General features: G+C 71.1%; 54 protein-coding genes (1 of these 54 running past the window's edge). 31 read left to right on the plus strand and 23 right to left on the minus strand.

Translation table 11 applies throughout. From position 1 onward, the window contains the following. From ABD841_RS28545 to pdhA, 3 genes are all read right to left on the minus strand, one after another. Positions 1–553 (minus strand): biotin/lipoyl-containing protein (locus ABD841_RS28545; RefSeq protein ID WP_344978267.1); only part of this gene is annotated, 553 nt, incomplete at its 3' end. Between the two features lie 14 nt (positions 554–567). Then, positions 568–1,545 (minus strand): alpha-ketoacid dehydrogenase subunit beta, encoded by a 978-nt coding sequence (locus ABD841_RS28550; protein ID WP_344978269.1) that lies wholly within the window; start codon positions 1,543–1,545, stop codon positions 568–570. Beyond that, the gene (gene pdhA / locus ABD841_RS28555) at positions 1,542–2,633 is read right to left on the minus strand and encodes a pyruvate dehydrogenase (acetyl-transferring) E1 component subunit alpha (RefSeq protein ID WP_344978271.1); all 1,092 of its coding nucleotides are present in this window, start codon (positions 2,631–2,633) and stop codon (positions 1,542–1,544) included. The genes ABD841_RS28550 and pdhA overlap by 4 nt, the downstream gene beginning before the upstream one ends. A gap of 452 nt (positions 2,634–3,085) precedes the next feature. Between pdhA and purS the strand changes: the two genes are divergently transcribed. The 4 genes from purS to purL all read left to right on the plus strand — a co-directional run bounded on the left by purS (position 3,086) and on the right by purL (position 7,171). Next, complete coding sequence (gene purS, locus ABD841_RS28560) at positions 3,086–3,331, plus strand: phosphoribosylformylglycinamidine synthase subunit PurS (protein ID WP_344978273.1); 246 nt, start codon at positions 3,086–3,088, stop codon at positions 3,329–3,331. Between the two features lie 144 nt (positions 3,332–3,475). After that, entirely contained in the window at positions 3,476–3,943 is a 468-nt protein-coding gene (locus ABD841_RS28565) for an ATP-binding protein (protein ID WP_344978275.1), read from the plus strand. 292 nt (positions 3,944–4,235) lie between these two features. Beyond that, entirely contained in the window at positions 4,236–4,919 is a 684-nt protein-coding gene (gene purQ, locus ABD841_RS28570) for a phosphoribosylformylglycinamidine synthase subunit PurQ (protein ID WP_344978277.1), read from the plus strand. Then, positions 4,916–7,171 (plus strand): phosphoribosylformylglycinamidine synthase subunit PurL, encoded by a 2,256-nt coding sequence (purL, locus tag ABD841_RS28575; protein WP_344978279.1) that lies wholly within the window; start codon positions 4,916–4,918, stop codon positions 7,169–7,171. Before purQ ends, purL begins: the two co-directional genes overlap by 4 nt. An 86-nt stretch (positions 7,172–7,257) precedes the next feature. On the opposite strand, the gene ABD841_RS28580 is transcribed toward purL, so the two are convergent. Next, a complete protein-coding gene (locus ABD841_RS28580) occupies positions 7,258–7,944 on the minus strand; it encodes a hypothetical protein (protein ID WP_344978281.1) in 687 nt (228 codons plus the stop codon). Positions 7,945–8,203: 259 nt separating this feature from the next. On the opposite strand from ABD841_RS28580, the gene ABD841_RS28585 reads away from it, so the two are divergent. The 3 genes from ABD841_RS28585 (at position 8,204) to ABD841_RS28595 (ending at position 12,688) form a co-directional block, all read left to right on the plus strand. Beyond that, positions 8,204–10,255 carry an adenylate/guanylate cyclase domain-containing protein gene (locus ABD841_RS28585; RefSeq protein WP_344978283.1) on the plus strand — a complete coding sequence of 684 codons (2,052 nt, stop codon included), beginning with the start codon at positions 8,204–8,206 and terminating at the stop codon, positions 10,253–10,255. 57 nt (positions 10,256–10,312) lie between these two features. After that, a complete protein-coding gene (locus ABD841_RS28590; RefSeq protein ID WP_344978285.1) occupies positions 10,313–10,981 on the plus strand; it encodes a Crp/Fnr family transcriptional regulator in 669 nt (222 codons plus the stop codon). A 234-nt stretch (positions 10,982–11,215) separates the two neighbouring features. After that, a complete protein-coding gene (locus tag ABD841_RS28595; RefSeq protein ID WP_344978287.1) occupies positions 11,216–12,688 on the plus strand; it encodes an MFS transporter in 1,473 nt (490 codons plus the stop codon). A 199-nt stretch (positions 12,689–12,887) separates the two neighbouring features. On the opposite strand, the gene ABD841_RS28600 is transcribed toward ABD841_RS28595, so the two are convergent. Next, positions 12,888–14,966, minus strand: a complete 2,079-nt coding sequence (locus tag ABD841_RS28600) for a PhoX family protein (protein WP_425582055.1) — start codon at positions 14,964–14,966, stop codon at positions 12,888–12,890. Positions 14,967–15,113: 147 nt separating this feature from the next. Here ABD841_RS28600 and ABD841_RS28605 point away from each other — a divergent pair, with 147 nt between their 5' ends. Continuing rightward, positions 15,114–15,560 carry a sterol carrier family protein gene (locus tag ABD841_RS28605; protein ID WP_344978291.1) on the plus strand — a complete coding sequence of 149 codons (447 nt, stop codon included), beginning with the start codon at positions 15,114–15,116 and terminating at the stop codon, positions 15,558–15,560. A 32-nt stretch (positions 15,561–15,592) separates the two neighbouring features. Here ABD841_RS28605 and ABD841_RS28610 read toward each other — a convergent pair whose 3' ends face one another. Continuing rightward, entirely contained in the window at positions 15,593–17,341 is a 1,749-nt protein-coding gene (locus tag ABD841_RS28610; protein WP_344978293.1) for a DUF4190 domain-containing protein, read from the minus strand. A 160-nt stretch (positions 17,342–17,501) separates the two neighbouring features. Here ABD841_RS28610 and purF point away from each other — a divergent pair, with 160 nt between their 5' ends. Beyond that, positions 17,502–18,947 carry an amidophosphoribosyltransferase gene (gene purF / locus ABD841_RS28615; RefSeq protein WP_344978295.1) on the plus strand — a complete coding sequence of 482 codons (1,446 nt, stop codon included), beginning with the start codon at positions 17,502–17,504 and terminating at the stop codon, positions 18,945–18,947. A gap of 43 nt (positions 18,948–18,990) precedes the next feature. After that, a complete protein-coding gene (gene purM, locus ABD841_RS28620) occupies positions 18,991–20,019 on the plus strand; it encodes a phosphoribosylformylglycinamidine cyclo-ligase (RefSeq protein ID WP_344978297.1) in 1,029 nt (342 codons plus the stop codon). Between the two features lie 311 nt (positions 20,020–20,330). Here the strand turns inward: purM and ABD841_RS28625 are convergent, their stop codons facing one another. Both ABD841_RS28625 and ABD841_RS28630 read right to left on the minus strand, forming a co-directional pair. After that, positions 20,331–20,564 carry a DUF3073 domain-containing protein gene (locus tag ABD841_RS28625; RefSeq protein ID WP_344978298.1) on the minus strand — a complete coding sequence of 78 codons (234 nt, stop codon included), beginning with the start codon at positions 20,562–20,564 and terminating at the stop codon, positions 20,331–20,333. Between the two features lie 150 nt (positions 20,565–20,714). Beyond that, positions 20,715–21,818, minus strand: a complete 1,104-nt coding sequence (locus ABD841_RS28630) for a Glu/Leu/Phe/Val family dehydrogenase (protein WP_344978300.1) — start codon at positions 21,816–21,818, stop codon at positions 20,715–20,717. 190 nt (positions 21,819–22,008) lie between these two features. On the opposite strand from ABD841_RS28630, the gene ABD841_RS28635 reads away from it, so the two are divergent. Further along, entirely contained in the window at positions 22,009–22,866 is an 858-nt protein-coding gene (locus ABD841_RS28635) for a DUF8083 family protein (protein WP_344978302.1), read from the plus strand. A gap of 319 nt (positions 22,867–23,185) precedes the next feature. Next, positions 23,186–23,389 (plus strand): developmental transcriptional regulator BldC, encoded by a 204-nt coding sequence (bldC, locus tag ABD841_RS28640; RefSeq protein WP_013133571.1) that lies wholly within the window; start codon positions 23,186–23,188, stop codon positions 23,387–23,389. A 166-nt stretch (positions 23,390–23,555) separates the two neighbouring features. Here the strand turns inward: bldC and ABD841_RS28645 are convergent, their stop codons facing one another. Then, complete coding sequence (locus tag ABD841_RS28645) at positions 23,556–24,245, minus strand: TetR/AcrR family transcriptional regulator (RefSeq protein ID WP_344978304.1); 690 nt, start codon at positions 24,243–24,245, stop codon at positions 23,556–23,558. A 136-nt stretch (positions 24,246–24,381) separates the two neighbouring features. Between ABD841_RS28645 and ABD841_RS28650 the strand changes: the two genes are divergently transcribed. From ABD841_RS28650 to ABD841_RS28665, 4 genes are all read left to right on the plus strand, one after another. After that, on the plus strand, positions 24,382–25,467 hold the full coding sequence (locus tag ABD841_RS28650; protein WP_425582056.1) for a LacI family DNA-binding transcriptional regulator: 1,086 nt from the start codon (positions 24,382–24,384) through the stop codon (positions 25,465–25,467). A 124-nt stretch (positions 25,468–25,591) separates the two neighbouring features. Continuing rightward, complete coding sequence (locus ABD841_RS28655) at positions 25,592–25,840, plus strand: hypothetical protein (protein WP_344978307.1); 249 nt, start codon at positions 25,592–25,594, stop codon at positions 25,838–25,840. A 90-nt stretch (positions 25,841–25,930) separates the two neighbouring features. Next, a complete protein-coding gene (locus tag ABD841_RS28660) occupies positions 25,931–26,824 on the plus strand; it encodes an N-acetylmuramoyl-L-alanine amidase (protein ID WP_344978309.1) in 894 nt (297 codons plus the stop codon). A gap of 33 nt (positions 26,825–26,857) precedes the next feature. Next, positions 26,858–28,495 carry a beta-N-acetylhexosaminidase gene (locus tag ABD841_RS28665; RefSeq protein WP_344978311.1) on the plus strand — a complete coding sequence of 546 codons (1,638 nt, stop codon included), beginning with the start codon at positions 26,858–26,860 and terminating at the stop codon, positions 28,493–28,495. Positions 28,496–28,673: 178 nt separating this feature from the next. Here the strand turns inward: ABD841_RS28665 and ABD841_RS28670 are convergent, their stop codons facing one another. The 4 genes from ABD841_RS28670 to ABD841_RS28685 form a co-directional block, all read right to left on the minus strand. Further along, positions 28,674–28,877 carry a heavy-metal-associated domain-containing protein gene (locus tag ABD841_RS28670; RefSeq protein ID WP_344978313.1) on the minus strand — a complete coding sequence of 68 codons (204 nt, stop codon included), beginning with the start codon at positions 28,875–28,877 and terminating at the stop codon, positions 28,674–28,676. Positions 28,878–28,948: 71 nt separating this feature from the next. Next, on the minus strand, positions 28,949–30,046 hold the full coding sequence (locus ABD841_RS28675; RefSeq protein WP_344978314.1) for a quinone-dependent dihydroorotate dehydrogenase: 1,098 nt from the start codon (positions 30,044–30,046) through the stop codon (positions 28,949–28,951). Positions 30,047–30,216: 170 nt separating this feature from the next. Beyond that, positions 30,217–30,930, minus strand: a complete 714-nt coding sequence (locus ABD841_RS28680) for a GAF and ANTAR domain-containing protein (RefSeq protein ID WP_344978316.1) — start codon at positions 30,928–30,930, stop codon at positions 30,217–30,219. A 458-nt stretch (positions 30,931–31,388) separates the two neighbouring features. Next, positions 31,389–31,724: a hypothetical protein gene (locus tag ABD841_RS28685; RefSeq protein ID WP_344978318.1), complete on the minus strand. Its 336-nt coding sequence runs from the start codon at positions 31,722–31,724 to the stop codon at positions 31,389–31,391. 316 nt (positions 31,725–32,040) lie between these two features. Here ABD841_RS28685 and ABD841_RS28690 point away from each other — a divergent pair, with 316 nt between their 5' ends. The 6 genes from ABD841_RS28690 (at position 32,041) to ABD841_RS28715 (ending at position 35,449) form a co-directional block, all read left to right on the plus strand. Continuing rightward, entirely contained in the window at positions 32,041–32,232 is a 192-nt protein-coding gene (locus tag ABD841_RS28690) for a ClpX C4-type zinc finger protein (RefSeq protein WP_425582057.1), read from the plus strand. Then, positions 32,229–32,411 (plus strand): hypothetical protein, encoded by a 183-nt coding sequence (locus ABD841_RS28695; protein ID WP_344978319.1) that lies wholly within the window; start codon positions 32,229–32,231, stop codon positions 32,409–32,411. The genes ABD841_RS28690 and ABD841_RS28695 overlap by 4 nt, the downstream gene beginning before the upstream one ends. 278 nt (positions 32,412–32,689) lie before the next feature. After that, on the plus strand, positions 32,690–33,079 hold the full coding sequence (locus ABD841_RS28700; protein WP_344978321.1) for a hypothetical protein: 390 nt from the start codon (positions 32,690–32,692) through the stop codon (positions 33,077–33,079). Positions 33,080–33,478: 399 nt separating this feature from the next. Then, positions 33,479–34,147, plus strand: coding sequence for a phosphatase PAP2 family protein (locus ABD841_RS28705; RefSeq protein ID WP_344978323.1), 669 nt, complete (start codon positions 33,479–33,481; stop codon positions 34,145–34,147). Positions 34,148–34,175: 28 nt separating this feature from the next. After that, on the plus strand, positions 34,176–34,871 hold the full coding sequence (locus tag ABD841_RS28710; RefSeq protein WP_344978325.1) for a phosphatase PAP2 family protein: 696 nt from the start codon (positions 34,176–34,178) through the stop codon (positions 34,869–34,871). Positions 34,872–35,167: 296 nt separating this feature from the next. Beyond that, positions 35,168–35,449, plus strand: coding sequence for a hypothetical protein (locus ABD841_RS28715; RefSeq protein WP_344978327.1), 282 nt, complete (start codon positions 35,168–35,170; stop codon positions 35,447–35,449). Positions 35,450–35,830: 381 nt separating this feature from the next. On the opposite strand, the gene ABD841_RS28720 is transcribed toward ABD841_RS28715, so the two are convergent. Together ABD841_RS28720 and ABD841_RS28725 are read right to left on the minus strand one after the other, a co-directional pair. Then, positions 35,831–37,747, minus strand: a complete 1,917-nt coding sequence (locus ABD841_RS28720; protein WP_344978329.1) for a glycoside hydrolase family 15 protein — start codon at positions 37,745–37,747, stop codon at positions 35,831–35,833. Positions 37,748–38,042: 295 nt separating this feature from the next. Then, positions 38,043–38,399: a DUF2267 domain-containing protein gene (locus tag ABD841_RS28725; protein ID WP_344978330.1), complete on the minus strand. Its 357-nt coding sequence runs from the start codon at positions 38,397–38,399 to the stop codon at positions 38,043–38,045. A gap of 316 nt (positions 38,400–38,715) precedes the next feature. Here ABD841_RS28725 and ABD841_RS28730 point away from each other — a divergent pair, with 316 nt between their 5' ends. Beyond that, positions 38,716–39,639, plus strand: coding sequence for a hypothetical protein (locus ABD841_RS28730; RefSeq protein WP_344978332.1), 924 nt, complete (start codon positions 38,716–38,718; stop codon positions 39,637–39,639). 78 nt (positions 39,640–39,717) lie between these two features. Here ABD841_RS28730 and ABD841_RS28735 read toward each other — a convergent pair whose 3' ends face one another. After that, the gene (locus tag ABD841_RS28735; protein WP_344978334.1) at positions 39,718–40,383 is read right to left on the minus strand and encodes a TetR/AcrR family transcriptional regulator C-terminal domain-containing protein; all 666 of its coding nucleotides are present in this window, start codon (positions 40,381–40,383) and stop codon (positions 39,718–39,720) included. Between the two features lie 148 nt (positions 40,384–40,531). Between ABD841_RS28735 and ABD841_RS28740 the strand changes: the two genes are divergently transcribed. Beyond that, positions 40,532–41,641 carry a ferritin-like domain-containing protein gene (locus tag ABD841_RS28740; protein WP_344978336.1) on the plus strand — a complete coding sequence of 370 codons (1,110 nt, stop codon included), beginning with the start codon at positions 40,532–40,534 and terminating at the stop codon, positions 41,639–41,641. A gap of 153 nt (positions 41,642–41,794) precedes the next feature. Here ABD841_RS28740 and abc-f read toward each other — a convergent pair whose 3' ends face one another. After that, the gene (abc-f, locus tag ABD841_RS28745; RefSeq protein ID WP_425582058.1) at positions 41,795–43,471 is read right to left on the minus strand and encodes a ribosomal protection-like ABC-F family protein; all 1,677 of its coding nucleotides are present in this window, start codon (positions 43,469–43,471) and stop codon (positions 41,795–41,797) included. A 157-nt stretch (positions 43,472–43,628) separates the two neighbouring features. Here abc-f and ABD841_RS28750 point away from each other — a divergent pair, with 157 nt between their 5' ends. Next, positions 43,629–44,255 (plus strand): TetR/AcrR family transcriptional regulator, encoded by a 627-nt coding sequence (locus ABD841_RS28750; RefSeq protein ID WP_344978340.1) that lies wholly within the window; start codon positions 43,629–43,631, stop codon positions 44,253–44,255. A gap of 96 nt (positions 44,256–44,351) precedes the next feature. Here ABD841_RS28750 and ABD841_RS28755 read toward each other — a convergent pair whose 3' ends face one another. From ABD841_RS28755 to ABD841_RS28765, 3 genes are all read right to left on the minus strand, one after another. Next, the gene (locus ABD841_RS28755; RefSeq protein ID WP_344978342.1) at positions 44,352–45,509 is read right to left on the minus strand and encodes an NAD(P)/FAD-dependent oxidoreductase; all 1,158 of its coding nucleotides are present in this window, start codon (positions 45,507–45,509) and stop codon (positions 44,352–44,354) included. Between the two features lie 157 nt (positions 45,510–45,666). Then, positions 45,667–46,611 (minus strand): aldo/keto reductase, encoded by a 945-nt coding sequence (locus ABD841_RS28760; RefSeq protein WP_344978344.1) that lies wholly within the window; start codon positions 46,609–46,611, stop codon positions 45,667–45,669. Positions 46,612–46,930: 319 nt separating this feature from the next. Next, entirely contained in the window at positions 46,931–47,272 is a 342-nt protein-coding gene (locus ABD841_RS28765) for a rhodanese-like domain-containing protein (RefSeq protein WP_344978346.1), read from the minus strand. 93 nt (positions 47,273–47,365) lie between these two features. Between ABD841_RS28765 and ABD841_RS28770 the strand changes: the two genes are divergently transcribed. From ABD841_RS28770 to ABD841_RS28785, 4 genes are all read left to right on the plus strand, one after another. Continuing rightward, positions 47,366–47,962: a TetR/AcrR family transcriptional regulator gene (locus ABD841_RS28770; RefSeq protein ID WP_425582059.1), complete on the plus strand. Its 597-nt coding sequence runs from the start codon at positions 47,366–47,368 to the stop codon at positions 47,960–47,962. A 208-nt stretch (positions 47,963–48,170) separates the two neighbouring features. Next, entirely contained in the window at positions 48,171–49,205 is a 1,035-nt protein-coding gene (locus ABD841_RS28775; protein ID WP_344978350.1) for an NAD(P)-dependent alcohol dehydrogenase, read from the plus strand. A gap of 1 nt (position 49,206) precedes the next feature. Continuing rightward, positions 49,207–50,247 (plus strand): amidohydrolase family protein, encoded by a 1,041-nt coding sequence (locus tag ABD841_RS28780; RefSeq protein WP_344978352.1) that lies wholly within the window; start codon positions 49,207–49,209, stop codon positions 50,245–50,247. Beyond that, positions 50,244–50,927, plus strand: a complete 684-nt coding sequence (locus ABD841_RS28785) for an iron-sulfur cluster assembly protein (RefSeq protein ID WP_344978353.1) — start codon at positions 50,244–50,246, stop codon at positions 50,925–50,927. The genes ABD841_RS28780 and ABD841_RS28785 overlap by 4 nt, the downstream gene beginning before the upstream one ends. Before the next feature lie 180 nt (positions 50,928–51,107). On the opposite strand, the gene ABD841_RS28790 is transcribed toward ABD841_RS28785, so the two are convergent. Beyond that, entirely contained in the window at positions 51,108–52,838 is a 1,731-nt protein-coding gene (locus tag ABD841_RS28790; RefSeq protein ID WP_344978355.1) for a serine/threonine-protein kinase, read from the minus strand. A 708-nt stretch (positions 52,839–53,546) separates the two neighbouring features. Here ABD841_RS28790 and ABD841_RS28795 point away from each other — a divergent pair. Beyond that, positions 53,547–53,954, plus strand: a complete 408-nt coding sequence (locus tag ABD841_RS28795; RefSeq protein WP_344978357.1) for a hypothetical protein — start codon at positions 53,547–53,549, stop codon at positions 53,952–53,954. Between the two features lie 483 nt (positions 53,955–54,437). On the opposite strand, the gene ABD841_RS28800 is transcribed toward ABD841_RS28795, so the two are convergent. Then, positions 54,438–54,962, minus strand: coding sequence for a TetR/AcrR family transcriptional regulator (locus ABD841_RS28800; RefSeq protein ID WP_344978359.1), 525 nt, complete (start codon positions 54,960–54,962; stop codon positions 54,438–54,440). A gap of 114 nt (positions 54,963–55,076) precedes the next feature. On the opposite strand from ABD841_RS28800, the gene ABD841_RS28805 reads away from it, so the two are divergent. After that, positions 55,077–56,315: an FAD-dependent monooxygenase gene (locus ABD841_RS28805; protein WP_344978361.1), complete on the plus strand. Its 1,239-nt coding sequence runs from the start codon at positions 55,077–55,079 to the stop codon at positions 56,313–56,315. A gap of 322 nt (positions 56,316–56,637) precedes the next feature. Here the strand turns inward: ABD841_RS28805 and ABD841_RS28810 are convergent, their stop codons facing one another. Next, on the minus strand, positions 56,638–56,693 hold the end of the coding sequence (locus tag ABD841_RS28810) for a hypothetical protein (protein ID WP_344978363.1). Its footprint extends 136 nt past the window's final position; the window shows 56 of its 192 coding nt (coding positions 137–192); the start codon falls outside the window, past its right edge — the gene reads right to left on this strand; its stop codon occupies positions 56,638–56,640.

The raw sequence follows: 56,693 nt of genomic DNA on the forward strand, positions 1-56,693 counted from the left end.
GGGCCACGGCGCCGGGCGCACCCGGCGCGGACGCCCCGGCTCCCGGCGTCGGAGCCCCGACCGGTCCCGAGGGCCCGGCCGGCGTTCCCGCAGACGCGCCCGCGAGGGGCGCCGCGGTGGGGGACGGCTTGCGGGGGCGGCGCCGGGCCGGGCCGGTCCTGACGCCGTAGCCCACCAGGACCGGCTGGCGCTCCTCCCTGGGGGCCGCCACCGGAACCATGTCGTCGGCCGGCGCTCCGGCGGCCTCCGCGCTCTCCACGGGGACCGGGGGCGGCGCCGAGGCGGCGCCGGAGGGGCCGGAGCCGGGACCGGCGCCCGTGCCGTCGTCCACGGAGATGATCGGCGTGCCGACGTCGACGGTCTCGCCCTCGCCGGCCATCAGCGCGGTGACCACGCCCTCGAACGGGCAGGGCAGCTCGACCACGGCCTTGGCGGTCTCGATCTCCACGATGATCTGGTTGACCGTGACCGGGTCACCCGGCTTGACGTGCCAGCGGACGATCTCGGCCTCGGTCAGGCCCTCACCCACGTCGGGGAGCTTGAACTCCTTCATCCTGGCTCCCTCCTTCAGAACGCGAACGCGCGGTCGACGGCGTACAGGACCCGGTCCAGGTCGGGCAGGTAATGATCCTCCAGCCGCGAAGGGGGGTAGGGGGTGGACGGCCCGCCGACACGCAGGACCGGGGACTCCAGGTGGTAGAAGCACTCCTCGGTGACGCGGGCGGCGATCTCGGCTCCGAAACCGCTGTAGACGGGCGCCTCGTGCACCACGATGCAACGTCCGGTCCTGCGCACCGACTCGACGATCCGGGGGACGTCGAGCGGGTTGAGCGAGCGCAGGTCGATCACCTCCAGGGAGCGGCCGTCCTCCTCGGCCGCCTTGGCCGCCTCCAGGCAGGTCTTCACCATCGGGCCGTACGCGAGCAGGGTGACGTCGGCCCCCGGCCGCACCACTCGGGCCTGGTCGAAGGGCGGCCAGTCGCCGGAGTCGACGTCCACCTCCGCCTTCTCCCAGTAGCGCCGCTTGGGCTCGAAGAAGACGACCGGGTCGTCGCAGCGGATCGCCTGCTGGATCATCGCGTAGGCGTCGGCCGGGTTGGAGCAGGCCACGACGCGCAGGCCCGCGGTGTGCGTGAAGTACGCCTCGGGCGACTCGCTGTGGTGCTCGACCGCGCCGATACCGCCGCCGCACGGGATGCGCACGACGACCGGCAGCCTCAGCTTGCCCAGCGAGCGCAGCGGCATCTTGGCGAGCTGGGTGATGATCTGGTCGGCCGCCGGGAAGACGAACCCGTCGAACTGGATCTCGCACACCGGACGGTACCCCCGCAGCGCGAGGCCGATGGCCGTGCCGACGATGCCCGACTCGGCCAGCGGGGTGTCGATGACCCGCTGCTCGCCGAAGTCCTTCTGCAGCCCGTCGGTGACCCGGAAGACCCCGCCGAGCTTGCCCACGTCCTCACCCATGACGAGGACCTTGGGGTCGTCCTCCATGGCCTTGCGCATGCCCTCGTTGAGCGCTCTGGCCAGCGTGAGAGTGGTCATCCCTCGAACCCCTCCAGGTAGGCGGCGAACTCGGCGCGCTCGGCGTCCATCAGCGGGTGGCGCTCGGCGTAGACGTGGTCGAAGATGGCCAGCGGTTCGGGGTCGGGCAGGGCGAGACAGCGCTTGCGGAGGTCACGTCCCAGCTCGTCCGCCTCGGCGTCGACCGCCTCGAAGAACTCCTGGTCGGCGATCTGGTTCTTGAACATGTAGGACCGGACCCGCTCGATCGGGTCCTTGAGCTTCCACGCCTCCAGCTCGGCGGCCACCCGGTAGCGGGTGGGGTCGTCGGAGGTGGTGTGGGCGCCCATCCGGTAGGTGAAGGCCTCGATCAGCATCGGGCCCTGCCCGGACCTGGCGTCGGCCAGCGCCTTGCGGGTGACGGCGAGGCAGGCGAAGACGTCGTTGCCGTCGACCCGGACGCCCGGGAAACCGAACCCGCTCGCCCTGCGGAACAACGGGATGCGGGACTGCTTCTCCAGCGGCTCGGAGATGGCCCACTGGTTGTTCTGGCAGAAGAACACCACCGGGGCGTTGAACACCGAGGCCCAGATGAACGACTCGTTCACGTCGCCCTGCGAGGTGGCGCCGTCGCCGAAGTAGACGATGGTGGCCGCCTCGGCGCCGTCGCGCTGGACGCCCATGGCGTAGCCGACCGCGTGCAGGGTCTGGCTGCCGATCACGATGGTGTAGAGGTGGAAGTTGTGCTCGGCGGGATCCCAGCCGCCGTGGTTGACCCCGCGGAACAGGCCGAGCAGGTTCAACGGGTCCACGCCCCGGCACCAGGCGACGCCGTGCTCGCGGTAGGTCGGGAAGGCCATGTCTGTCTCCGCCAGGGCGCGGCCGGAGCCGATCTGCGCGGCCTCCTGGCCGAGCAGCGAGGCCCACAGGCCCAGCTCACCCTGGCGCTGCAGGGCGACGGCCTCCATGTCGACGCGGCGGACCAGGACGAGGTCCCGGTAGAGTGCGCGGACCTCATCCGGGGTGAGGTCGATGTCGTAGTCGGGGTGCTCGACCCGCTCTCCTTCGGGGGTCAGCAACTGGACGAGTTCCGGGGGTGCTTCCGCACCACGGGAGGCGTCGGCTGTCACGTGCCGCTCCTGTGTGCTCGGGGCCGTCTGGATGGGTTCGCCACCGTCGTCCGGCCGGTTAGCAACGCGTTCGATCCTTCTGGTGGTGGCTCGTCCGCGTTTGTGGCCATCGTGGCAGAGGTCACACGTATGTGCGCAAGACCTGCCGAGGCGTTCATGTGATCCACATTCCCCGCGCCTCTCCTTTCACCCACGCGCGGCGCGGATCTCCCGCAGGATCGCGGAACGGCGGCCCCGAAGACACAGCCAGGCGGCACGACCCACGGACACACGGACACACGGACACACGGACACACGGCCAGGCGGCACGGCCCACGGACCCGCGGACACACGGCCGGACGGCACGGCCCACGGATCCGGGGACGGAGTGCGCGGCCCCGGAGACGGAGTGCTGCGCGGGCCGGTTACTCTTGAGGCGCCGAACCGTCCCCGCTCCAACCAGGAGGAACACCGTGGCGCGCGTCATCGTCGACGTCATGCTGAAGCCCGAGATTCTCGACGCGCAGGGGCAAGCCATCGCCCGCGCGCTCCCGCGGCTCGGCTTCTCCGGCGTCTCCGCGGTACGGCAGGGCAAGCGGTTCGAGGTGGAGCTGGAGGGCCCGGCCGACGAGGCGGCGATCGCGGACGTCCGGAAGATGGCCGAGACCCTGCTCGCCAACACGGTGATCGAGGACTTCACCGTCACGGTGGAGTCGTAGGGCGACATCCCCCGCGGATCTACACCTCCCAGATCGGTCTAAATCCCACTTTGGTGGTGGAGCAATCCAATGGGTTGACCACCAGTAAATAACATTACGGTTATTTTGCGGTTAGCCCGGATTCTGTAGGGAAGCCTTCACCAGGTGACGTCTGACCCCGGGAGGAACGCGGTGGGCATGGAGTTCTCGCTGGCTCTGCCCAGACAGGCCGTCGGAATTCCGATGGTCCGCAGGGCGCTGGGTGACTCCCTGCGCTCGTTCGGCGTCACCGAAGACTGTGTCTCCGACATCCTCCTGGCGGTCACGGAGGCGTGCGCCAACGCCGTCCGGCACGGCGGCCCGGCCAACCGCTACCGGGTCGAGACCGCCATCGGCGACGGCCGCTGCGACGTCCGCATCATCGACCGCGGCCAGGGCCTCCTCCGGGTGCCGGAGCAGTACCCGCCGACCGACATCGAGAACGGCCGGGGCATCCTCATCATGCAGGCCGTGGTCGACGAGATCTCCTTCAAGATCACCCCCGGCCGGGGCACCGTCGTGCACCTGCGCAAGCACCTCGACTGGGACGAGGACGCCGCGTCCACACGCGAACGGGTGCTCGCCGCCGTCTAGTGAGCCGGATCCGAGGTCCCGCCCCGCCACATGAGGCGTATCCGGCACCGAGCACCCGGTCGACACCTCGGTGATCCCGCGGTCGACCGCGCAGCGCCACCGAGCCGGCCCACCAGCCCGTACGACCGCGCCCCGCCCTTCGCGGGACGGCCTCTCGCCCACCTCGCCGGGCCTGTGGCAGGGGCTTGGTCGCCTCTCTCCGGGGAGCAGATAGCCTGGACACACCGCCGCAGACCGATGTCCGATGTGTGAGACGTCGGCGCGGCGCTCGTTTGTGGAGGGGAACGCTGTCATGAGTGCTGCCCGCGTGGGCGTGGTCACTTTTCCCGGAACTCTTGACGATCAGGACGCGGCCCGCGCCGTGCGCCACGCCGGCGGCGAGGCCGTCCCGCTGTGGCACGCGGACCCCGACCTGAAGGGGGTGGACGCGGTCTTCCTGCCGGGCGGGTTCTCCTACGGGGACTACCTGCGCTGCGGGGCCATCTCCCGGTTCGCACCGCTGATGGAAGAGCTGATCCCGGCGGCCAGGGCCGGCCTGCCGGTGCTGGGCACCTGCAACGGCTTCCAGATCCTCTGCGAGGCCCACCTGCTGCCGGGCGCGCTGATGCGCAACGCCGGGCTGCACTACATCTGCCGCGACCAGGGCATCCGGGTGGAGAGCACCACCACCCCCTGGACCTCCGCCTTCACCGAGGGCCAGGAGATCGTGCTGCCGATCAAGCACGGTGAGGGCCGCTACGTCGCCGACCAGGCCACCCTGGAGGCGCTGGAGGCGGGCGGCCAGGTCGTCTTCCGCTATGTCGGGGGCAACCCGAACGGCTCCCTGAACGACATCGCGGGCATCCGTAACGAGGCCGGCAACATCGTCGGTCTCATGCCGCACCCCGAGCACGCCGTCGAGGACCTCACCGGGGCCCCGAGCACCGACGGCCGCGGGTTCTTCACCTCCATCCTCAAGAAGCTGGTGAACGCATGACCCTCGACACCGTCAAGCGCGCCGAGGAGACCCCCGAGGAGCGCCAGCCCTACGCCGAGCTGGGCATGAAGACCGACGAGTACGAGCGGGTCCGCGAGATCCTCGGCCGTCGGCCCACGAGCTCGGAACTCGCCATCTACAGCGTCATGTGGAGCGAGCACTGCTCGTACAAGTCCTCCAAGGTGCACCTGCGCCAGTTCGGCACGAAGGCTCCAGTCTCGGAGGCTCTGCTCGTCGGCATGGGCGAGAACGCCGGCGTGGTCGACGTCGGCGACGGCTGGGCGGCCACCTTCAAGATCGAATCGCACAACCACCCGTCGTACGTCGAGCCGCACCAGGGTGCGGCGACCGGCGTCGGGGGCATCGTCCGCGACATCATGTCGATGGGCGCCCGGCCGATCGCGGTGATGGACGCGCTGCGTTTCGGCGCGGCCGACGCCCCCGACACCCGGCGGGTGCTGCCCGGCGTGGTCGAGGGCATCAGTCACTACGGCAACTGCCTGGGCCTGCCCAACATCGGCGGGGAGGTCGTCTTCGACCCCTGCTACATCGGCAACCCGCTGGTCAACGCGCTCTGCGTGGGCCTGCTGCGCAAGGACCAGATCAAGCTGGCCACCGCCCCCGGCCCGGGCAACAAGGTCGTCCTGTTCGGCGCGCTGACCGGTCCTGACGGCATCGGCGGCGCGTCCGTGCTCGCCTCGGCCACCTTCGAGGACGAGTCGCACGCCAAGCGCCCCAGCGTCCAGGTCGGCGACCCCTTCATGGAGAAGCTGCTGATCGAGTGCTGCCTGGAGCTGTACCAGGCGGACGTGGTCGTCGGCATCCAGGACCTCGGCGCGGCCGGCGTCTCCTGCGCGACCACCGAGCTCGCGGCCAAGGGCACCGGCGGCATGGACGTCCGGCTCGACCTCGTCCCGCTGCGCGACCCGTCGCTGCGGCCCGAGGAGATCCTGATGAGCGAGTCGCAGGAACGCATGATGGCGGTCGTCACCCCCGACGACATCGACGCCTTCATGGCGATCTGCGCGAAGTGGGACATCCCCGCGACCGTCATCGGCGAGGTCACCGACTCCGGCCGCCTGGTGATGACCTGGCACGGCGAGACGATCGTCGACATCCCGCCGGGTACCGCGGCCGACGAGGGCCCGGTCTACGAGCGGCCGTTCCACGAGCCGGCCGGCCAGGCCGCGCTGAACGCCGACGACCCGGCCCGCCTCGACCGCCCCGCCGACCTGCGCGCGACGCTGCTGCGGCTCCTCGGCTCGCCCAACCTGGCGTCGAAGGAGTGGGTCACCTCCCAGTACGACCGCTACGTCCGGGGCAACACGGTGCTGGCCCAGCCCGCCGACGCCGGGGTGCTCCGCATCAGTGAGGCCATGCCGGGCGCCGAGGAGACGACCCGGGGAATCGCGCTGGCCACCGACGGCAACGGCCGCTACGCCCGCCTCGACCCGTACGCCGGGGCCCAGCTCGCGCTGGCCGAGGCCTACCGGAACGTGGCGGTGACCGGTGCGAAGCCGCTCGCGGTGACCAACTGCCTCAACTTCGGCTCCCCGGAGGACCCCGAGGTCATGTGGCAGTTCGCCGAGGCCGTGCGCGGCCTGGCCGACGCCTGCAAGACCCTGGGCGTCCCGGTGACCGGCGGAAACGTGTCGTTCTACAACCAGACCGGGACGACCGCGATCCACCCGACCCCGGTCGTGGGCGTGCTGGGCGTGATCGACGACGTGGCCGCGCGTGTGCCGTCCGGCTTCACCGGGGAGGGCGACCGGGTCGTCCTGCTCGGCGAGACCGAGCAGGAGTTCGGCGGTTCGGAGTGGGCCCACGTCGTCCACGGCCACCTCGGCGGCCTGCCGCCCGTGGCGCGTCTGGAGTCCGAGCGCGACCTGGCGCTCGTCCTGACCGAGGCCGCCTCGCGGGGTCTGCTGACCGGCTCCCACGACCTGTCCGACGGCGGGCTGGCCATCGCCCTGGCCGAGGCCTGCCTGTCCCGGGGCGTCGGCTGCACCGTCTCCCTGACGGGTGACGACGCGTTCGTCGACCTGTTCAGCGAGTCGTCGGCCCGCGCACTGGTGACCGTCAGGCCGGAGTCGTTCGACGCCTTCGCGGAGCTGTGCGCGGCCCACGAGGTGCCCTGCTACGGCCTGGGCACCACCGGCGGCGCCTCCCTGACGGTGGAGGGCGTCCTGGAGATCCCGGTCGCCGAACTCCGGGAGACCCACGAGGCCACCCTGCCGGGCATCTTCGGCTGACGGTTCGAGCACAACAGGGGTACGGCTTGCGGGCGCCGTACCCCTTCTTCATTCGCGCGTCCGCCGTCCGAAGGGGTGGGACGGGGTCACTTGGCGGCGGGGCTCGCCGACGGGGTGGTGCTGGGCGTCGCGTTCTGGCTCTGCTGGTTGCCGGGCTCCTGCTGCTTCTCCGAGGCGCCCGCCTCCTCGAGGAGGTGACGCAGGGAGCCGGAGCAGTCGCCCCACTGCAGGATCGAGGGGTCCTTCGAGACGTTCTTGCAGGTGATCTTGCCCTTGAGGCCGATCTCCCTCAGGTCGAACACCATAGCCTTGATCGCGGTGGCGTCCTTGCCGTCCCGGCCGTCCTTGCCGTCCTTGCCGTCCTTGCCGTCGACACCCGGCTTGCCCTGGGGACCGGTGTCGCCCTTGTCGCCCTTGTCGCCCTTCAGGCCCTGGGGACCGGTGTCGCCCTTGTCGCCCTTCAGGCCCTGCGAGCCGGTCTCGCCCCTGGGGCCCTGCGGACCGCGCGGGCCCTGCGGACCCTGCGGGCCGGCGGTGGCGATGCCCTGGGAGCCGCCTCCCTGGCTCCAGACGACCCGGGTCTCGGTCGACCTGCACGAGGCCGTGGCGTTGACGATCCGCGTGTAGCGCGTCTTCTTGTGGACGCACGCGTGAACGTCACCGGCCGCCGACGACGCGACGGCAGCGCTGCCGCTCACGGTGAAGATCGATCCGGCCAGCACGCCGACGGACAGAACAGCAAGCGTACGTCCGCCCCGCAACTTGGTAGCCACTGAGCTTCCTTTCTGTGACTTCAGAGCCTGATGTGATCCAAATGGATCTGGGTAATAGATGTTTCGATCGCTCCAGAGGTTGTCGCTTTAAACATCACGTTTTGGCTTCAGCGGCGAGAGGTGCGGGCGCCTGGGCTTCGAACGCCTGCCCGTGCCGGTCCCGTGCGGGATAATCGGTCCGTTCGGGGGAACCTCGCCCCTACGGGCGTGGGCGGACGAGACAGGGAACCACCCGGGTTCCCCAGACACGGAGGCCACCGTGCCGACCATTGACCCGACGAACGCGGCCCTCGACGACCGCGCCGGACGGGAACCGTACCTGCCGCCGGCGACCCAGCCGATCCGCGCCCTGGTCTGGGTGCTCCACCTGGTGATGCCGATGCTGGGGCTCTGGCTGCTGCTGGCCCAGCCCGACCTGAACATCGTGTGGCATGACAACCCCAGCCACTTCTGGTTGATCATCACCGTGGCCGGGATCAACCTGGCCCTGGGCCTCATGATCAGTGAGGCGTCGGCACGGCGCGCGGACGCCCGGCTGCTGCTGGTCTCACTGGTCTTCCTGAGCAGCGCCGCGTCCTTCCTGGTGCACGGGCTGACCACGCCGAGGATCATCCTCGACGGGCCGAGCTACGGCTTCGACCTCTCCCACCCGGTCGGTCTCCTCATCGCCTCGGTGTTCGCGTTCGCCTCGGCGCTGCCGCTGGGCGAGCGTGCGGCCGAGGCCGTGCTGAGGAACCAGATGTGGCTGCGCGGCGGTGTCGCCGTGCTGATCGCCCTGTGGGGAGTCGCCTGCCTCGTGCCGGGCCTCACCCCGCTGAGCGGTCCGGCCCCCACGGGCGGTGCCGGCCTCGGCGGCCTGGAGCTGATCGGGGTGGTGCTGTACGCGGCGGCGGCCACGATGCTGTTCCAGCTGCACCGCAGGCGTCCGGCGGCGGTGCTCGTCAGCCTGGTCACCGCCTACGCGCTGCTCGCCGAGGCGCTGGTCGCCGGGACGTCGCACCGCAACTGGCACCTGTCGTGGTGGCTGTGGCACGTGCTGCTGACCACGGCCTTCCTCTTCGTCGCCTACAGCGCCTACCTGCAGTTCCGGCGGGAGGGCAGCAGCGCGGGGCTGTTCGACGCGGTCGCGCTGTCGGCGACGGTCCGCAGGCTGCGGGCCGACTACGAGGCGGCCCTGGAGGAACTCGTCGGCCACCTGCGACGCCGGGAGGAGAGCAGGGTCCCGATCGCGGACCGGCTGGCCGGCAAGTTCGGGCTCACCGAGGCGCAGGCGGCGGTGCTCGACCGGGCGGGTGAGGCGCTGGCCAACGAGCGCGAGCTCTCCGAGCGGCTCGCCGCGTTGGCCGACATCGGCCGCCAGGCCCGCGTGGGCCTGCCCGAGAAGGAACTCCTCGCCCAGGGCCTCGACCGGATCCGGCAGGCGTACGGGGAGGTCCGTATCAAGCTGGTCGACGACGGCCGGGTCAGCGTGGGCGCCAAGGAGTACGCCCAGCGGGACTTCCCCGCCGACGGGCCGCTCCGGTTCGACGGCAAGGTCGTCCACCCGCTCACGGTGAAGGGCAGGCTCGCCGGGGCACTGGAGGTGCCGGTCGGCCGGACCCCCCAGGACGAGGCGCTGGCCGCCACCCTGGCCGGCCAGCTGTCCATCTCCCTGGAGAACGCCCGGCTCTACCGCGAGCTGGAGACGCTTTTCCGGCAGTACATGTCGCCGGACGTGGCCCAGTCGCTGCTGGCCGACCCGCGGACCGCGGCGCTCGGCGGCGAACTGGTCGAGCTGACCGCGCTCTTCGCCGACCTGAAGGGCTTCACGAGTTTCTCCGAGAAGGTGGCGCCCGGCGAGATCGTCGAGATGCTGAACCGCTACCACTCCGCGGCCGTGCCCATCATCCTCGGCAACGGCGGCACGATCGTGCAGTTCGTGGGCGACGCGCTGCTGGCGCTGTTCAACGCGCCCGCCCGGCAGGAGGATCACGCCACCGCCGCGGCGCGGGCGGCCCTGGCCATGCAGAGGGCCGCCGAGGAGATCGCGGCCGGGACTCCCGGTTATCCTCGGTTCAGGATCGGGATCAACACCGGTCAGGCGCTGGTCGGCAACATCGGCAGTCCGGAGCTGCGCGGGTTCAACGCGATGGGCGACTGCGTCAACGTGGCCGCCCGGCTGGAGGGCATCGCCGACCCCGGCAGCGTCGTGATCGGGCAGAGCACTCTCGACCTGATCGGTCCCCACGCCGAAGTCCATCCCCTGGGCTGGCTCAACCTCAAGGGCAGGGAACAACCTGTCCATGCCTATGTGCTGTCCGGCCTTCCGTAGAGATACGTCCGGCCGCGAGACCCGTCCCGACACCACCGAGATCGCCGAGAGGTGACCATGAGCTCCACACCCGAACCGGGCGAGTTCATCACGATGCTCACGCGTGAGGAGGTCGCGGCCCTGTATGCCGCCGGGCGCCCCCGGCGCTGGGACAGGGGCGCGACGATGTTCACCGAGGGCGACGTGTCCGACTGGGTTCTCCTCCTGACGTCCGGCCGCGTCAAGGTGTCCTCGCACACCGCGGCCGGCAGCGAGGTGGTGCTCGCGGTGCGCGGGCCGGGTGCGCTGCTCGGCGAGTTCGCGGCGATCGACGGCCTGCCCAGGTCCGCCACGGTCACCGCGCTGGAGCCGGTCGAGGGGATCACCATCCGCGACTTCCCCGCCTACCTGCAGGAGCACGGACGGGTGGCGGTGCTGCTCATGCAGATGATCACCAGCAAGATGCGCGACGCCGACCGCAAGCGGATCGAGTACGGCGCGTTCGACACCACGGGCCGGGTGGCCACCCGCCTGGTCGAGCTGGCCGAGCGGTACGGCGAGCCGGACGACGGCGGCGTCCGGGTGGCGCTCCCCCTCTCCCAGGACGAGCTGGCCGGCTGGACCGGTGCCTCCCGCGAGGCGGTGAGCAAGGCCCTGCGCTCGCTGCGCGACCGGGGGCTGATCGAGACCGGCCGCCGCCGCGTGATCGTCCACGACATGGAGGGGCTGCGCAAGCGGGCCCGCTGAGGGCCCTCCGGGAGCCCTCGACGGCCCGCCCTCCGGGAGCCCTCGACGGCCCGACGACAGCCGGCGGTGGGACGCGCCCTTCCGATGGAAGGGCGCGCGCGTCCTCCGTCGGGCGGGGAGGTCCCGCGCCGTGCCGCCGTACACAGTGCGGGGCGACCCGCACCGTGATCGACGTACACAGTGCGGGGTGACCCGCACCGTGATCGACGTACGACGTACGTCAGACTGGGATTCATGGTCGCAATTCCCCAAGACCTACCCGGCTCCCCCGAATACCTGTCCAAACTCCGCTACGCGTGGCGGGTCTGCTCGGTCACCAGCCTCGGCATGGTCCTGATCGGCATATCCGGAAGCACGTTGAACGTGGCGCTTCCCACCGTGGTCAGGCACTTCCGGGCGGACGCGTTCGCCGCCGGCTGGGTCCTGCTGGCCTTCCTCCTCGTCAACACCGCGAGCCTGGTCTTCTTCGGCCGGGTGGCCGACCTGCTGGGCCGCCGGGAGATCTACCTGACGGGATTCGCGCTGTTCACCGTCGGGTCGCTGCTGGCCGGGTTCTCGCCGGGGATCTGGTTTCTGATCGCGATGCGGGTGGTGCAGGCGGTCGGGGCGGCGATGATCCTGGCGAACGGAACTGTGATCATCACCGACGCCTTCCCTTCGGACCGGCTCAGCCAGGGCATGGGCGTCTACATCGGCACGCTCTCCGTCGCCCAGCTCGCCGGGCCGACCGTGGGCGGCCTCGTCGCCGACACCGCGGGCTGGCAGTGGATCTTCTGGGTGAACGTGCCCGCCGGGTTGATCGCCCTCGCCTGGGGCGCCTTCACCCTGCGCCGGGTCCCCCGGGGGCCGCGCCGGCCGGTGGACGCGCTCGGCAACCTGATCGTGTTCGCCGCGCTCTCGGCGGCCCTGATCGCGCTCTCCGAGGCGGGGTCGCGGGGCCTGTCCAGCCCGGTGGTGATCGTCGGGGCGGGGATCGCGGTGACGCTGGTCCCGGCGCTGATCCTCGTGGAGCGCCGGTCGTCGCACCCCGTGCTCGACATGCGGCTGTTCGGCGAGCGCATGCTGGCCTTCGCCAACGTGGCGTCCTTCTGCAACGCGCTGGCGCGCTCGGCGCTGATCCTCCTGGTCGCCCTCTACTTCCAGGCGGCCAGGGGCGTCGACGCCGTCACCGCCGCCCTGGGCGTGCTGCCGGTGCCGATCGGCATGGCCGTGGCCTCCCCTGCGGCGGGTGCCCTCGGCCGCCGGGTGCCGCCCTACGCGCTCTCCGTGGGGGGAGCCCTGATGAGCACGGCGGGGCTGGGCGTGCTGTTCCTGACCGTCGACCCCGCCACGCCGTACTGGATCATCGGGGTGGGGCTGTTCCTGTGCGGCTGCGGCAGCGGCACCTTCCTCACCGGCAACACCACACAGGTCATGTCGGCCCTGCCCGCGGGGAGCCTGGGCGTGGTGAACGGCTTCCGGCTCATGATCATGAATGTCGGGATCGTGCTCAGCGTCGCCGTCACGCTGAGCGTTCTGACCAGCTCGGTCAGCGCCGAGCTGCGCGGCCAGGTCTACGCGGGCACGCTGTCGCGCGTCTCACCCGTGGCCGTCGAGCAGCTGATGGACGGCTTCCGGAAGACCTACGCCGTGCTGTTCGCCGTCGCCCTGACCGGCGCCCTGACGGCCGCCCTGGCGAGAGCCCGCCGAGACCCCGCCGCGCGGTAGGGGCTGTGGTCCTTCGGGGTGCTCGGGATCTGCTTCTTCGCCGCGCTCTGCCCGCAGAACGAGCCGGGCTTCCCACCGATCGAGGCGGCGGCGGCGTTCGTGCCGATGGCGCGACCGGTGGCCGCGGGCACGGTGACGGCCCGCGCCCGTCCCGGAGCCCCGCCCGTAGGACGGGGCTCCGGGACGGGCCGGCGCCGGGTCAGGAACCGATCTTCTTGCCCTCGGTGTGCCAGACGACCGCGACGGACGGACGGGGCTGGCTGGTCCCGCCGTCGGGCCAGTGGCTGCTGGGGTTCTCGGGGCTGGCGTCGTCGGTCTCACCGGGGTGCTGCACGGCCACGAAGACGCTCCGCTGGTCCTTGCTGATCAGCGGACCACACGTCTCGGCGCCGACCGGCACGCTCAGGAACTGGCGCAGGTAACCGCGCTCGGGACCGCGCACCGGCATGACGAACAGGCCGTCGTTGGCGCCGAGCTGGTTGCCGTCGGTGGAGATCCAGAGGTTGCCGTCGGCGTCGAAGGTGACGTTGTCCGGGCAGGAGATCGGCGAGACCTTGGTCTTGTCGAACCCGGCGAAGTACGTGGCGGGGTCGTTCGGGTCGCCGCAGACCAGCGGCAGCGACCAGGCGAAGGTCGTGGCACCGGCGTCGTTGCGGCGCTCGACGATCTCCAGGACGTGACCGTGCTTGTTGGCCGAGCGCGGGTTGGCCTCGTCCGCCTGGGCCGGGGTCCGGTTGGAGTTGTTGGTCAGGGCCACGTAGACGCCGCCGGTGACGGGGTTGCGCTCCACGTCCTCGGGGCGGTCCATCTTGGTCGCGCCGACCTTGTCGGCCGCGACCCGGGTGTAGACGAGCACCTCGGCGGCGGTCATCCCGGGCACGTGCGAGACGTTCCCGGTGACCAGCGGGATCCACTCGCCGGAGCCGTCGAACTTCCCGTCCGCGGGAAGCCTGCCGGAGCCGTCGATCTCGGTGGCCGGGCTGTCGCCGGTGAACTTGGCCACGTACAGCGTGCCCTCGTCCAGCAGGGTCCGGTTGTGCCGGTCGAAGCCCGGGATGTAACGCTTCTTGGAGACGAACTTGTAGACGTACTCGAACCGGGAGTCGTCCCCCATGTAGGCCACGACCCGGCCGTCCGCGGCCAGGGAGGTGGTGGCGCCCTCGTGGGCGAACCGGCCCAGGGCGGTGCGCTTGACCGGCGTGGAGTCGGGGTCGAACGGGTCGATCTCCACGATCCAGCCGGTCCGGTTGAGCTCGTTGGGGTGCTTGGCCAGGTCGAACCGCTCGTCGACCCGGTCGAACCGGCGGTTGCCGTTCGGGATGCCCGTCGTGGTGCTCACGCCGTACCGGGAGAGGTAGGGCTTCTGCGCCTCGGGCACACCGTTGCCGTTGACGAAGTACTGGTTGAAGTTCTCCTCGGCGGTGAGCACGGTTCCCCACGGGGTGGTGCCGCCGGCGCAGTTGTTCAGCATGCCGACCGGCGTGGTGCCGGCCGGGTCGGCGGCGGTCTTCAGCAGGTCGCTGCCGGCCGCGGGGCCGGTGAACTTCATGGGGGTGTGCACGGTGATGCGGCGGTTGTAGCGGCGACGCCCCCTGGTGACCAGCCGCCACTCGCCGGAGTTGCCCACGCGCTCGATCTCGACGACCGAGCCGCCGTGCGCGGCCATGCCGATCTTGATCTGCTCCTCGGTGGCGGAGGTGCCGTCCTTGTACCCGCGGAACATCAGGCTCTCGTCGGAGTACTCGTGGTTCACCCAGAGCAGGCCGCGGTTGTGGCCGATCGGGAAGAGCGTCACGTAGTCACAGTTGTAGCCGAACTGCGCCGCCTGCGCCTCGGCCGTCTGGTTCTCGAAGTCGAACGCGGGGGCGCCGGGCAGCACCGGGTCGCCCCAGCGCACCACGGCGGCCGAGGCGTACCCGGCGGGGATTGTCAGCTTGTCGTCGGTGTTCGGCGCGACGGCGGCGAAGCGCAGCTTGCCGCTCCCGCCGGGGCCGTTCCCGCCGCCGTGACGGAGGGTCTCCGCCTCCACGTCCGGGTCGGCCGCGGCCGGAAGGGCGGTGCCGACGCCCGTCCCGACGACCAGGGCACCGACGGCCCCGGCGCGCAGCATGCTCCGGCGGGACATCGCCTGGGCGACCACGTCACCGAAGTACGGGTTGTCGCTGGGGTTCGTCACATCGTGGGCGCACTGGTCACCGCAGCGGAATCGGCAGGTGAGCGCGCTGCGGCCGCCCTTGTGCGGGCTCGCGAGCAGCGGGAGCAGTCGGCGCGGCGACATGTTCGCCACAGGTCCTCCAAGAGAGTGCAAAGTCGTTCCCGCACGGACGCTACGGGCGTCAACCGAACCCGGGGTGAACGAGGTTTGCCCGGTTGATGAACCGTTCGTCCGGATGATCTCCTCCGGCGGGCGGGCATCATGGAAGGCGTGCCACCACACAAGCCCGACCCCGCCAAGGTCCGCGCGGCCCTCGACAGCCAGCTGATCGCCCTCGACGAGCCGCCCTACGACGGGCCCGAGGGGCTCGCGGCGCTGCTGGGAGCATGCGTGGCCGTGGTCCTCCGCGCCTTCGAGCGCGGGATCTCCCCCGAGCGCGACGCCACCCGGTTCGCGGTGCGGCACCTGCTGGACAAGCTGGCGACGGCCGCCCCCGGCCGGACCGTGGAGGTGCGGGTCCCGCCGTACGCGGCCGTGCAGTGCGTGGCGGGCCCCCGCCACACGCGGGGCACCCCGCCGAACGTCGTCGAGACGGACGCGCGCACCTGGCTGGAGCTCGCCACCGGCCTGCTGACCTGGGCCGAGGCGACGGCGGCCGGGAGGGTCTCGGCCAGCGGGTCCAGGGCCGATCTCTCGGACCACCTGCCGCTGCGTTAGACGCCCCGACCGGTCGCCGCGGCCGGACCGGGTCAGGACCCGGTCTCGACCTGGATGCCGAACTTCTCCTCGATGCAGCGCTGCTGCTGAGGCCCCGGGGGCAGGTTGAGGCAGTCGCTCACCCGGTTGTAGACCCAGACGACGAACACCGTGGCCATGATCAGGGTGAGGGCGCTCAGGACGATGCCCACCCAGGCGCGGCCCTTGTTGGAGTTCTTGGCGACCGCGACGATGCCGATGACCAGACCGACGATCGCCGACAGCACGCCGAGACCGCAGACGAAGAGCAGCACGATGCTGACGATGCCCAGGACGAGCGCGGCGGTGCCGAGCCCCCCGCCCTGCTTCACGGGACCACCCGGGTAGGCCGGGTACGGCGTGCCGCCCGGGTAGACGGGCGTGCCCGGCATCGGCGCCGCGTACGGCGTGCCCATCTGGGGCGGGACGTTCTCCTGGGGCGGATACGCCGGGCCCGCCCCCGGGGGCTGCTGCAGCCGGTCCCCGTAGCTCTGCCGCGGCAGCTGCCCCGGCTGGGTGGTCTCGTGCTCCTCCTCGCCCGGCCGGTCCCCGCGGTCGTCGCCCTGCCGGTGGGCCCGGTGGGGCTCGCCCCCCTCGGGGACGCCCTCCGGTCCCCCGGCCTGGCCGCCGCCGTAGGGAGAGGCGCCGCCCCCGGAGGGCATGCCCTGACCGGGCTCGTCGCGCGAGCCACCGGAGGCGTACGCGCCCGGACCGCCGGCGCCGTACGCACCCGGGACCGCCGGGAAGCCCTCCGGGGTCGTCGGCGGGTCGTAGCGCGAGGGTGGCGTGGCGGCGGGAGTCTCGGGCAGGTCCGGCCCGCCGGGAGGTTCCGCGGCGCTCTCCCAGCCGGGGTAGGCGGGAGGCGTGGTGCCCGGCACCGGGTGGGAGAGCTGCCCCTCCGCGGACACGGTGTCCGGCCGCGGGTAGCCCGGTGAGCCGTACGTCATCGTGGCGTTCGGGTCCACCTGCTCCGGGCCGGGCACCTCCGGCGCGCGTGGCAGGTCCGGGTGCCGCGGGAGCGACGGCTCCTCAGGCACCGGCGACGACGGCCAATTCGGGGTGCCGGGCTTTTCGGGCTTTTCGGGCTCTTCGGGCTCGGGAGACCACGGGGTGGGCCCGCCCGGCTCGCCCGGCCCGGCGGGCATCGTGGACGACGGCCGGTCGGCGGCCTCCTGCGGCCACACGCGCTCGTCGGCGGCCCGCCTCCGTCCCGGCCGCCCGCCGGGCTCCGCGACCTCGCCCTCCGGGGAGGAGGACTCCTGCGGCCAGGCGAGTGGCCGGGTCCGCTCGGGCGGCTCCCCTCCGAGTGGCTCGGACGGCTCTCCCACGGACGCCCCGGCGCGTCCCGGCGGCTGCCACATCGGCATCCCGGCCTGGTCGGACGGCTGCCACGTCGGCATCCCGGCCGGCTCGACGGGCTCCCACCGGGACGGCCGGGCGCGCTCGGACGGCTCCCCGGCGGTACCGGAACGTTCCAGCGGCTCCCCTCCCGGCGGGGCGGCCCGCTCGGGCGACTCGCCCGCCGGGGTGGAGGGCGGTCGCGGCCAGGGGGACGGTTCGGACGGCGGAGGGACGGCCCGGGCGGACGGGTCGTCGGGGCGGGGAAGGGTCGGCGCGGGTTCGGAGGTGGCCCGCTCATCCTGGGCGGCCGACTCCTCGGAGGCGCTCGACGGCTCCTCCGAGCCGGACCCTTCCCGCTCGGGTCGCCCGCCCTGCGGCTCGCGCCGCCGGCCGGGCTGGTTCGGGTCCATGGGTGTGATCACGTCTACTCTCCCGACGCTGAGGCATGCCGGATATCTCACACTCCCCTGCGACCCGCCGACGAAACAGGCCGACACGGCAAAACACTGACGATCATTCGGTCATGGTGACCCATGTCACGGAACGGACCCTGGGCGCAAGCAGCGAATAGGCCGACCTAGAATGAAGCATGTGCTGAAGGGCGACGGCCATCTGAGCCATGACCTTGACCCCCACGACCGGCCCCCGAAAGACGCGTGCGGTGTCTTCGGCGTCTGGGCTCCTGGGGAAGAAGTCTCCAAACTCACCTACTACGGGCTGTACGCGTTGCAGCACCGCGGCCAGGAGTCCGCGGGCATCGCGGTCAGCGAAGGCAGCCGAATCCTGGTCTACAAGGACATGGGGCTGGTCGCGCAGGTCTTCGACGAGTCGGTGCTCGGCACCCTCCGCGGGCACCTGTCCATCGGCCACTGCCGCTACTCGACCACCGGGTCGAGCGTCTGGGAGAACGCCCAGCCGACCCTGAGCTCGACCGAGGACGGCGGGCTCGCGCTCGCCCACAACGGCAACCTCATCAACACCCCGGAGCTGGCGCGCCGCCTGGCGCCGGGCTCGACCAGGGCGACCACCGACACCGAGGTGCTGGCGTCGCTGCTGGCCCAGGACCGCACCCAGTCCATCGAGGACGCGGCCGCCGAGCTCCTCCCGCAGGTCAAGGGCGCCTACTCGCTCGTCTTCATGGACGAGCGGACGCTGTACGCGGCCCGCGACCCGCAGGGCGTCCGCCCGCTGGTGCTGGGGCGTCTGGAGCGCGGCTGGGTGGTCGCCTCCGAGACCGCGGCGCTGGACATCGTGGGCGCCACGTTCGTCCGCGAGATCGAGCCCGGCGAGTTGATCACCATCGACGAGCGTGGCGTGCGCTCGCGGAAGTTCGCGCTGGCGGAGCCCAAGGGCTGCCTGTTCGAGTACGTCTACCTGGCCCGTCCCGACACCGCGATCGCCGGGCGGAGCGTGCAGAGCACCCGCGTCGAGGTCGGTCGCGTGCTGGCCCGCGAACACCCGGTCGAGGCCGACCTGGTCATCCCGACGCCCGAGTCGGGCACGCCCGCCGCCGTCGGCTACGCCGAGGAGAGCGGGATCCCGTACGGCCAGGGCCTGGTCAAGAACTCCTACGTCGGCCGCACCTTCATTCAGCCGTCGCAGACGATCCGCCAGCTCGGCATCCGCCTGAAGCTCAACCCGCTGAAGGAGGTCGTCGCCGGCAAGCGCCTGATCGTCGTGGACGACTCGATCGTGCGGGGCAACACGCAGCGGGCCATCGTCAAGATGCTGCGCGAGGCGGGCGCCCTCGAGGTCCACGTCCGGATCTCCTCACCCCCGGTCGCCTGGCCCTGCTTCTACGGCATCGACTTCGCCACCCGGGCCGAGCTGATCGCCGGCTCGCTGAGCGTGGAGGAGATCCGCGCCTCGCTCGGTGCCGACACGCTCGGCTACATCTCGTTGGAAGGCCTGACCGCGGCCACCACCATCCCCTCGGAACGGCTCTGCCGCGCCTGCTTCGACGGGAACTACCCGATCCCGATCGACCAGGACAACGTGGGCAAATACGTGCTGGAGGCCAAGCTGTGATCGGGCGGGGCACGCGACCGGTCCGGACGACGAGGAGAGCCGCATGACCAGCTACGCCGCCGCCGGGGTGGACATCGACGCGGGCGAGCGCGCCGTCGAGCTGATGAAGTCGAAGGTGGCGCGGTCGCGCCGGCCCGAGGTGGTCGACGACGCCAGCGGCTTCGCCGGGCTCTTCGACGCCTCGGCGCTGCTGAGCTATCGGCGCCCGCTGCTCACCACGTCGACCGACGGCGTGGGCACCAAGGTCATGCTGGCGCAACGGCTGGGCAAGCACGACACGATCGGTATCGACCTGGTCGGCATGGTCGTGGACGACCTGGTGGTCTGCGGTGCCGAGCCGCTGTTCATGACCGACTACATCGCCTGCGGCAAGGTCGTCCCCGAGCGGATCGCCGAGATCGTGGGCGGGGTGGCCGAAGGCTGCCGCATGGCGGGCTGCGCCCTCATCGGCGGCGAGACGGCCGAGCACCCGGGGGCCATGGGCGCGGACGAGTACGACCTGGCGGGCGCCGCCACCGGCGTGGTCGAGGCCGACGAGATGCTCGGCCGCGACCGGGTCCGCGAGGGTGACGTGGTCCTCGCGCTGGCGTCCTCCGGCATCCACTCCAACGGCTACTCGCTGGTCCGGCACATCATCAAGCTGGCCGGGCTGTCCCTGGAGGCCGAGATGCCCGAGCTGGGGCGGACTCTGGGCGAGGAACTGCTGGAGCCGACCAGGATCTACGCACTCGACTGCCTGGAGCTGGCCCGCTCGGTCGACGTGCACGCGTACGCGCACATCACGGGCGGCGGTCTGGCGGGCAACCTGTCCCGTTCCCTGCCGCCGACGCTGGACGCGCTGCTCGACCGCTCATCGTGGACTCCTCCCGCCGTCTTCGAGGTCCTCGCCGGGCACGGCAAGGTGGCGCAGGCCGACATGGACCGCACCTTCAACCTGGGTGTGGGCATGACCGCGATCGTCGCCCCCGACTCCGTGGAACCGGCTCTGGCCCTGCTCCGCGAGCGCGGCCTGCCGGCCTGGGTGCTGGGCGAGGTCGTCCCCGGCAGTGGCGAGGCGCGCTTCGGCATCTGAGGCGACGTTGTGTTTATGGCGACGCTGCGCGTCGCGGTTCGGACGCTCTGACCCGGTGACCGGCGAGCCCTCGTGGGCCGCTTCGTGGAACGGTCGTCGGCGTGTCCCAACGGCGCTCGCCGGCGTGCGCGCCCGGGCCGGTGTGTGGTCGTGGTCGGGCGGGCGCCCGCGAGGCCCGTGGCGGGCGCGGGCATGCCAAAGGCGCTCCGGGCCTGCCGGAGCGCGGTCATGGTACCGACTCACACGGAGAAGAGCACCCGGCGGCTTCGCCAACCGCCGGGTGCCCTGCTCACCATCAACGTGGAACTCGCCTAGCGGCGACCGGAGGGCCCGTCTTCGCGGTCGTCCCCGGAGCCGAAGTCATCGGCGTAGTCGGCGTACCGCTCCGCCAGTTCGTCGTAGGCGTCGTTGGAGTCGTCGTTGTGGTTGGAGTCGTCTCTGACTCCGAGCTCGTCGCGAAGACGGTCAAGATCAGTGCCACCGCTGTTGTACTTCAGCTGGCGAGCAACCTTGACCTGCTTGGCCTTTGCTCGGCCGCGCCCCATTGGCTCGACCCCCTCGTGTGGGGTCGTGCCCGACCCCTCGTCGCTAACGCACCACGCACTGACGCCACCTGACTTGAGGCGTCAGCTCTCGTTCGCCTACAACCGTACCTGTTTTGCGCCCGGCTCGGTACGCCGTATGGACGTGAGGGACTAGCGGCCCAGCCAAATGCCCCTAATCCGCCCGACTTCCGACATTCTGCGCTCAGCTAGCCTATCGGCTGCGACCGCCGGAGGGACGCCCTCCTCCGCCGCGCTGGAGAAGATCTTGAGAGTCGTTTCATAGATCTTGGTGGCCTTTGCCTTGGCCCGATCCATGTTGAAACCCTGGATCTCGTCCGCGACCTGGATGACTCCGCCCGAGTTGACGACGTAGTCGGGCGCGTAGAGGATGCCGCGGTCGGCGAGCTGCTTCTCGACACCGGGGTGGGCCAGCTGGTTGTTGGCCCCGCCGCACACGATCGTGGCGCGCAGCCGGGCGACCACGTCGTCGTCCAGCGCCCCGCCGAGGGCGCACGGCGCGTAGACGTCGATGTCGGCTCCGGTGAGCTCCGCCCGTCCGGCGACCACCTCCACCTGCGGGTGACGCCGCCGCACCAGCTCGACGGCCCGCTCGCTGACGTCGCAGACGACGACCTCGGCGCCGTCCTCGATCAGGTGGTCCACCAGGCGGTGGCCGACCTTGCCGACGCCCTCGACGCCGACGCGCCTGCCGCGCAGCGTGGGCGTGCCGTAGGCGTGCTCGGCCGCGGCGCGCATGCCCTGGAAGACGCCGTACGCGGTCAGGACGGAGGAGTCGCCGGCTCCCCCGTTGGCGAGTGTGCGGCCGGTCACGTAGGAGCTCTCGCGGGCCACGATGTCCATGTCCTCGCTGTAGGTGCCCACGTCACACGCGGTGAAGTAGCGCCCGCCCAGGGACTGGACGAACCTGCCGTAGACGCGCAGCAGCGCCTCGGTCTTGTCGGTCGCCGGATCGCCGATGATGACGGCCTTGCCGCCGCCGTGGTCGAGCCCGGCCAGCGCGTTCTTGTAGGCCATCGCCCGCGAGAGGTTGAGCACGTCGGCCAGCGCGGCCTGCTCGCTCTCGTACGGGTAGAACCTGGTACCGCCGAGGGCGGGACCGAGGGTGGTGTTGTGGATCGCGATGATCGCGTGGAGGCCGCTGCGCTCGTCGGAGCAGAACACGACCTGCTCGTGCTTCGTCTGGCCGCTTACCGGGCCGGCGTCCTTGTGGGACAGCCCGAAGACGTCGGTCACTGTGGTGACTCCCAGTCGTCCGTTCCCGCCGCACCGTCGCGACGGAGATCACCCTCAGCGTAACCACAAGCGGGCGAAGGCACGACCTGCACGTACGCCATATCTCAGCGACCGAGACAGATGGGGTCTCCGCACGCCAAGGGGTGACCAGATACGGACAACAACCGCTCCTTCATGACACGATGCGGTCGTGCTGCCCTATGCCGCGTACCTCCGCGTCTACGAACCGCTGGTCGCGTTCAGCCCGGCGGAGCGTGTCTCGTGGGCCGCGTACGCCGAGGCGACCGATCGTCCCCGCCGAGCGAGCGCGCTCCACGCCGAACACGGGGAGGCGGTGCGCCGCCTCTTGGGGGTCTCCCCGACCCCCGCTCCCGCGCAGGAGAGTCCCAACGCCTATCTCAGGCGCGTGGAGGACGTCCTGTACGTTTGCCCGTGGCAGAGCAGACTCAGGTCCTGGCTGGCCTTCTCACGCCTGCGCGGGACGACGCCGCCCAAGCTGATGGAGCGGTTCGTCCCGGCGGCGGTCGCCGAGCAGACGGCCGACGACTTCGACCGTTTCAAGCGCCGCAGCGACTCGGCCGCCCTGCGCACCCACATCCGCAGCTCCACCTGGCACGTTCCGACGGCCTGGTTCGTCCCCTTCGACGGCAACGAGCGCTGGCTGGTCATCGACGGTGAGAGCCCGCAGGGAGGCACGACCACCACCCGCAACCTGATCTACGTCACGTCCATGGCCCATGCCAGGCGTCGCAGCGCCCGCGCCCTGCAGATCATCCGCAGGCAGGTGGGCGAGGTCGCGGTCACCTCGGAGGTCGAGGACGTGGCCCGGTGGCTGGAGGAGTTCCACCCGCATTCGCTGGTGGAGCTCGATTACGGCGGCATCGTCAATCTCATGGACGCCGAGACGCTCCAGGCCGACGAATCCGTGGCGGAGCTCGCGGCGGCGCTCACGGGTCTGGAAAAAGGCGAGGAAGACCTGGCGTTCGCCATGTATCAGCGCGTCATCCTCCGCTGGAGATCAATACAACTTCTCGAATCAGCAAACTGACTCGCAAATCACCCCTTCCACCTGCGTAAGTAGGTCCGTCGATGACCGGGGATGCACCTACGAACTGAGTAGTTTGCCGTTTTCACTGCGATACCACGAAACGTGTCGCTAGAATCACCGAGCGTGACTACAACACGTACACAAGAGAGATGAGTCACTCAAAGACTCGCCAATCGCTCTACGTGGCTGTATGGTCACATCGGGTGATGCCGCATATGGTCCGAACAGCCGCACGCAAGGGGCCATACAAGGACATCCGTGACAAGCGTCAAGTCGCAGGATCGCTGTCGCCGGTCCACATGGAGGAGAGGCCGCACAAATGTCAGCTCGTACACCCGAGGCAGAGCCGCTGCTCACCCCGGCGGAGGTCGCAACCATGTTCCGCGTCGATCCCAAGACCGTGACCCGGTGGGCGAAGGCGGGCAAGTTGACGTCCATCCGCACTCTGGGCGGACACCGCCGGTACCGGGAGACCGAGGTCCGCGCGCTGCTCGCGGGGATTCCACAGCAGCGTTCGGAGTAAGACGGGGGTCGTCACCGACCTAGGGGGAACAGCGCGCTCACCTTCCGTGAGCGCGTAGGTCGAACGGGTTCTGTGGGGAGCGGCGTCGCCCGCCCGGCGCCGCCCCGGCATTCGTCCCGTACGACGGCCCCGTACCGCTTCTCCGGTCCGCCCGAGCCGGGGGCCGCTACACCGCCTGATCACGCATCAGGGTGTCCAGAAGCCCCCTGACCTGTGGGTCGTGATCCGCCGCCACGCCGAGCAGCGCGACCATGTGATCGACCAGCATGCGTTCCAGAGCCGGGCGCTCGATGTCGCGATGCTCCAGCCAGTCGAGGCCGGCCGTCTCGACGGAGGCGATCCAGGAGCGCAACGTGACGCGGAGCGCGGGGCCCGGCTCCTCGACACGCATCTGCTTCATGATCAGACGCATCAGCCGGTGTCTGACGGAGTCGACGATCTCTCCGATCTCGCCGCTGCGGTTGGCCGGGCCGCCCTTCAGCAGCGCGGCGAAGCCCGCCGCGTGCTCCTCGACGAAGTCGAAGTAACGCGTGAGCCCCCCGGCCAGCTCCTCCAGCGGGCGCCCGTCGTCCTGGGGCCGCAACCGTTCCTCGAGCTGGGCCGCGGCGCTCTTCAGCGCGGCGACGTAGAGCTCCTGCTTGCCACCGAAGTAGTGGTAGACCAGGGCGCGTGACGCGCCGGCGGCGGACGCCACGTCGTCGATCGACACGTCTTCGGCGTCACGCTTGCTGAACAGCTCCAGGGCCGCGGCCATGAGTTCCTCACGGCGCCGGTCCACGCTGAGCCTGCGCCGCGCCGGCCGCGCGGCGGCCGCCGCGGGTTGCCGCTGCTCGGCGGCTCCGGATGTCGCACCCACACCGGGAAGACTATCGGAGCCGTCACGCCGTGCCGGCGAGGTCAAGATCGAAGTTCCCTTCTCCCCAACCCGTACCCCATTCGGAACTCGATCGTTTTCAGTGACAGGTGCCCATCCACCATCCCGGGGGAGAGCCATGTCAGGACCACCGGTCAACACCACCGACACCCGAGCCCGCGGGCTCGCCGGTCCCGTCTTATCCGACGGAATCGGGCCACGCCCACGGCCCACGATCCGAAACGTGGCCGAGCGGGCCGGTGTCTCCAAATCACTGGTCTCGCTCGTGCTGCGCGGATCGCCGCACGTCAGCGAGCACCGCAGGCAAGCGGTGCTGCAGGCCGCCAGAGACCTCGGCTACCGGCCCAACGCGGTCGCGCGCAGCCTGGTCGAGGGCCGCACCCACCTGGTCGGGGCGCTCGTCGCCGACCTGCACAACCCGTTCTACGCCGAGTTCCTGGACGGCCTGCAGGAGAGCCTGCACGGCGACGGGCTGCGGCTGCTCATCGGCAACAGCCAGTGGGACCCCGCCTTCGAGGACGAGGCCGTCGAGGCGTTCCTCGAACTGCGCGTCGACGGCCTCGTCCTGCTGGGCATCGCGCCCACCAGCGGGACACTCGTCGAGGCCACCGGCTACACGCCGACGGTCGTGGTGGGCGAGCGCGACATCGACCTCGGCGGCGTGGACATCGTCGTCGACGACGACCAGCTGGGCGCCCGCCTGGCCGTCGACCACCTCGTGGAGCTCGGTCACCGCCGGATCGCCCACATCGAGGGCGCGGGCTCCTCCTCCGGCAGGTTCCGGTGCGAGGGCTACCTGGTGGCGATGCGCCGGCACTCGCTGGCGCCGTACATCATGGTCGAGGAGGGTGAGTCCTCCGAGGAGGGCGGCGCGCGCGCCGCGCACCGCCTGCTCACCCGCGACCCCAGGCCCACCGCGATCTTCGCCGCCAACGACCGGGTGGCCATGGGCGTACTCTCCGCGGCCGCCGAGCTGGGTCTGCGGGTGCCCGAGGACCTGTCGGTCGTCGGGTACGACAACATGCACCGGGCCGGGGCCCAGCCGATCTCGCTGACCACCGTCGACCAGCCCCGCCGGGCCATGGGCCGTTCCGCGGCGGCGTTGCTGAACGACCGGATCGGCGATCCCGGCAAGGCCTCGCGACTGCGCCAGATCGCCCCGCAGCTGGTCGTGCGGCAGAGCACAGGCCCCACGGCAGGGTAAAGAGCCTGCCTGGAGCGTTACACGACGCCCAGGCAGGCTTCAGGACCTCACCAAGAGCGGGTCAACCTCCCGAGCGGCGGCGTGGCGACGGTGTTGACTCTGGCCGTGATGAGGGGGGTTAACAATGCGTGATCCAGAACTGGTTTCATGCGCCCAGCGGGCCGCCGCCGAGCTTGAGCGGGCGTGGGCGCACTGGCGGGCCGCCCGGGGCCGTGGCGGCGACGCCGGAGCCGAGTCGGTGGCGAGCTACGTGGCCCATTCGATCGACCATCCGTGGGGGCGCCCGCGCGTCGTCCTCGGCCTGGACGCCGAGGACGCCAGGGAACTCGCCTCGCTCCTGCAGAAACAGGAGGTCGGCGAGCACGTCTGGTGACGCGTGGTCACATCGGGTGAGAACGGCCAAGTCATGCCGCCGGGCCACGTAAGTTGGGTGGTTGACGATTCCTGCGAAAGGGATGGAAGCGTGACCGGCAAAGCACTTGCGGCGACCCTCGTCCTCTGCGGCCTGGGGGCCGCCGCCTGTGGTGGCACCGCCCAGGGTTCCGCCGCGGATCCGGCGCGGGGCGGAGCCGCCTCGGCCGCGAAGAGCCCGGCGGCGGGCACGACGCAGAACGCCGCCGCCCGGTCCGCCCCCGAGGCGGCGGAACCCGCGGCCGACGCCGAGACGGCGGCCGCGGCGGGTTCGAGCATCGGGGCCAAGCCGCTGAGCGGCAAGGTCATCGTCATCGACCCCGGCCACAACGGGCAGAACTACCGGCACCCGGCGGTGATCAACAAGAAGGTCAACGTCCTGACCCAGTGGAAGGCCTGCGACACCACCGGCACCGCCACCGCGAACGGCTACAGCGAGGCGGCCTTCACCTGGGACGTCTCACAGCGCCTGGTCAAGATCCTCAAGAGCCGGGGCGCGACGGTGAAGCTGACGCGCGACAGCAACAACGGCGTCGGGCCGTGCATCACGGAGCGGGCGGCGATCGGCAACAAGGCCAAGGCGGACGCGGTGATCTCGGTCCACGCCGACGGGTCGAGCCCGGGCAACCGCGGCTTCCACGTGATCATGCCGAAGAAGATCAACGGTCCGGTCGACCCGGCGGTCGGCGCCTCCAGGAAGCTCGGCATCAGCGTGCGCGACGCCTTCAAGCGCGGCACCGGCCTGCCGTACTCCACCTACATCGGCAGCTCGGCACTGGACTTCCGCAACGACCTCGGCGGCCTGAACCTCTCCACGGTTCCCAAGGTCTTCATCGAGTGCGGCAACATGAAGAACCCGGACGAGGCCGCCAAGTTCCAGCAGCCCGCGTTCCGGCAGAAGATCGCGCTCTCTCTCGCGGACGGCATGCAGAACTACCTTAAATAGCTTGGCCTAGGCCGGTTTGGCATGATCTGAGCCATGACTCACCTCCTGCCGCTGCCCTCCGCGTTCACTCCCGCCGGCGGTTCCCTGGGACTCCCGCCCGGGAGCACCGTGTCCGGCCCCGCCGAACTGGTCGACGCGGTGCGGCTCGCGCTGTCCGTGCTCGATCCGCGCCCCGCCGAGACGGGAACGATCGCGGTGGAGCCGGCCACGTCACTCGGCCCCGAGGCGTACACCCTGGAGGTGACGGCGCAGGACGTGCGGATCACGGCCGGCGGCCGTGCCGGGGCCTTCTACGCGGGTCAGACCCTCCGCCAGTTCCTTCCCGACGCGGCCTTCCGCACGGTGCCCGGGACGGGGTGGACCGTTCCCCAGGGCCGGGTGGAAGACGCGCCCCGCTTCTCCTGGCGGGGAGTGCACCTGGATGTGGCGCGGCACTTCCTGCCCAAGCGCGAGGTGCTGCGGATGGTCGACATCATGGCGGCGCACAAGCTGAACCGGCTCCACCTCCACCTGGCGGACGACCAGGGGTGGCGGATCGAGAGCCGCGCCTACCCGCGACTGCACGAGGTGGGCTCGCACCGCCGCCGCACGGCCGTCTCCTACTACAAGGAGGAGCTCGCCTTCGACGACGTGCCGCACGGCGGGTACTACACGCTGGACGACCTCGCCGAGATCGGCGCGTACGCCCGGGCCCGTGCGGTGACGGTGATCCCCGAGCTCGACGTGCCGGGGCACGCCGCGGCGATCCTCGCCGCCTACCCCGAGCTCGACGCCCGCGCCACCGGCGGCCGGCGGCCGGAGCCCTTCCAGGTGCTGGAGCGGTGGGGCATCTCCCCCGCGATCCTGTCCCCGCTGCCCGAGACGGTCGACTTCCTGACCGTGGTGCTCGACGAGATCCTCGGCGCACTGGGCGAGACCCCGTACGTCCACATCGGCGGGGACGAGTGCGTGCTCGACGACTGGGCCGCCTCCCCCGAGATCGTCGCCTTCCAGGCGGAGCTGGGCCTCCCGCACCTCAGCGACCTGCACGCCTGGTTCCTGCGGCGGCTGGCCGACGTACTGGCCGAGCGGGGCAGCCGCGCGGTGGTGTGGGACGAGGCGTTCGTCAGCGGCATGCTCAGGGCCGACACGATCGTGATGCCGTGGCGCGGGCCGGGCGTGGCCCGCCGTGCCGCGGCCGCAGGGCACGACGTGGTGCAGACGCCCGTCTTCCCGCTGTACTTCGACTACGCCGAGGCCGCCTCCGAGCAGGAGCCGCTGGCGATCGGCGAGGCGATCACCGTGTCGGACGTCGCCGCCTTCGACCCGGCGCCGGAGCCGTGGACGGCCGCGGAGCGCGAGCGTGTGCTCGGGGCGCAGTTCCAGCTGTGGAGCGAGCGGCTGCCCGACGGGCGCGCGGTCGACTACCGGGCCTGGCCGCGCGGGTGCGCGCTGGCCGAGGTGACCTGGTCGGGATCGAGCCGGCCCGGCTTCGATGCCCGGCTCGAAGGCCACCTGGGCCGTCTCGACGCGATGGGCGTGGAGTACCGGCCGCTGGACGGGCCCCGTCCCTGGCAGGCGGGCGGCACCGGTCGCCGCCGCCACCGCCCGGGGGTCATCAAGGTGGACGAGATGATGAAGCACCTGGAGGAGCTGACCCATGTCGCCGACTCCACCCGCCCGAGCATGTGATCACGCGGCTCCCACCGCCCACCCGGCTCCGTCGAGCCCGGCAAGCGGTGAGCCCGGCGAGCGGTGAGACGGCCCGGCCCTCCGGGAGCGGGCCGTCACACCAGGAGCGGGCCGTCTCACCGGCCGGGCGCGGGTCAGCCGGGCGCCTCGTGACCGCCTTCGCCGACCCCGTACGAGGTCAGCCGGCCACCTCGTAGCCGGCCTCCTTGATGGCGGCGCGGATGGCCGCGTCGTCGAGGGAGTCACCGGAGATCTCGACCCGGCCGGTCTGCAGGTCGACCTCGACGCCGGTGACGCCCGGGACCTCGCCGACCTCCTCCTTGACGGAGCTCACGCAGTGGCCGCAGGTCATACCCGTGACGGTGTATGTGGTCACACTCATCTCATGCCTCCCGTATCGTTTCTTACCCGCCCAGGGTATACCCGGACGGGTGAACCCACCCGGGGTATGACTCAGGAGGCTGTCCGGCCGATGATCTGGCGCAGGTCGACGGCGCCGTGGCGGCGGAGGCGACGGGACAGCTCGCGGTTGATGCGATGGGCCCAGAGCGGTCCCTCGTAGATCAGCGCGGTGTAGCCCTGGACCAGCGTGGCCCCGGCGAGCAGGCGCTCCCAGACGTCGTCCACGTCCTCGACACCGCCGACGGAGACGAGCACCAACCGGTCGCCGACCCGGGCGCGCAACCGGCGCAGGACCTGCAGGGAGCGGGCCTTCAGCGGACGGCCCGACAGGCCGCCCGTCTCGTCGCGGAGCGCGCGGTCGCGGGGCCGCTCGACGGCGGTCAGCGCCTCCCGGCTGATCGTGGTGTTGGTGGCGATGATGCCGTCCAGGCCCAGTTCCAGGGCCAGGTCGGCGACCGCGTCCACGTCCTCGTCCGCCAGATCGGGAGCGATCTTGACCAGCAGCGGGGTGCGCTTGGGAGTGCCGTCGGCGACCTCCTTCACCGCGCGCAGCAGCGGGCCCAGCAGCTCCACGGCCTGCAGGTCGCGCAGGCCGGGGGTGTTGGGCGAGCTGACGTTGACGACGAGGTAGTCGGCCAGCGGGGCGAGTTCCTTGGCGCTGGTCACGTAGTCGTCGACGGCACCGGACTCGGGCACCACCTTGGTCTTGCCGATGTTGACGCCGACGATCGCCGGCACCCCCCGGGTCCTGCGCAGCAGGCGGGCCGCGGCGCCCGCTCCGGCGTTGTTAAAGCCCATCCGGTTGATGACCGCCCGGTTCGCCGGCAGACGGAAAAGCCGGGGCCGGGCGTTGCCGGGCTGGGCATGCGCGGTGATCGTACCGACCTCGACGTGGCTGAAGCCGAGCGCGGACAGGGCCTCCACGCAGCCAGCCTCCTTGTCGAAGCCGGCCGCCAGGCCGAACGGGCCGGGGAAGTGGACGCCGAAGGCCTGCACGCGCAGCGCCGGGTCACGCGGGGCGAGACGGCGGTGGACCAGGCGCCTGACCACGGGAGTCACCGAGAGAAGGCGGAGCGCGCGGACCGTCAGCCGGTGGATGTCCTCCGGATCGAGGCGGCTGAGGACCTGCGTGAACACGAATCGATACATCACCGATCAGGTTAGTCCCCCGGCGGACCGCCCCGTCAGGGCACACCGCTCTGATCATCGGGAGCGACCGCGAGATCCCGCCCCTTCCCCGGGCTCTCGGGATTCACCACGGCCGTCGGCGCCGGGCGCACAGGACCCGTCGCCACGGCCGTCGGCGCCGGGGCGCCGGATCACCGCAACTCGCCCGCCCCCTCGCCCAGCACCTCGGCGGCCAGGTCGGCGACGCGGCGACGACTGTCGCGGGCCTGCTTGCGCAGGCCGGTGAAGGCCTGGGTGGCGGTCAGGTCGTGCTTGCCCATCAGGTATCCGATCGCCCGCTCGATGACCACCCGGTAGTCGAGGGCGTACTGCAACTGGTCGGCCAGGGCGCTCTTCTCCTCGGCCGCCATCGCCGCCGTGAGGAGCTGCTCGATCACGTCCGCGTAGCCGTGGAGCGCCTGGACGTCCGAGTCGTCCCACTCATAGGGCGTGGACTGGTAGACGTTCAATGTGCCGACCGGTTCCCCGCCCAGCCGCACCGGTACCCCGGCGACCGCCCGCACGTCGGGGTGGAGCCGGTCGGCGAGTTTCGGCCAGCGCGGGTCGGCATGCACGTCGGTGGAGGTCACCGCGGAGTTCCGCTCGTACGCGGAAACACAGGGCCCCTGCCCGAGATGGAGCTGGGCGCCCTCAAGGCTGCGGCCACGGTCGTCGGTGGCGACCAAGTAGCGCAGGTTTCTCCCCTCCTCCGCAAACATCAGGCCCGCACCCGAGTATCCGAACAGCGTGTCCACCACGTCGACGGCACGCTCCAGCTGATGGACTATGTCGGTTGCGGAGGAGGTTGTCCGAAGCCTCCGCAGGCTTGCAACCAGCGCTTCCGGATCAATGTGAGTCATATGCATGGCGCCTTTCAGCGTCGGCCTGGTTACTTGACGGGCCCACTACGGCTTCCCAGAAATAGGAGAACTATGGGCGAGGTCCCGCGTGTGACTCCCGGCGACAGCTGTCCCCGGTGCGGTGACCACGAACGTTCACCGGGTCGGCCAAGCCGTACGGCTTGCGCCGCATGATGACCTGTTCCACCGTCGGTGACGGCCCGATCGAGACCGACAGACGGAGGGGCGGACCCGGACCTGGAGGGAGTCCACCGATTCGGCCCGTGAAGCCAGGCCGGACCGGATCGAGGAGGTCACCGGCCGTTTCGTGGACCGGTGTCTCGCCGCTGAGGCCGAGCCGTGTCCGACGTCGGCCGGCACGTCCCGGCCAACCCGATCGGAGCGCAGTTCGGGCCGTTGCGCAGCTTCGTGACGGGTAGCTCCGACGTGATCAGCAGACCCGGTGAACGTTCGCGGTCACCGCGTCAGCCGGAGAACCTCTTCGCGAGATCCCGGGCCCATCGCGCGACCTTGGCCGCCTGGTCGCCGGTGACGGGCGCGCCGGGCATCCGGCTCAGGCGCTCCACCTGCTCGGCGAAGCGCAGGTGCTCCCGGTGGGCGTGTTCCCGGCAGGCGAGGCAGGTGACGCTTTCCGGATGAGGCGAGGTCATCGCGTAGGGCACCCGGAGTCCGCAACCGGTGGTGACGACACTCGGTGCGTCGGGCACGAGCCCCAACGACGACACGATCACATTGCGGAAGGCGGCACCGGCCTGCGTCACCTTCTGTTCGACGTGGATGTGCGGATCGGTCTCGCTCATCTGCGTCCACGCCTCCGTCCGAGTCGTCCCGGACTCAGACTAATGCGTTGACCACTCAGGTTCACCGGGTTGGTCAGGCTGCTCGTGGTAGAGCCGGGCCGAACCCGGCGCGGCCCCGGGCGTGTCGGCCCGGGGGATCCGCCGGCGATACGCGCGACTGCGCGCCTTCGCCACTCGCGGTTACCGACGGGTGGTCCGAACCGACTGTCCCGTCTCATCGGGACACCACGAGGGATTGTCAGGCTGTGCCTGACAGAGTAGGGCGACGACCATTCCGTCAGGATCATCCTGACAGCAATCGATCCGGGAGGACCGCATGCCTGCCCCGTCCCTGGCCGACCAGGAGATCTACTGCTCGTTCTGCACGAAGTCGAAGACCGACGTGGACAAGATGATCGCCGGTGCCGGCGTCCACATCTGCAACGAATGCGTGCAGCTGTGCAACATCATCCTCAGCACACCGACCGAACCTCGGCGGCCGCCGAGGTTCCCGGGCCGGACAGCATGACCGACGAACAGATCCTTGAGCTCCTTCCGCGCATCGCCGCCGTGAGCGCCCAGGTCGACGCCAACCTGCAGGTCTGGGTCGGCCGACTCCGCGACCGGGGTGTCACCTGGGCCAGGATCGGTGGCGCCCTGGGTATGACTCGGCAGTCAGCCTGGGAGAGGTTCTCCGGCGAGGAATGAGGCTCCGGCCCGGCCGACCTCGACGACGTCATGATCGGCAGATCCGGTGAGACAACCGGCCGGGCCGAAGCAGGTTCGCTGAGAATCAAGCAGATTCACCGAGACACGACACCAACCGTTCCGCGCTCCTGTGACGGTCCTGGTGACAGATACCGCCGGCGAGTGACGACTATCGCCGGGAATCACACTGCGAGGCCGCGGTCGCGGTGGTCGCGGTCGCATATCGCCGTCAATACATCGTTAAGCGTTCGGCAAACAAAGATCGCCAGGCTGGGCGCATGAGCAGCCCATCACCTTCGACCGCCGTGCGACGGCGGCGCGCCCTGGCACACGTCGTGCTCCGCGACCTCGCGGAGACCGGCGACGTCACCGTCCCGACCTGGTGGGAGGACGAGATCCACCGTGAGTTCGGCGGTCTGGGCGGGTTCCTGGCCGAGCTGAGCCGGCAGTGGTGGACGGCCTACGCCGCGCACCTGGACGCGCTGATCGAGCTGGGCCACGGCGACCCGTCCCAGGCCTGGGACGACGTCGCGGAGCAACTGCCGCACCTGCGCGCCGTGCTCGACGCGTACGCCGGCGAGACCGCGCTCGCCGAGGCCGAACGGCGCCACTGCGACGTGCTGCGCTGGACGACCCGGCGCGAGCCCCGCGACGCCGCCTGCGCCTGAATCGGCTCCGGCCCCCGGAACCCGGCCCCCGGAGCCCGCCCCGCTCCCCCGCCCACGACACCGTCCGCACGGCCCGACGGCGACCTCGCCCGAGCCGTTGAGCGGCCCGCGCGGCGCCCCCTGAACCGCCGAACCGGCCCCGCACGACCGCCCCGCCCGAACCGCCGAACCGGCCTCCCCGGCCTGCCCCGCGCCGAACCACCGCGACGGGACCGGACCCCGGCCCGCCCGGGTCCAGAGGGTCGCCCAGGCGGTTTTTACCCGGCGGAGGAGGCATATCCGGTGACGATCGGGTAGCCATGGACGATGGTCAGGATTATCGATGGTCAGTCTCCACCTCGTCGGCCGGCGGATGATCACGCCTCTGACCGGCGGCTGGGCATACGGCTGACGCTGGCGGTGATCGCCGTCGCGGTCTTCTCGGTGCCCTTCACGCTCCTGATGGTGCTCGTCAAGACCTCCTTCACCCCGCTCGACGCCTTCGACGAGAGCGTCACCCTCGAAATGCACGCGGACGCCCTGGACAACCCCGGCTACACGGCCTTCCTCAGAGTGGCCACCGAGGTGTTCGGGCCGTGGACCTGGCGTGTGCTGGTGGTGCTGACGGCGCTCTGGCTCTGGCGCCGGGGAGCACCCCGGCTGGCGATCTGGGCGGTCGCCACGATCGCCTTCGGCGGCCTGCTGAACCTGGCGGTCAAAGAGATCATCGATCGCGCCCGGCCCGACCTGCCGGACCCGGTGGCCTCCGCACCGGGCGCGTCGTTCCCCTCCGGTCACGCGATGGGAGCCGCGCTGGGCGCGTGCATCCTCATGCTCATCATGCTGCCCTCGCTGCGGAGCCGGGCGGCCAAGGCCATCGCCTGGATCGCGGCGGCGGCCGTCGTGGTCTTCGTCGCCTACAGCCGGGTGGCGCTCGGCGTCCACTGGACCAGCGACGTCATCGCGGGGGTCGCACTCGGCGTGGTGGTCGTCGCGGGAACCGCGGCGGGCTTCGAGACCTGGCGGCGGGCCGAGGGCCGCAGACCAGTCGTACCGGCCGAGGAAGGTATCGAGCCCGAGGCGTTCTGAGGGCCGGTTCCCGGGTAGCAGGCGCGCCATGTCAAAACTGTCGGTGGATTTCCGGGGCGTGGCGCGCCTCATTCTCCTGCCACTGGCCGTCATGGCGGCCCTGACGCTGGGCGTCGGGCTCCTCATCACCAAGGTCCTGCAGACGACGACCCTCATCGCGAACGACAAAGGCGTCAACGCCGAGATGGCGCAGGACCGCACGGCCTACCTGAGCTCGATCACCGACGTGGTGTCGGGCCTCTCGGACACACCGGTGATCATCATCGGTACCCTCCTCCTCGCCATCGCCTTCCGGCTGGCCTTCAAGCGCTGGAATGAGTCGATCTTCCTGGCGCTGGCGGTCTTCTCCCAGTCGGCCATCTTCCTGCTGGCGACCGTCTTCGCCGAGCGCAAGCGGCCCCCCGTGGAGCACCTCGACCCCGCCCCGCCCACCTCCAGCTTCCCCTCCGGGCACACCAGCGCCGCGGTCGCCTTCTACTGCGGCATCGCCCTGGTACTGACCCTCCACACCCACCGGCACAGGATCCTCAACCTGCTGTGGTGGCTGGTCGGCCTCGGCGTCCCCCTCGGGATCGCCTACTCGCGGATGTATCGCGGGATGCACCACCTGACCGACGTGAGCTGGGGCTTCCTGCTCGGTGCGGTCTGCGTCGCGGTGGCCGCCAACGCGCTGCTCCTGCGGCCCGTGGTGACGGAGAAGACCGGGAGGAAGTCCCCGGCCTAGCGGTGCCCCGTCGGCACCGCCGGTCCCGCTCACCGGTGTGGCGGGAGAGACACGTGGCGACACCGATACAGGAGACAGGCATCCGCTACCGCTCGACCGCTCCGCGTGAGACTGTGGAGAACAGCGCGACCAAGCCTTACATCTGTCACTTCGTGTGCACCAATGATTGCTATGGGTAACGAAGTAAGATGGAAACCCTCGATAGGGAGATTGGTATCTCCCCTTTGGGGCATGAGCAGCCAGCCGGCCGGACCGACGAGCGTTCGACGGCTACCCTCACGGAAGGAAGCCGGCCCATGGATCGCCAGTCCGTCATCTGCCACAAATGCACAGGCGTTCTCCTCGCAACCGACTCGCGCACCTACACGGCACAGCGTGGGCGGCTGATCCTCACCAACGGATACTGCACCTGCCCGTCCACCGCTCAGGCGCCGGTGGAGCCGGCCGCCGAGCAGCAGTCCCAGGCGCCCCAGCCTCAGGCACCGGCCCAGCCGCAGGAGGCGCAGCCCCGGAACCACCCCGTCCAGGGGCAGCCGCAGGCGCAGCCCACCGGCCAGAGCGCGATGGTGGTCGCCTAGCAAGAGGCGCACCCGCGAACGGCCGTGGCTCGGAGTCCGGAGACCCGGTATCCGGGCGGCACCCGCCACCCGGCGCGTCTCGGTTCTCCGGCCCGGCAGGTTCCGATCGTGCTCGACCGGCCCCCGGCGGACCCGCCGGCGGATACGGGCGAGGGCGCATCCCGCGAGCCGGACCTGACGGACACCGGCCGGCCGGACCGGTGGATCCCGGCGATCCGACCGGCGGCCTCCGGAGGACTCAGCCGGACAGGCCCCAGGCGACGACCACGGACAGACCGCTCGTCGCGAGCAGGCCGATGAGCACCACGATGGCGATCACGCGACGGTTCATGTCCCGGAGCCTACCCAGGCTCCCGGGGCCGCCGCCGCACGTCCGGGGGGTCATGACGGTCCCGGGCCCGACGCCGGCCAGGCGGCGAGGTTCCAGCCTCGCTCGACGCGGATGATGTGGAGGACCGCGTTGATGAGCGCGAGGTGGGTGAACGCCTGGGGGAAGTTCCCCAGGTGACGGCCCGTCACCGGATCGATCTCCTCGGCGTACAGGCCGAGAGGGCTGGCGAAGGAGAGAAGCTTCTCGCAGAGCCTGCGGGCGCGGACGTGCTCGCCGATCTCCGTCAGCGCCGAGACGAGCCAGAACGAGCAGATGGTGAAGGTGCCCTCCTCCCCCTCCAGGCCGTCGTCGGTCTGCTTCGGCTGGTAGCGCAGGACCAGGTCGTCGACGGTCAGGTCGTCGGCGATGGCCAGAACCGTGGCGCGGATCCTGGGGTCGGTGGGTGGCAGGAAACGCACCAGCGGGAGGAGCAGGAGCGACGCGTCAAGGGCGTCGGTCTCGTAGTCCTGCCGGAAGATTCCCTGCTCGGTGACGCCATGGGCGCACACGTCGGCGTGGATCTCGTCGGCGATCCGCTGCCACTGATCGGCCAGTTCGAACTCCTGGCGGAGCCGGGCCAGCCGGACCCCCCGGTCGACCGCCACCCAGCACATGACCTTGGACGAGGTGAAGTGCCGGGGTTCCCCGCGGACCTCCCAGATGCCGCGATCGGGCTCGCGCCAGTACTTGATGGCCGACTCGACCTGCCGCCTCAGGATGGGCCAGATCCGCTCGTCCAGACGGTCGCGGGAACGGGTGTGGATGTAGAAGGAGTCGAGGACCGCGCCCCAGACGTCGTTCTGGCGGTGACGGTAGGCCGCGTTGCCCACCCGGACGGGCCGGGCCCCCTCGTAGCCGTGGAGATAGTCGAGGACGTGCTCCGTCAGCTCGCTCTCGCCGTCGACGCCGTACATGACCTGGAGTTCCTCGTCCCGTTCCGCGACGTCGGCGATGAAGCAGAAGAAGTCGTCGGCCTCCCAGTCGAACCCCAGGGTGTACAGGGCCCAGAGGGTGAAGGTGGAGTCGCGGATCCAGCTGTAGCGGTAGTCCCAGTTGCGGTCGCCGCCCGGGGTCTCCGGCAGGGACGTGGTCGCCGCCGCGATGAGCGCGCCGGACGGGGCGAAGGTCAGTCCTTTGAGGGTGAGGGCGCTGCGCTCCAGGAAGCTCCGCCAGGGATGGTCCGGGAAGTTGCCCCGGGCAAGCCAGTGCTGCCAGTGGTGGGCGGTCCACACCAGCCTCTCGTACGCCTCCCGGAAGGTGTACGGCGGCTCGTGCTCGGTCCACGACAGTGCGCAGAAGCGCGTGTCTCCTTCTTTCAGGAGGGTGCGCGCCGTCGCGCGGCAGCCCTCGAACCCCAGCCGCATGTCGGTCGTGAGAGCGAGCCGCAGGCTCTCCCCCTCCGCGGTCGCCACACCCTGGTGGTAACCCCGGTCGGTGTACGCCCAGCGGGCGGGCTTGCGGCCGTAGTCGAAGACCGGTTCGCAGTCGAGCGTGGTCTGCACCTCCCCGCTGACGCAGCGCACCGTGCGCAGCAGTACGTGGGCGGCGTCGTAGTCGGTCGGCGCCCGCCGGTGCGTGTGGGAGAGCTCGTCGTCGTGGTGCCAGGGGCCGATGAGGAGCACGTCGCGCACGACGATCCAGCCGGTGGGCGTGCCCCAGCTCGTCTCCAGGACCATGGTGCCCGGCAGGTACCGGCGGGCGGCGGGCACCCGCAGGTCGGCGGGGCCGAGCCGGAACCCCCCGGCGTCGCGGTCGAGGACGGCGGCGAAGACGCTGGGCGAGTCCATCCGGGGCAGGCAGAGCCACTCGACGTTCCCGCTGGGGGCAACGAGGGCGTTGGCCTCGCAGTCGGACAGGAAGGCGTAGTCCGCGATGGGCGGAAAAGGAGAGGAACCGGGAAATGCGCCCGCCAGTGGATGCACTGTCATGCGATTTTTCTACCCTTATCAACCATTTCAGGCACATTCATCACCGTGATGTCGCCGAACACCCTGTCCCTGTCCGGCCGGTCCCGTTCCGAAGGTCCGGTCCCTTGCGGACGCTCCGGCACGTTCCGGCGTCCGCGGTCCCGCAACGCACTGCCGCGGAAGACGCCTCACCCGGCGTCCGGGTCCGGGCCTTCGACCGGCCGGTGGCCGCCGGCCGTCGCGTGCCGGAACGGCCTGCGGCGGAGAACTCGGCCGTCCGCGTTCACCGGGTTCCCCGCCTGCTTGGCGCCCGGGGTCAGGCGGTGGCCTCGGCCATCTCCTGGAACTCGCCGGGAAGCTGGGACATGGCGTGGGCGAAGGCCTCGTCGTCGACCGCCTCGCGCAGCGTGGTGAGCACGGCGCGCACCCCGGCGGTGGCCTCCCGCATGGTGAGCCCGGTGCGCTTGCTGACCTTCCGGACGAAGTCATGCAGCCCGAAGTGCTCACCTTTTTCCTGAATGTGAAGCGAGTCGCGCAGGGATTCGGGAAGCCGTGCCGCCAGGTTCTTGGCCTCCCGGGCACTCAGCCGGCTCCCGAGCGTGTCCAGCGTCGCGCGGACGAGATCGGCGGCCTCCTCACGAGACAGTGCCGAACGTTCAGCGACGGCTCTCACCAAATCCTTGTACTCCATGTCATCCCCCCACCCGGCTAGCGTTCCCGGTCGCCACGGGGATGAACTCGCGGGGCCCGATCCGTTGTCTTTTTGGACGCCCTGTAGTCCCAGAAGTCACATTATTCCCTCATGTGGGGGAACTTTTCGGTCATGCCGGTATGGATCTGCTAGGAAGATCCCTCGACCAAGATTCACGTCAGAGGGGTTCATCGTGGGGCGCGACGGTATCCAACGACCATATGGCGAGGGGCCTGGCGAGCAGACCGACTCTCTGGGATCCGTACCGGGGCGCGGAACCGGTCAGCCGGAAGGCGACGTGCTGTCGGATGGCTGGAACCACGGGCCGGAGGGCCGGAACACCACGGCGGGGACGCGGGACCCGGAGCCCGACGGCTGGAGCCAGGAGGTCGCGGCCTGGGCCAAGGATGACGCGTGGAGCCAGGGCTCCTTGGGCAGCGGCGGGACCAAGGTGATCGTCCACGTCGACGGGTCCCGCGAGATCATCCACCCGGACGGCTCCCGGCAGATCGTCCACCTGGACGACCGCCGCGAGACCACCGCGCACGGCGTCAGGGACGGGCGTTCCCCCGGCGGCGGCGAGCAGACGCGCGGGGGCGCGGGGCCGGGCCGACGCGGGGCCTCCGATCCCTCCGCGGAGCGCCGCCGCCGGGGAGGCCACCGGGGAGGAAGGAAGGGCAAGGCGCTCCTGGCCGTGGTCGGCGGGGTCGTGGCGGCCGGGGTGCTGGGCGGCTGGATGCTCTCCTCGTCCGCGGAGCCGACGTCCGGTGGCGCGTGCTCGCCCGGCGCGCAGTGCTCGACGGCCGAGTCACCGGACGTGCCGCCGGAGACGCCCGCGGGCGAGCCCGCACGGAAGCCGGGAGAGCGGGGAGAGCCGACCGCCGGCCCGTCCACCGTCACCGAGCCGACGACCGCCCCCACCCGGTCGTCCCGGACCGCGACGCGGGCGCCGCGGCCGGCCCCGAGCCGCGACACCTCTCAGGAGCCCCGTCCGCGGACCACCGTGGAGAGGGAGAGCACGGACGACTCGCAGAAGAACCTGGGCTCGAAGCCGGAGAGCTCGGACAGGCCCGAGCCCTCGTCCTCGTCCGCACCCCCGCAGGAGACTCCCACCCAGACCTCGGCGCCCACCGAGGCCCCGCCGACGACCCCGCAGGACACGGGCACGACCGGGGGCTCCGATGGCCGGGACCGCGGCGGCCTGCTCGGCTGGTTGTTCTGACGGCCCGGCACTCCCCCGCCGGGGACGTCGCCGGCCGGAGCGGCCGGTCCCACGCCGCGTCCCCGGAGCACGCCGCGCTCACCGGGAGGCGCGCGGAAGCCCGTCCAGCGCGGAGATGAGCAGGTCGAGCCCGAACTCGAAGTCGGCCTCGGGATCGTGCCGGGCCAGCTCCGGGGCGAGCGCGATGACGTGCGGGAACTCGACGGGATCGAGCTGCGCGAAGGCCTCGGACGGGTCCTGGTGCAGGTGGTCGAGCATCTTCGTGGTGCCGACCTCGCGCATCTGCGCGCCCAGGGCGTACGCGAGGAGGGCCCGCATGATCCGCACCGCCATCTCGCCGTCGAACCCGGCGCTCTCGGCGATCGCCAGGGCCCGCTCGGCGGGCCGCAGGCCGATCGACGTGTCGATCCTGTGCGTCAGCACCACGGTCATGGAGCGCGGGTAGTCGTGGGCGGCCTTGCGGAAGGCCCGGATGAGCGTCCGTGCCCGGACCCGCCAGTCTTCCCCCGGGTCGTCGGGCAGCTCCATGCCCCCCATCACGTACTCGGCCACACCTGCCAGCAGCGCGGCCTTGTTCGGCACGTGGTTGTAGAGGGACATGACGGCGACACCCAGCTCGGTCGCGACCGCGCGCATCGCGAGGGCGTCGACGCCCTCCCGCTCGATCAGCCCGACCGCGGCGTGCACGATGCGCTCCCGGGTCAGCACCGCGCGCATGGCGACCTCGGGTGCTTTCCTCGCCAACGGCCGGCCCCCTCCCGCTTTCTGATGCGATGCTACATGCGCCGTTGACGCCTCCCGGGGATCGTGACACGGTACGTACAACGTACGTAAGACGTACGTTGTACGTGCCATGTGCGGTACACGTCACGGACCTCCGGGAGGAACCATCGTGTCGACCCATGAGCTCTACACCCGCCCCGTGGATCGATCCACGTGGGACGTGCCGGTCACCGGGGACGCCCGCTTCACGTGGGAGTACGACGACGGCAGGGACAAGCTGCTCGCGCTCTACCAGAAGGGCAAGGACAAGCAGTGGGACTCGGTCAAACGAATCGACTGGGACATCGAGGTCGACCCCCACGACGTGCTCGGAGTCCCCGACGAGACGCTGGCCATCCACGGCACCAAGTACTGGGACAAGCTCAGCGAACGGCAGCGGAAGGAGCTGCGCCGGCACTCGGCGTCCTGGCAGTTCTCCCAGTTCATGCACGGCGAGCAGGGAGCGATGATCACCGGCGCCCGGATCGTGGAGACCGTCCCCGACCTGGACGCCAAGTTCTACTCCGCCACCCAGACCATGGACGAGGCCCGCCACGTCGAGATCTTCTCCCGCTTTCTCCAGGAGAAGGTGGGACTGGTCTACCCGATCAACACCAAGCTCCGGGAACTGCTCGACGACACCCTGAGGGACTCCCGCTGGGACATGCCCTACCTCGGCATGCAGGTGCTCATCGAGGGTCTGGCCCTGGCGGCCTTCGGCGTCATCCGCGACTTCACCACCAAGCCCCTGCCCAAGCAGATCCTGACGTACGTCATGCAGGACGAGGCCCGGCACGTGGCGTTCGGGCGGCTGGCGCTGCGCGACCACTACCGGGAGCTGTCGTCGGCCGAGCGGCGCGAGCGCGAGGAGTTCGTCATCGAGGGCTGCTACCTGATGCGCGACCGCATCCGCGGGGTGGAGATCTGGGAGAACTTCGGGATCCCCCCGCAGGACGTGCACGAGATGGTGGAGAACTCCCTCTACATGAGGACGTTCCAGAGCCTGCTGTTCAGCCGGATCGTCCCGTGCGTCAAGGACATCGGCCTGTGGAGCGAGCGGATCCAGCGGGCTTACGACGACATGGGCGTGCTCGACATGTCCAGGAGCGACCTCGACGCCCTCATGCGGCAGGACGAGGAGATCGCCGAGAGACTCGACGCGGAACGCTTCGCCGCCGAGGAGGCGGAGCGCCGCGCCGAGGTCGACACGGTGATCGACGAGGCCGCCTCCCCCGCGTGACCGAGGGCCCCGCCGTGACCGAGGGCACCGGTGCGGCCGCCTCCCGGGCGTCGCGGACGGGCACCGGTGCGGCCGCCTCCCGGGCGTCGCGGACGGGCACCGCCGCGGTTCCCCCGCCCGCATGCGGTGCCCGTCCGCGGGCGGGGGAACCGCTCAGACCAGGCGGCCGTCGCGCATCTCGACCTGGGTACCGGTGAACCGGGACCGTGCCGCCCTGTCGTGCGAGACGACGACGAGGGCGCCCCGGTAGACGCCGAGGGCCTCCTCCATCTCCTCGACGAGTGTGAGCGAGAGATGGTTGGTCGGCTCGTCCAGCAGCAGCAGGTCGGTCTCGGTGGTCAGCAGCCTCGCCAGCGCGAGGCGGCGGCGCTGGCCGACCGAGAGCGCGCCGACCGGCGTGCGGAAGGCGTCCGCGCGGAAGAGCCCCAGGGAGGCCAGCCGCGCGTGGTGCTCTTCGGGATGGCCGGGGCGGCCCTCGGCGAACGTGGCGAGGACGGTCCGCTCGGGCCGGGCGAAGACGACCTCCTGCGGCAGGTAACCGATCCGGCCGCGACGCCGTACGGTCCCCCGGTCGGGCTCCAGGTCACCGGCGAGGACCCGCAGGAAGGTCGACTTTCCTGCGCCGTTGGGGCCGTGGATCAGGAGCCTGCACCCCTGCCCGGCGCTGAAGGAGTCGACGGCGAGACGGTCCGCCACCCGCACGCCGCGCAGTTCCGCCACCGGCCCGTCGGCCGCGCCGTGTCCGAACAGGCCCGCGAAGCGCAGGGGCTCGGGCGGTTCGGGCACGGGGTCGTCCTGGAGGCGGCGCAACCGCTCCTGGGCCTGGCGGATCCGGCCGGCGACCGAGCTCTGCACCCGGCCCGCGTCGCGGTCGTAGGCCATCTTGTTGCCGTCCCTCATGGGCCGGCCGTGGGCGACGCGGTGCGCGGTGGTCGCCGCGAACGCCTGCACCCGCCTGATCTCCTCCCGCCAGTCGGCGTAGGCCTGTTCCCACCGCCGCCGGGCGGCCGCCTGCTCGGCCAGGAAACCGGTGTAGCCGCCGCCGAACCGGGTGACCGCGCCGTTCTCGACCTCCAGGATCGAGGTGGCGACCCGGTCCAGGAAGACGCGGTCGTGCGAGACGGCGACCACCGTGCCCCGGTGCGCGCGCAGCCGTTCCTCCAGCCAGGCCGTCGACGCCTCGTCGAGGTGGTTGGTCGGCTCGTCGAGCAGCAGGACCTCCGGGGACGCCGCCAGCAGGCAGGCCAGCCCGAGCCGGGCCTGCTCACCACCGGACAGCCCGCCCAGGCGACGGTCGCGGCCGAGGTGCGCGAGACCGAGGCCGTGCAGCGCCCTGTCGACCCGGGCGTCGGCCTCGTACCCGCCACGGGCCTCGTACGCGGTGAGCAGGTCGCCGTATTCGGCGAGCGGGTCTTCCCACCGGGTGGGCCGGGCACCGCGCCCGGCGGGCCGGTTGTCCGGGCCGGCGGGCGGATCGTCCTCCTCGGCGGGCCGGTCGCCGGCGAGGCGGGCCTCCAGCTCGCGCATCCGGCGCTCCATGGCGCGCAGCTCGGCGAGCGCCGCGTCGACGGCCTGCTGAACGGTGTGGTGGGCGGGAAGGCCCAGGGTCTGGCCCAGGTGGCCGACGCCGCCCTCGGCGGCGGTGACGACCTCGCCGTCGTCGGGCTTCTCGACGCCGGCGATCAGGCGCAGGAGCGTCGACTTCCCGGAGCCGTTCTCCCCGACGACGCCGAGACGCTCGCCGGGCTTGACGCTGAAGGAGACCCGGTCAAGAACCGGCCGGTCGCCGTACGACTTCGAGACTTCTCGCAAGGTGAGCTGGGTGGACAGGAGGGGCCTCCGGAACGTCGGGTGAACGGGTCATCGCGGTGTTCGGTGGCTGGTCCATGGTTACCGCCCTCTTTCGTCGACGCCACAAACGCTACTAAGTTGTATTAGAGTGAGTATGTCAGACGTCCCGAAACCCGCGCAACAGGAGGAGGTTGCCGTGACGTCTCCGGCGTCTCCCGGACCCGCCGGGACCGTGCGCCCCGGCGGGCGCACGGCGCGGGTCCGCGAAGCGGTGCGCGAGGCGACCCTCGCCGAGCTGGCGGAGAAGGGATTCGAGGGGCTGACCGTGGAGGGCGTCGCCCGGCGCTCGGGCGTGCACAAGACCACGGTCTACCGGCGCTGGGGCAGTGTGGAGGGGCTCGCCGCCGACGCGCTGGACCTGGCGGGCGGCGAGCCGTGGCCGGTCCCGGACACCGGCACGGTCGAAGGGGATCTGCGGGAGCTCACGCGGCTGGTGCTGACCGGTTTCGCCGATCCCGGCACGGGTCCGGTCTCGACCGCCTTCATCTCCGCGGCCACGCGCAACCAGGTCGTCGCGAAGGCGCTGCACGCCTTCTTCGCCGCCCGCCACCGCCAGTCGGCCCCCATCGTCACCCGGGCCGTCGCACGGGGCGAGCTGCCCGAGGGCACCGACGCCGCCGACGTGATTCGCACCGCCGTGGCTCCGCTGTACTACCGCCTGTTCGTCAGCGGCGAGCCGGTGGACGAGGCGGTCGCCGACCGCGTCGCCGCCGCCGCGCTGGCCGCCGCCCGCGCCGGGGCCTTCGCCGCCCCGGGCGGTTGAGGGCGGAGGCGGCCGTCCCGGGGCGGGCGCCGACCGCGCCACGGCCGCCGGAGAGGCGTGGTCGCCGGAGAGGCGCGGTCGCCGGAGAGGCGCGGGTCAGGTCCGCCCGCCCCGGGCGACGTCCAGGAGCCACCGGCGGACCACCGCGCCCGCCAGTGGCAGCGGTACCGTCCCCGCGCCGAGGCCCACGTCGACGAGCAGCTCGAAGACCTCTTCGCGCCGGGCGGCGGTGGCGATCGCGGCGTCGATGAAGCCGGACGACTGGGCTGCGCGGGCCAGCACGTCGGTGGTGCGCAGGTGACGGCCGAGCGCCTTCCCCAGGGCGCGCCGGTAGGCGGGCAGCGGGTCGCCGGGCGCGCGGACGGCCGCCTCGCCGGCGAGCCGGCCGGAGACCAGGGCGTAGTAGATGCCCTCGCCGGTGAGCGGGTTGACGAGACCGGCCGCGTCACCTGCGAGCAGCACCCGGCCGGCGCCGGGCTTCGGACGGCCGGGCGACAGGGGCAGGTGGTGGGCGCGCAGGTCGCGGGCGGGCAGGTGGGGCAGGAGTTCGGCGAGCCGGCCGTGCAGCACCTCGCGGCCGGGAAGCCCGACGGCGCGCAGCCGGGGCAGGAGCATCCCGAAGCCGACGTTGGCGGTCCCGTCGCCGATCGGGAACGACCAGGCGTACGCGGGCCACCCCTCCTTCTGCATGGCGATGAACTGGACGTCGTCGTCGGCGGCCGGCACGTCGGCGTAGCCGCGGACCGCGATCGCGGTGTGCCTGTCGGGGGACGGAGGGAGGCCGATGAGGCGCCGCACGGTCGAGTTGGCCCCGTCCGCCGCGACGACGGCACGCGCGGTGACGGTGCCGTCGACGACGACGTGACCGTCGCGGGTGGCGAGCCCGCGGACGCGGTGGCGGCGGACCTCGACGCCGCGCGCCCGGGCCGCGTCGACGAGGCGGGCGTCGAAGACCCTGCGGGGGACGACGTGGTTGGGCCGGGCGACGGTGGCGGAGACGTGCGCGCCGCCCGGAGAGACCACCGACAGACGCCGCGTCGGCCGGTAGTCGGCGATCAGGTCGGGGACACCGAGCAGGGCGAGTTCGTCGCGGCCGTGGGCGGCGATGCCGTCACCGCAGGCCTTGTCCCGGGGGAAGTCCGCCCTGTCGAGCAGCAGCACCCGCGCGTCCGGCCGGAGCCGCTTGGCGCCGAGGGCCGCCGCGGAGCCCGCCGGACCGCCACCGACGATCACCAGATCCCATATGTCGTCCACGTGGATGGACGTGCCACCGTACGCCTCCGCGAAACCCCGCGGGCCCGGTGGCGGCTCCCGGGACCCGGGCTCCCGGGAGCGCGGGTTCTCCCCGGACGGCGCCGGCCGGGCCGGCGAACCGCGACCGCATCCAGCCCGGCCCGGGGCGCGACCGTGCTCAGCTCGGCCGGGGCGCGATCCGGTCGAGTTCGGCGAGCGCCTCCTCGTCAGGCTGCCAGGTGCCCGCGACGGCGTTGGCCTTGACCTGCTCCGGCTTCGTCGCACCGGCGATCACCGAGCTCACCCCGGGCTGCGCGAGGAGCCAGCCGAAGGCGACGTCGAGCAGGCCGACGCCCCGCCGCTCGGCGAACTCCGCGAGCCGCTCCACAACGTCGAGACGGGCGTCGGTGAGGTATTCGGGGCGGGAAGCCAGGCGGCTGCCCTCCGGTACCGCGGCACCGCGCCGGTACTTGCCGGTGAGGAGCCCGTTGGCCAGCGGGAAGTAGGGCAGCAGCCCGAGGCCGTAGTGCAGCAGGGCGGGCGTCAGCTCCGTCTCGACCTTCCGGTTGAGCAGGCTGTACTCGTTCTGGGCGCTGACGAAGCGCTCGTGGCCCTCGTTGCGGGCGATCCAGTCCGCGTCGGCCACCTGCCAACCGGCGAAGTTGGAGGAGCCGACGTAGCGGACCTTGCCCTCGCGCACCAGGTCCGAGAGGGTCGCCAGGGTCTCCTCGACGGGCGTCGCCGGGTCGGGGAAGTGGATCTGGTAGAGGTCGATCCAGTCCGTGCGCAGGCGGCGCAGCGACCGCTCGACCGCCTTGCGGATGTATCGGCGGGAGGTGCGGGCACCCCAGTCGGGGCCGTTGGCTCCGCCGGTGTCCCCGCCGAACTTCGTGGCGAGGACCACCTCGTCCCGCCGCCCCTGCAGCACCTCCCCCAGGAACGCCTCGGACTCGCCGTAGATGTCGGCGGTGTCGATCAGGGTGATCCCGGCGTCGAACGCGGCGTCCACCACCGCCCGTGTCGCGTCGAGATCGATCCGGCGGCCGAAGTTGTTGGCGCCCAGGCCGACGGCCGAGACGACCAGTCCGGACTCGCCGAGTCGGCGGTAAGACATATCAGACATGACGCGCTCCCATTCCCATCACCACAGTAAAGCGACACAGGCGACGCTAGCGTGACCCGGTACGCGGCGGCTCAGCGGTCACTGCGATGTCGGCATGCTGTCGACACCGCCCCGGTTCATTCCGGCAAAGCGACACAGGTGACGTCGGCGGCGTGGCGGGAGGGGTCCTTCCCGGACCGGCTGACCCGGTCCTTGGCGTGCTCGCCGTCCGAGACGGTGGGGCGGGTGCCGCGAGGTCTGCGGGAGGAGCGGCGCCGCAGACCCGGGACGGGGCTCGCGGCGCGGCTCCGTCCAACGGCCCCGCCCCGACGGCCCCGCCTCAGCGGTTCGCGGGCACGCCGGATTCGACGGGGAGTCCCGCCTCGACCCAGTCCTGGATGCCCTCGCGGTACTTGCGGACGTCGGTGTAGCCGAGCCGGTGGAGCCGCTGGGCCACCGCCTCGCTGTTGCCGCAGGCCGGGTTGGAGCAGTAGGTCACGATCGTCGCGTTCCGGTCGGGGAGCACTTCCGCCGCCCGTTCGGCCACCTCGTCGGCCACCAGGGCGATCGCCCCCGGCAGGTGCTGCTGGGCGTAGTAGTCGCCCCCCAGGGCGTCCACCACGACGACGGTTCCCGCGTCGATGGCGGCCTTGAGCGCGTCGCGACTGATGAGTGTGGTCATTGCACCCTCCCAACTAAATGGACTACAGTCCGTTTCGTGAACGGTTCAGAACCTAACGGACCACAGTCCGCTTCGTCAAGTGAGGTGCTGGAGATCCTGCGCGGCCGGCCGCCCCGGGAGCGGGCCGACGCGGCGCGGAACCGCGAGAAGGTACTGGCCGCGGCGGCCCGGCTGTTCCGCGACAGGGGCGTCGACAACGTCTCGATGGACGCCGTCGCCGCCGAGGCCGGGGTCGGCAAGGGCACCCTCTTCCGGCGCTTCGGCGACCGGTCCGGCCTCGCGGCGGCGCTGCTCGACGAGCGCGAGCGGGAACTGCAGGAGCGCATCCTGTCCGGCCCGCCCCCGCTCGGCCCCGGAGCTCCCCCGGCCGAACGGCTGGCGGCCTTCGTGGACGCGTACCTGGATTACCTGTTCGACCACCTCGACCTGGTACGCGTCTCCGAGACCGCCGCCCCCGGCGCGCGCTACCGGATCGGCGCCTACCGGTTCTGGCACCGGCACGTCGCCATCCTGCTGGCCCTGGCGCGCCCCGCCGCCGACGCCGACTGCCTTGCCCACGCCCTGCTCGCCCCGCTCGGCGCCGAACACGTGGTCGCGCTACGCGGCGAACTGGGCGACGAGCGGATCAGGGAAGGCGTACGCGAGCTGGCGCTGTCCGTAGCGGGACGCGGCCGGGAAGGCGCCGGATGACCCGGCGCGCCACGACACCGGCGACATCCGCTCCGGCGGCTCGGGCCATCCGGCGCATCCTGCGCCGCGCGGGCTGCGGACGCTCGGCGGAATTCTCCCTTCACAAAAGAAGGGATAAAACTCCCTTTAAGGGAAATATCATCCGTTGACCCCCGCCGGTGGCCGAACTGACGATCGAACTACAGCCTTTCGTCGGTCGGGGGTGGCGATGAGAGCCGTACGACTACACGAGTACCACAAGCGTCCGGTCGTCGAGGACGTCCCGGAACCCAAGGTCGGCGGGCCGCTGGACGTGCTGGTCGAGATCGGCGGCGCCGGGTTGTGCCGTACGGACCTGCACATCGTCGAAGGCCAGTGGGCGGAGAAGTCCGGTGTGGCCCTGCCGTACACGATCGGGCACGAGAACGCCGGCTGGGTGCGGGAGGTCGGCTCGGCCGTGGCGACCGTCGAACCCGGCGACGCGGTCATCCTGCACCCGCTCGTCACCTGCGGGCTGTGCCGGGCGTGCCGCGCGGGCGACGACGTGCACTGCGCCGACTCGAAGTTCCCCGGTATCGACACCGACGGCGGCATGGCCGAGCTGCTGCTCACCAACGTCCGGTCGGTGATCAGGCTGGACCCCTCCCTGCGGCCCGCGGACGTCGCCGCGCTGGCCGACGCGGGTCTCACCGCCTACCACGCGGTACGCAAGGCGGTGCCGCTGCTCCATCCGGGCACGCAGGTCGTGGTGATCGGCGCCGGCGGGCTGGGCCACATCGGCGTGCAGTGCCTGGCCGCGATGACGGCCGCCGAGATCGTCGTCGTCGACCGGTCACCGGACGCCCTGGAACTCGCCGAGGAGCTGGGCGCCACGCGCACCGTGCGGGCCGACGGCGGGCAGGTCGACGCGGTCGCCGACCTCACCGGCGGGAAGGGCGCCCACGTGGTGCTGGACTTCGTCGGCGAGCAGGGCACCGAGGCCGAGGGCGTGGCGATGCTGCGCCGCGCCGGCTCGTATTTCGTGATCGGCTACGGGGGCCATGTCGACATCCCCACGATCGACATCATCTCCAAGGAGATCAACGTGGTGGGCAACCTCGTCGGCTCCTACAACGACCTGGACGAGCTGATGGCCCTGGCCGCGCAGGGAAAAGTGAGCCTCCACACCACGGTCTACCCCCTCGAAGCCGTCAACGACGCCATGGACGACCTGGACGGCGGGCGCCTGCGGGGCCGCGGGATTCTCGTACCGACAAGGAGCTGAGATGTACGAAAAGGATGGTCAGAAGTACTTCGTCGTCGACGGGCACATCCACTTCTGGGACGGCAGGCCGTCGAACCAGGCCAACCGCTACGGCGAGGGCTTCATCAACTGCTTCTACGACTACCACCGCAACCTCTCACCGGCATCCGAGGTCTGGTCACTGGAGGAGTTCTGGCAGCAGAGCGAGGAACGGATCATGCACGACCTCTTCGAGGTCGGCTACGTGGACAAGGCGATCTTCCAGCCCACCTACCTCACCGATTTCTACGTGAACGGCTTCAACACCACCGAGCAGAACGGGGCGCTCGCGGAGAAGCATCCGGGCAGGTTCATCGTGAACGGGTCGTGGGACCCGCGCGACGGCGAGCTGGGACTCGACGCGCTCGAAGCGCTGGCGGAGCGCTGGAACGTCCAGGGGGTCAAGCTCTACACCGCCGAGTGGAAGGGCGCGTCGAAGGGCTGGAAGCTGTCCGACCCGTGGTCCTACCGGTACCTCGAGAAATGCCGGGAGCTCGGGATCCGCAACATCCACGTCCACAAGGGGCCGACGATCTACCCGCTCAACCGGGACGCGTTCGACGTGGCCGACGTGGACGAGGCCGCGACCGCGTTCCCGGAGCTCAGGTTCATCGTCGAGCACTGCGGGCTGCCCAGGCTGGAGGACTTCTGCTGGATCGCCACACAGGAGCCCAACGTCTACGGCGGGCTCGCGGTCGCGCTGCCGTTCATGCACACCAGGCCGCGTTACTTCGCCCAGATCATCGGCGAGCTGCTGTACTGGCTCGACGAGAACCGGATCACCTTCGCCAGCGACTACGCGCTCTGGACGCCCAAGTGGCTCGTCGAGCAGTTCGTGGACTTCCAGATCCCGGAGGACATGCGCGCCGAGTACGGCGAGATCACTCCCGAGGTGAAGAGGAAGATCCTGGGCCTCAACCTCGCCCGGCTCTACGACATCCCGGTACCGCCCGAACTGGACGTGGTGGCCGCCCACGCGGGCACCGGCGAGCCCATCGGGTCCGCGCCGAAGGTGCCCGCATGAACATGCCGCCTCCCGGCCGCGGCGGGGTATGGGAGGCGCTGGCGACCGTGCGGGATCCGGAGCTGGACGAGCCGATCACCGAGCTCGGGTTCGTCAGCGCGGCCGAGGTCCGCGAAGGGCACGTGTCGGTACGGCTCCGGCTGCCGACCTACTTCTGCGCGCCGAACTTCGCCTACCTCATGGTCGCCGACGCCCGCGACGCGGTGCGGGCGGTCCCGGGCGTGGTCTCGGCGGACGTCCGGCTGGAGGACCACTTCGCGTCCGACGAGATCAACGCGGGTGTCGCCGAGAGCGCGGGGTTCGCCGGCTCCTTCCCCGGCGACGCCTGCGCGGAACTCGACGAGCTGCGTCTGACGTTCCGGCGCAAGGCCTACCTGGCGAGCCTCGACCGGCTGTGCACCCGGCTGGCCGCGGAGGAGCCGCAGCCGGCGCGGCTGCGGCTGGGCGACGTCCCGGAGTCGCCGGAACTGGCCGGCCTGCTCCGCCGCCGGGCCGAACTCGGGCTGGACTGCTCGCCGGAGTCGCCGCTCCTTCTCGACGAGCGCGGGGAGCCGATCCCCGCCGAACAGGCCCAGCTGCGGCTGCGCTTCGCCCGTACCGTGCGGGTCAGCATCGAGGGCAACGCCGGTCTCTGCCGCGGGCTGCTGCGTACCCGCTACCCCGAATCGACCGCCCGTTAGAGAGGGAATCCCGCCGCACCCGCCCGTCCCGGCCCGTCGGCCGCGAGACCCGAGGGGAGCCGCCCCGGCGGCTCCCCGGACCCGCGGGCACGTGACGTCTCCACCCTGTCGCCGGTGACCGGCCGTCATCCTCTTCCCGTCCCCCGCCCGGATCGACGCCGCCGCGGGCTCCGGCGGCGGTCACCAGAGGACCCAGGGGCTCTCCGCGCCTCCGCCGTAAGCGGCCGTACCCGTTCGCCTCCACCGCTGGCGGACGTCGTGCTTGGCCCCGATACGCGGAGCCGTGGTGGTGAACGGGCCGCACGTGGCGATCCCGCCGTCGCCCGACGGGGAGACGCCCGAGCAGACGAAGGGCCGGGAGACGTTGACCTCCACGTCGGTGTTGTACAGCTGGACATGTATGTCCGAGCGGACCGAGCTCGCCCCTCTGACCCGCCCCATCAGGTAGAAGACATCGCCCACCATGGCCATGCAGGGTGACATCTCCGTACCCGTACCGGCGCCTGTGGAGATCCACGAACGGCATCGCCATTCCGGTTCCGGATCCCGGCGCGGGGCGTCGGCCGTGCGGCTCTCCTCCGCCTCCGGGTTGATCGCCGTGGGCGTCGACCGCCGGGGCTGGGGAGTCCGGGTGGGCTGCGTCACCGGTTTCGTGGGGCCCGACTTCCTGGGCGGCCCGGAGGCGACCGCTTCCGGGGTACGGCTCCGCGCCGGCTGCCTCTCCGGTGGGGGCGTGGGCGAGCTTCGCGCCGCTCTGGACGGGACGGGGAGCGTGGTCCGGACCGCGCCGGTCGGCCCGTCGGCCGCTCCCTCCGACGCGAGGGCCTGATTTCCCTCGGCCCCGGCGTCCGGTGCCCGCCAGGGTGCCACGACGGTCACCACCGCCGCGCTGAGCAGCAGGGCCGCGGCGCTGGTCGCCGTGACGACCAGCCGCCGGGGCCGCCCGCGCCGGGCCGGGGCCGTGTTCCCCTCGCCGGTACGGGAAGCCCCGCCGGAGGGAGAGGTCCCGTCCGTTCCAGACGTTCCCGTTCCCCGGGCGACCGGCCCCGCACGGGAAGCGTCCGCGGGGAGGGGCTCGGAGGTGACGGACGGAGCGTCTTCCCTGGCGACCCGGGGCAGGGCGGGCAGCTCGGCCAACGACGGCGCCGCCTCACGCAGCGCCGTCGCCACCTCCTCGGCGCGGGGGCGCTCAGCGGGGTCCTTCGCGGCGCAGGCCGAGATGACCGGCCACAGGGCGTCGGGCATCCCGGGCAGCCGCCGGGGCAGGGCCATCGCGTGTTGCCGAAGCAGGGCCATCGGGTGGTCGCCGACGAACGGCGGACGCCCGGCGAGCAGCTCGTACAGGATCAGGCCGACGGCGTACACGTCCACCGCAGGCGTGGGAGTACCGCCGTCGGCCACCTCGGGAGCCAGGTACACGGGTGTGCCGATGATCGAGGTGGTCCGGGTGAGACCCGGGCCGTGGACGATGCGCGCCACGCCGAAATCCGTCAGCCGCGCCTCCCCGGTGGCCCCGTCGATCAGGACGTTTCCCGGCTTGACGTCACGGTGCACGACGCCCACGGCGTGCGCGACCGCCAGCGCGTCGGCGACCTGGGCCGTCAGCCGGACCGCGTCCGCCGGGAGCAGCGTTCCGCGCCGCCGGAGCAGGGTGAGGAGGTCTCCGCCCTCGACGAAGTCCATCACGAGGGCGAGGCGTTCTCCCTCGATGACGAAGTCGCGCACCGTGACGATGTTGGGATGACGCAGGGTCCGCATCACGTTGCGTTCCTGCACGAACCGCAGCACCAGATCCGGATCGCCGGTGAGGCTGTCCCGCAGCAGCTTCACCGCCACGGTCTCCCCGGTGTCCCGGCGCTGCGCCCGCCAGACGGTCCCCATCCCACCGGCGCCGATCTCGTCCAGAAGCACGTACCGGCTCCCCAGAGGGGCCTCGGACCCGCCCGCCGCCATCTCCCGACCTCCCCTTCGAACAGACCGAGATCACAATAGTCAGGGATTTTCCCGGAAGGGTCGGCAGCGCCCTCGCGGGGAACCACTCGCGATCGTCTTCCCGGGGGGCACGGCCTCCCGGGCGGCGGGTCCGCCCCGGGAACGGGATCCACCCCGGGAACGGGATCCACCCCGTCCGCGACCGTGAGGGCCGGACCGGCGACCTCCCCGGCGGGGACCTCCAGCGGTCACCGGCCCGCGTCTCCCTCACGAAGGTCGAAAGTTTTCGAGGGTTGCAGTGGGAGTCGTGCGCGGCGGCGTCGCCGCGTTTCCGGGCTGCACGGCAGCCGGACATATGTGCGCCCGCGCCGCTGCGCCACACGGCCGGTAACCGTCTGCGCCCGGGTCCACCGCTCAGTAGACGCCCGAGGACCCGACTCCGGGCCCGACGCTCGCCCCGAACTGCCGACGGGCAAACATTTATGGTTTTGAGATCAACCAGACGGAGCTTTGCGATCAGCACATGAAACATCATGAAATCGAATACAACGGATGGCGGGGAGCTTATATGGAAAAGATTTTAGATGCACGGAACCGCATATTCGTCCGGCGTTTCGGGTATCAGCGAGAACGTCGTCGTCCGCCGGTGTTCAGGCGGACCTGGTTAAGTGCCGATGGGAGCACCTCGTGGCAGTCACGAACATCACCATCCTGGACGGACAGAACCAGCCCCCACCGCCGGGCTGGCAGAAAGACCCCACCGATCTCAACATGGGAGCCGGCGGCGATTACCTGTACCTGGCGTACGAGCTGGACGGCAGCCAGCGTCCGGTCACGGACATCTACTTCCTGCTGAGCAAGGACGACTCCCCTCCGGAGGGATACACGAAGATAAACGTCGACCTGAACAAGGGAGCGGGCGGGAAGTACATCTACCTCTGCTTCGCCCGCAATCACGGAGACCCCTATCAGGATCTGAAAGTGATCGCCAGCTCCGACCCCGGAGCCAACCCGCCGAGCGGGTACAAGAGAATCGACGTCGATCTGAACATGGGAGCGGGCGGAAAGTACATCTACCTGTGCTACCGCACGTAGGAGATTAAACAGGAGATCCCCAGGAAAATCCTGAGGGATCTCCTGTCATTCTGCGCGGCCCGCGTTTCCGCCCTCCGCTTCACCCGCACGGTTCGAGGACAGGCCGGCCTGGACCGCAGAGCGTTCACGGCCCATGGCGCCCCCCCAACCGCCACAGCGGTGCATACGGCCCGGCTCTGTCGCGCGGGCCCGTCCGGAAGGACGCGCAAGCGGTCGCGCGGCGACAGAGCGGTCCACCCACGCCCCCCTGCGCAACGCCCTCGAAGGGGCGGTTCACAAGGAGATCATCCCCGCGATGTCGCCGGGCTCGCCACACTCGCGACGCCCTCCGGCACGATCAACCGCAGCCGGGCTCGCCACACTCGCGACGCCCTCCGGCACGATCAACCGCAGCCCGGCGACCGAACAGGCCCGTCGGGTCCTCAGGGTCCGCGGCCGCCGGAGGTGCCGGCCGGCCGGTTCCGCGAGGCCCCAGTCACGTCCTCAGAGGACGAGCGCGTTCAGTGCGGCTTCCACGGCGACGGTCCTGACCTCGTCGAACGGAACGGTGGCGTGCTCCATCACGCAGTCCGACAGGCCGCCGAGGGCCACGGTCGCGTGGATCCGCGCGGCGGTGGAGGGATCCGGGCCGAGCAGGAGCGTGATCAGTCGCTTGCGCCCCTCCCAGATCCGGTCCAGCAGGTTGAGTTCGACCAGCGTGGCGGAGGCCTGCAGGAAGACCGTGAACACGTCCCGGTGGCGCCAGATGACGTCGAAGTACTCCTCCAGCAGTTGCCGCCGGCCGGTGGGCTCACGGTCGGCCAGGAACGCCTCCATGTCGTCCAGGAACGGCTGGATGATGCTCTTGAGCAGGTCGTCCCGTGACGCGAAGTGGTAGTACAGGGCCGGTTTGGTGATGCCGAGCCGATCGGCGATGTGCTTGAGGCTGGTGTTCTGCACGCCCTGCTTCAGGAAGAGTTCGCGCGCCACCTCCTGGATGCGCGTCCTGGTGTCCGGAGCCGTCGTCATGGGGTCGAGGATAGCCCTTATCTACCGTTAAGTAAGTTCTTGCGCCCGGCGGCTAATCCTGCTTACCTATCGTTCAGTAAGGAGCTTACCTTCCATTAAGTAAGGAGGCGGCCCGTGCGGATCCTCATCTCGGGCGCCAGCATCGCCGGCCCCGTCCTGGCCTACTGGCTCAACCGGTACGGCTTCACCGTCACCGTGGTCGAACGGGCGCCGGCCCTGCGCAAAGCCGGCGGCCACGCGGTCGACCTGTTCCGCCCGGCCATGCAGATCGTCGACAGGATGGGCCTGACCGAGCCGATCCAGGCCAGGAAGACCGGGACCGAGTGGCTCACGATCCGCCCCGAGAACAGCGACCGCGTCCACGAGGTACAGGTCAGCAAGCTGATAAGCGCCGTCTCCGACCAGCACGTCGAGATCATGCGCGACGACCTGAGCGAGATCTTCTACGACGCCACCCGCCGCGATGTGGAGTACCTCTTCGGCGACTCCATCACCGCCATGACCGAGACCTCCGACGGCATCGACGTCGCCTTCGAGCACGCCCCCACCCGCAGGTTCGACCTGGTGATCGGGGCCGACGGACTGCACTCCAACGTCCGGCGCCTGGTGTTCGGCCCCGAATCGCGCTTTGCCACCTGGATCGGCGCCTACCTGGCAGTCATGTCCATCCCCAACTACCTGGGCCTGCGCGACCGCATGGACGGGATCATGGGGGTGAACAGGGTGGTGGGTGTCTACAGCGGGGCGCACATGGACGACGCCCGCGCGGTCTTCATGTTCCGCCCCGCCGCCGAACTCGACTACCACCACCGCGACATCGACCGGCAAAAGGAACTCCTCCGCCGGCACTTCGCCGGGCTGGGCTGGGAAGTGCCCCGCCTGCTGGACCAGGAGATGGACCACGCATCGGCGTTCTACTTCGACTCGATCACCCAGCTGCGCATGGACACCTGGTCCCGGGGACGGGTGAGCCTGGTCGGCGACGCCGGCTACTGCCCGGGCCCCGCCGTCGGCGGCAGCACCAGCCTGGCCGTCTTCGGCGCCTACGTCCTGGCCGGTGAGCTGGCCGAGGCCCGCGGCGACCACACCCGCGCGTTCCCCGCCTACGAACACCAGATCGGCGAGTACGTACGGCGCAACCGCGCCTTCGCCGTCGGTGCCGCCAAGCAGCTCATCCCCGCCACCCGCCTGAACCTCTGGGTCCTGGTCCAGGGAACCCGGATGATCACCCATATCCCCACGCCGATCGCCCGGACTCTGACCGGTCTCGGCAGCAAAGGTCTGCGGCTGTACAACGAGATCACCCTGAAGGACTACCCGCGGGAAGCCGTCGTGCGGGGAGACCGCGCCTGAGGGCCTGACGGAAAGACCGGCGGACCCGGACTCCGCCGGGTGGACGTCGACCTCGGCGGCGCCGAGCTCGAAACGAAAAGCGCCGCGGAGCGATCATGCTTCGGGGCGTTTGCGCTGCCCAGATGATGTGGTCAGGGGCGGGGTCGAACCACCGGCCTCCGCTTTCCGGGCGAGCCGACCGCCCTGCTCCGCTCAACGAGGACGAGGTCGGAGGGCTGTGGACGACTGCCGTCGTGTGCCTGCGGTGGCCGACGTTGTCGTCACCGTTATCGTCAGCCCTCACGTTCCTGAACCGAGGCCGGCCGAACGCATCTCCCCCGCGTCAGCACAGGTTGCCCCCGCTGGGAGCAGAACTGACCCGTAAGAAGTAGTCATCGC

Source organism: Streptosporangium fragile (genome assembly GCF_039534445.1).
In the GTDB taxonomy this organism is placed as follows: Bacteria; Actinomycetota; Actinomycetes; order Streptosporangiales; family Streptosporangiaceae; genus Streptosporangium; species Streptosporangium fragile.

Coding starts and splice junctions, on each gene's coding strand:
- ABD841_RS28550 (WP_344978269.1), bottom strand. CDS start 1,545: ATGACCACTCTCACGCTGGCCAGAGCGCTCAACGAGGGCATGCGCAAG.
- purQ (WP_344978277.1), top strand. CDS start 4,236: ATGAGTGCTGCCCGCGTGGGCGTGGTCACTTTTCCCGGAACTCTTGAC.
- purL (WP_344978279.1), top strand. CDS start 4,916: ATGACCCTCGACACCGTCAAGCGCGCCGAGGAGACCCCCGAGGAGCGC.
- ABD841_RS28590 (WP_344978285.1), top strand. CDS start 10,313: ATGAGCTCCACACCCGAACCGGGCGAGTTCATCACGATGCTCACGCGT.
- ABD841_RS28595 (WP_344978287.1), top strand. CDS start 11,216: ATGGTCGCAATTCCCCAAGACCTACCCGGCTCCCCCGAATACCTGTCC.
- ABD841_RS28600 (WP_425582055.1), bottom strand. CDS start 14,966: ATGTCGCCGCGCCGACTGCTCCCGCTGCTCGCGAGCCCGCACAAGGGC.
- purF (WP_344978295.1), top strand. CDS start 17,502: ATGAAGCATGTGCTGAAGGGCGACGGCCATCTGAGCCATGACCTTGAC.
- purM (WP_344978297.1), top strand. CDS start 18,991: ATGACCAGCTACGCCGCCGCCGGGGTGGACATCGACGCGGGCGAGCGC.
- ABD841_RS28625 (WP_344978298.1), bottom strand. CDS start 20,564: ATGGGGCGCGGCCGAGCAAAGGCCAAGCAGGTCAAGGTTGCTCGCCAG.
- bldC (WP_013133571.1), top strand. CDS start 23,186: ATGTCAGCTCGTACACCCGAGGCAGAGCCGCTGCTCACCCCGGCGGAG.
- ABD841_RS28650 (WP_425582056.1), top strand. CDS start 24,382: ATGTCAGGACCACCGGTCAACACCACCGACACCCGAGCCCGCGGGCTC.
- ABD841_RS28655 (WP_344978307.1), top strand. CDS start 25,592: ATGCGTGATCCAGAACTGGTTTCATGCGCCCAGCGGGCCGCCGCCGAG.
- ABD841_RS28665 (WP_344978311.1), top strand. CDS start 26,858: ATGACTCACCTCCTGCCGCTGCCCTCCGCGTTCACTCCCGCCGGCGGT.
- ABD841_RS28670 (WP_344978313.1), bottom strand. CDS start 28,877: ATGAGTGTGACCACATACACCGTCACGGGTATGACCTGCGGCCACTGC.
- ABD841_RS28675 (WP_344978314.1), bottom strand. CDS start 30,046: ATGTATCGATTCGTGTTCACGCAGGTCCTCAGCCGCCTCGATCCGGAG.
- ABD841_RS28680 (WP_344978316.1), bottom strand. CDS start 30,930: ATGCATATGACTCACATTGATCCGGAAGCGCTGGTTGCAAGCCTGCGG.
- ABD841_RS28685 (WP_344978318.1), bottom strand. CDS start 31,724: ATGAGCGAGACCGATCCGCACATCCACGTCGAACAGAAGGTGACGCAG.
- ABD841_RS28690 (WP_425582057.1), top strand. CDS start 32,041: ATGCCTGCCCCGTCCCTGGCCGACCAGGAGATCTACTGCTCGTTCTGC.
- ABD841_RS28695 (WP_344978319.1), top strand. CDS start 32,229: ATGACCGACGAACAGATCCTTGAGCTCCTTCCGCGCATCGCCGCCGTG.
- ABD841_RS28700 (WP_344978321.1), top strand. CDS start 32,690: ATGAGCAGCCCATCACCTTCGACCGCCGTGCGACGGCGGCGCGCCCTG.
- ABD841_RS28710 (WP_344978325.1), top strand. CDS start 34,176: ATGTCAAAACTGTCGGTGGATTTCCGGGGCGTGGCGCGCCTCATTCTC.
- ABD841_RS28715 (WP_344978327.1), top strand. CDS start 35,168: ATGGATCGCCAGTCCGTCATCTGCCACAAATGCACAGGCGTTCTCCTC.
- ABD841_RS28720 (WP_344978329.1), bottom strand. CDS start 37,747: ATGACAGTGCATCCACTGGCGGGCGCATTTCCCGGTTCCTCTCCTTTT.
- ABD841_RS28760 (WP_344978344.1), bottom strand. CDS start 46,611: ATGTCTGATATGTCTTACCGCCGACTCGGCGAGTCCGGACTGGTCGTC.
- ABD841_RS28765 (WP_344978346.1), bottom strand. CDS start 47,272: ATGACCACACTCATCAGTCGCGACGCGCTCAAGGCCGCCATCGACGCG.
- ABD841_RS28775 (WP_344978350.1), top strand. CDS start 48,171: ATGAGAGCCGTACGACTACACGAGTACCACAAGCGTCCGGTCGTCGAG.
- ABD841_RS28780 (WP_344978352.1), top strand. CDS start 49,207: ATGTACGAAAAGGATGGTCAGAAGTACTTCGTCGTCGACGGGCACATC.
- ABD841_RS28785 (WP_344978353.1), top strand. CDS start 50,244: ATGAACATGCCGCCTCCCGGCCGCGGCGGGGTATGGGAGGCGCTGGCG.
- ABD841_RS28800 (WP_344978359.1), bottom strand. CDS start 54,962: ATGACGACGGCTCCGGACACCAGGACGCGCATCCAGGAGGTGGCGCGC.